Source organism: Haloarchaeobius litoreus (assembly GCF_024495425.1).
In the GTDB taxonomy this organism is placed as follows: domain Archaea; phylum Halobacteriota; class Halobacteria; order Halobacteriales; family Natrialbaceae; genus Haloarchaeobius; species Haloarchaeobius litoreus.
The window spans coordinates 328436-384585 of record NZ_JANHJR010000002.1; the positions used below are offsets into that span (position 1 = coordinate 328436).

55 protein-coding genes and 2 pseudogenes (2 of these 57 running past the window's edge) are annotated in these 56150 nt (G+C 67.2%); 30 read left to right on the plus strand and 27 right to left on the minus strand.

Annotated features, from left to right (window positions below; all coding sequences use genetic code 11):
* A protein-coding gene (locus NOW55_RS08475) for a toxin-antitoxin system TumE family protein (RefSeq protein WP_303648696.1) crosses the window boundary here: on the plus strand, nt 1 shows a 1-nt sliver of it. Its footprint begins 440 nt before the window's first position; just 1 of its 441 coding nucleotides falls inside the window; its start codon lies off the left edge, out of view; its stop codon straddles the left edge of the window (only 1 of its three bases is visible, at nt 1).
* A 75-nt stretch (nt 2-76) separates the two neighbouring features.
* Here the strand turns inward: NOW55_RS08475 and NOW55_RS08480 are convergent, their stop codons facing one another.
* Complete coding sequence (locus tag NOW55_RS08480) at nt 77-226, minus strand: hypothetical protein (RefSeq protein ID WP_256399665.1); 150 nt, start codon at nt 224-226, stop codon at nt 77-79.
* A 188-nt stretch (nt 227-414) separates the two neighbouring features.
* Between NOW55_RS08480 and NOW55_RS08485 the strand changes: the two genes are divergently transcribed.
* From NOW55_RS08485 to NOW55_RS08520, 8 genes are all read left to right on the plus strand, one after another.
* Nucleotides 415-1173 (plus strand): GIDE domain-containing protein, encoded by a 759-nt coding sequence (locus NOW55_RS08485; protein WP_256399666.1) that lies wholly within the window; start codon nt 415-417, stop codon nt 1171-1173.
* Nucleotides 1174-1333: 160 nt separating this feature from the next.
* Nucleotides 1334-3556, plus strand: a complete 2223-nt coding sequence (locus tag NOW55_RS08490) for a type II/IV secretion system ATPase subunit (RefSeq protein ID WP_256399667.1) — start codon at nt 1334-1336, stop codon at nt 3554-3556.
* A complete protein-coding gene (locus NOW55_RS08495; RefSeq protein ID WP_256399668.1) occupies nt 3553-5457 on the plus strand; it encodes a type II secretion system F family protein in 1905 nt (634 codons plus the stop codon). Before NOW55_RS08490 ends, NOW55_RS08495 begins: the two co-directional genes overlap by 4 nt.
* Nucleotides 5454-6197 (plus strand): DUF7289 family protein, encoded by a 744-nt coding sequence (locus tag NOW55_RS08500; RefSeq protein WP_256399669.1) that lies wholly within the window; start codon nt 5454-5456, stop codon nt 6195-6197. Before NOW55_RS08495 ends, NOW55_RS08500 begins: the two co-directional genes overlap by 4 nt.
* Nucleotides 6190-6672: a DUF7266 family protein gene (locus tag NOW55_RS08505; RefSeq protein WP_256399670.1), complete on the plus strand. Its 483-nt coding sequence runs from the start codon at nt 6190-6192 to the stop codon at nt 6670-6672. The genes NOW55_RS08500 and NOW55_RS08505 overlap by 8 nt, the downstream gene beginning before the upstream one ends.
* A complete protein-coding gene (locus NOW55_RS08510) occupies nt 6669-7376 on the plus strand; it encodes a DUF7263 family protein (RefSeq protein ID WP_256399671.1) in 708 nt (235 codons plus the stop codon). The genes NOW55_RS08505 and NOW55_RS08510 overlap by 4 nt, the downstream gene beginning before the upstream one ends.
* Complete coding sequence (locus tag NOW55_RS08515) at nt 7369-7776, plus strand: DUF7262 family protein (RefSeq protein WP_256399672.1); 408 nt, start codon at nt 7369-7371, stop codon at nt 7774-7776. The genes NOW55_RS08510 and NOW55_RS08515 overlap by 8 nt, the downstream gene beginning before the upstream one ends.
* Nucleotides 7773-8297: a DUF7261 family protein gene (locus tag NOW55_RS08520; protein ID WP_256399673.1), complete on the plus strand. Its 525-nt coding sequence runs from the start codon at nt 7773-7775 to the stop codon at nt 8295-8297. The genes NOW55_RS08515 and NOW55_RS08520 overlap by 4 nt, the downstream gene beginning before the upstream one ends.
* An 8-nt stretch (nt 8298-8305) precedes the next feature.
* Here the strand turns inward: NOW55_RS08520 and NOW55_RS08525 are convergent, their stop codons facing one another.
* Both NOW55_RS08525 and NOW55_RS08530 read right to left on the minus strand, forming a co-directional pair.
* Nucleotides 8306-11695: a hypothetical protein gene (locus tag NOW55_RS08525; RefSeq protein ID WP_256399674.1), complete on the minus strand. Its 3390-nt coding sequence runs from the start codon at nt 11693-11695 to the stop codon at nt 8306-8308.
* Nucleotides 11696-11838: 143 nt separating this feature from the next.
* Nucleotides 11839-12390, minus strand: coding sequence for a helix-turn-helix transcriptional regulator (locus NOW55_RS08530; protein ID WP_256399675.1), 552 nt, complete (start codon nt 12388-12390; stop codon nt 11839-11841).
* Nucleotides 12391-12454: 64 nt separating this feature from the next.
* On the opposite strand from NOW55_RS08530, the gene NOW55_RS08535 reads away from it, so the two are divergent.
* Nucleotides 12455-12640, plus strand: coding sequence for a hypothetical protein (locus NOW55_RS08535; RefSeq protein WP_256399676.1), 186 nt, complete (start codon nt 12455-12457; stop codon nt 12638-12640).
* Nucleotides 12641-12709: 69 nt separating this feature from the next.
* Complete coding sequence (locus tag NOW55_RS08540; protein WP_256399677.1) at nt 12710-13006, plus strand: HalOD1 output domain-containing protein; 297 nt, start codon at nt 12710-12712, stop codon at nt 13004-13006.
* A gap of 29 nt (nt 13007-13035) precedes the next feature.
* On the opposite strand, the gene NOW55_RS08545 is transcribed toward NOW55_RS08540, so the two are convergent.
* Together NOW55_RS08545 and NOW55_RS08550 are read right to left on the minus strand one after the other, a co-directional pair.
* Nucleotides 13036-13509, minus strand: coding sequence for a redoxin domain-containing protein (locus NOW55_RS08545; RefSeq protein WP_256400399.1), 474 nt, complete (start codon nt 13507-13509; stop codon nt 13036-13038).
* A 487-nt stretch (nt 13510-13996) separates the two neighbouring features.
* The gene (locus NOW55_RS08550) at nt 13997-15172 is read right to left on the minus strand and encodes a hypothetical protein (RefSeq protein ID WP_256399678.1); all 1176 of its coding nucleotides are present in this window, start codon (nt 15170-15172) and stop codon (nt 13997-13999) included.
* A gap of 129 nt (nt 15173-15301) precedes the next feature.
* On the opposite strand from NOW55_RS08550, the gene NOW55_RS08555 reads away from it, so the two are divergent.
* From NOW55_RS08555 to NOW55_RS08580, 6 genes are all read left to right on the plus strand, one after another.
* The gene (locus tag NOW55_RS08555; RefSeq protein ID WP_256399679.1) at nt 15302-16504 is read left to right on the plus strand and encodes an ABC transporter substrate-binding protein; all 1203 of its coding nucleotides are present in this window, start codon (nt 15302-15304) and stop codon (nt 16502-16504) included.
* A 2-nt stretch (nt 16505-16506) separates the two neighbouring features.
* Nucleotides 16507-17040, plus strand: coding sequence for a DUF7552 domain-containing protein (locus tag NOW55_RS08560; protein ID WP_256399680.1), 534 nt, complete (start codon nt 16507-16509; stop codon nt 17038-17040).
* Complete coding sequence (locus NOW55_RS08565) at nt 17037-17990, plus strand: FAD-dependent monooxygenase (protein ID WP_256399681.1); 954 nt, start codon at nt 17037-17039, stop codon at nt 17988-17990. Before NOW55_RS08560 ends, NOW55_RS08565 begins: the two co-directional genes overlap by 4 nt.
* Entirely contained in the window at nt 17980-19113 is a 1134-nt protein-coding gene (locus NOW55_RS08570; protein ID WP_256399682.1) for a FecCD family ABC transporter permease, read from the plus strand. Before NOW55_RS08565 ends, NOW55_RS08570 begins: the two co-directional genes overlap by 11 nt.
* Nucleotides 19110-20021: an ABC transporter ATP-binding protein gene (locus NOW55_RS08575; protein ID WP_256399683.1), complete on the plus strand. Its 912-nt coding sequence runs from the start codon at nt 19110-19112 to the stop codon at nt 20019-20021. Before NOW55_RS08570 ends, NOW55_RS08575 begins: the two co-directional genes overlap by 4 nt.
* Before the next feature lie 369 nt (nt 20022-20390).
* Nucleotides 20391-21665, plus strand: coding sequence for an RNA-guided endonuclease InsQ/TnpB family protein (locus NOW55_RS08580; RefSeq protein ID WP_256399684.1), 1275 nt, complete (start codon nt 20391-20393; stop codon nt 21663-21665).
* A gap of 89 nt (nt 21666-21754) precedes the next feature.
* Here NOW55_RS08580 and NOW55_RS08585 read toward each other — a convergent pair whose 3' ends face one another.
* The 3 genes from NOW55_RS08585 to NOW55_RS08595 all read right to left on the minus strand — a co-directional run bounded on the left by NOW55_RS08585 (nt 21755) and on the right by NOW55_RS08595 (nt 26407).
* Complete coding sequence (locus NOW55_RS08585) at nt 21755-23785, minus strand: hypothetical protein (RefSeq protein WP_256399685.1); 2031 nt, start codon at nt 23783-23785, stop codon at nt 21755-21757.
* Between the two features lie 240 nt (nt 23786-24025).
* Nucleotides 24026-25165, minus strand: coding sequence for a methyltransferase (locus NOW55_RS08590; protein ID WP_256399686.1), 1140 nt, complete (start codon nt 25163-25165; stop codon nt 24026-24028).
* Between the two features lie 396 nt (nt 25166-25561).
* The gene (locus NOW55_RS08595) at nt 25562-26407 is read right to left on the minus strand and encodes a hypothetical protein (RefSeq protein WP_256399687.1); all 846 of its coding nucleotides are present in this window, start codon (nt 26405-26407) and stop codon (nt 25562-25564) included.
* A 149-nt stretch (nt 26408-26556) separates the two neighbouring features.
* Here NOW55_RS08595 and NOW55_RS08600 point away from each other — a divergent pair, with 149 nt between their 5' ends.
* From NOW55_RS08600 to NOW55_RS08615, 4 genes are all read left to right on the plus strand, one after another.
* A complete protein-coding gene (locus tag NOW55_RS08600) occupies nt 26557-29556 on the plus strand; it encodes an alpha/beta hydrolase family protein (protein WP_256399688.1) in 3000 nt (999 codons plus the stop codon).
* Nucleotides 29557-29841: 285 nt separating this feature from the next.
* Complete coding sequence (locus tag NOW55_RS08605; RefSeq protein WP_256399689.1) at nt 29842-30954, plus strand: metal ABC transporter substrate-binding protein; 1113 nt, start codon at nt 29842-29844, stop codon at nt 30952-30954.
* Nucleotides 30954-31694 (plus strand): metal ABC transporter ATP-binding protein, encoded by a 741-nt coding sequence (locus NOW55_RS08610; RefSeq protein ID WP_256399690.1) that lies wholly within the window; start codon nt 30954-30956, stop codon nt 31692-31694. Before NOW55_RS08605 ends, NOW55_RS08610 begins: the two co-directional genes overlap by 1 nt.
* Nucleotides 31691-32704 carry a metal ABC transporter permease gene (locus tag NOW55_RS08615; RefSeq protein ID WP_256399691.1) on the plus strand — a complete coding sequence of 338 codons (1014 nt, stop codon included), beginning with the start codon at nt 31691-31693 and terminating at the stop codon, nt 32702-32704. The genes NOW55_RS08610 and NOW55_RS08615 overlap by 4 nt, the downstream gene beginning before the upstream one ends.
* A gap of 49 nt (nt 32705-32753) precedes the next feature.
* Here NOW55_RS08615 and NOW55_RS08620 read toward each other — a convergent pair whose 3' ends face one another.
* Both NOW55_RS08620 and NOW55_RS08625 read right to left on the minus strand, forming a co-directional pair.
* Entirely contained in the window at nt 32754-33416 is a 663-nt protein-coding gene (locus NOW55_RS08620) for an AIM24 family protein (protein WP_256399692.1), read from the minus strand.
* 177 nt (nt 33417-33593) lie between these two features.
* Nucleotides 33594-33944, minus strand: coding sequence for a DUF7979 domain-containing protein (locus NOW55_RS08625; protein WP_256399693.1), 351 nt, complete (start codon nt 33942-33944; stop codon nt 33594-33596).
* Nucleotides 33945-34048: 104 nt separating this feature from the next.
* Here NOW55_RS08625 and NOW55_RS08630 point away from each other — a divergent pair, with 104 nt between their 5' ends.
* Complete coding sequence (locus NOW55_RS08630; RefSeq protein ID WP_256298216.1) at nt 34049-34252, plus strand: hypothetical protein; 204 nt, start codon at nt 34049-34051, stop codon at nt 34250-34252.
* Between the two features lie 31 nt (nt 34253-34283).
* On the opposite strand, the gene NOW55_RS08635 is transcribed toward NOW55_RS08630, so the two are convergent.
* From NOW55_RS08635 to NOW55_RS08645, 3 genes are all read right to left on the minus strand, one after another.
* On the minus strand, nt 34284-34634 hold the full coding sequence (locus NOW55_RS08635) for a DUF7979 domain-containing protein (protein ID WP_256399694.1): 351 nt from the start codon (nt 34632-34634) through the stop codon (nt 34284-34286).
* On the minus strand, nt 34624-36060 hold the full coding sequence (locus tag NOW55_RS08640) for a zinc metalloprotease (protein ID WP_256399695.1): 1437 nt from the start codon (nt 36058-36060) through the stop codon (nt 34624-34626). The genes NOW55_RS08635 and NOW55_RS08640 overlap by 11 nt, the downstream gene beginning before the upstream one ends.
* A gap of 149 nt (nt 36061-36209) precedes the next feature.
* Nucleotides 36210-37067 carry an SDR family oxidoreductase gene (locus NOW55_RS08645; RefSeq protein ID WP_256399696.1) on the minus strand — a complete coding sequence of 286 codons (858 nt, stop codon included), beginning with the start codon at nt 37065-37067 and terminating at the stop codon, nt 36210-36212.
* A gap of 139 nt (nt 37068-37206) precedes the next feature.
* Between NOW55_RS08645 and NOW55_RS08650 the strand changes: the two genes are divergently transcribed.
* Nucleotides 37207-39336 (plus strand): histidine kinase N-terminal 7TM domain-containing protein, encoded by a 2130-nt coding sequence (locus tag NOW55_RS08650; RefSeq protein WP_256399697.1) that lies wholly within the window; start codon nt 37207-37209, stop codon nt 39334-39336.
* A 1-nt stretch (nt 39337) separates the two neighbouring features.
* On the opposite strand, the gene NOW55_RS08655 is transcribed toward NOW55_RS08650, so the two are convergent.
* From NOW55_RS08655 to NOW55_RS20755, 5 genes and pseudogenes are all read right to left on the minus strand, one after another.
* On the minus strand, nt 39338-39511 hold the full coding sequence (locus tag NOW55_RS08655) for a hypothetical protein (protein ID WP_256399698.1): 174 nt from the start codon (nt 39509-39511) through the stop codon (nt 39338-39340).
* Nucleotides 39508-40305 (minus strand): hypothetical protein, encoded by a 798-nt coding sequence (locus NOW55_RS08660; RefSeq protein ID WP_256399699.1) that lies wholly within the window; start codon nt 40303-40305, stop codon nt 39508-39510. The genes NOW55_RS08655 and NOW55_RS08660 overlap by 4 nt, the downstream gene beginning before the upstream one ends.
* The gene (locus NOW55_RS08665; RefSeq protein WP_256399700.1) at nt 40306-41445 is read right to left on the minus strand and encodes a signal peptidase I; all 1140 of its coding nucleotides are present in this window, start codon (nt 41443-41445) and stop codon (nt 40306-40308) included.
* Nucleotides 41445-42416, minus strand: coding sequence for a hypothetical protein (locus NOW55_RS08670; RefSeq protein ID WP_256399701.1), 972 nt, complete (start codon nt 42414-42416; stop codon nt 41445-41447). The genes NOW55_RS08665 and NOW55_RS08670 overlap by 1 nt, the downstream gene beginning before the upstream one ends.
* A 60-nt stretch (nt 42417-42476) precedes the next feature.
* Nucleotides 42477-42614 (minus strand): annotated as a pseudogene (locus NOW55_RS20755) (SipW-dependent-type signal peptide-containing protein); the annotation flags it as partial.
* A 486-nt stretch (nt 42615-43100) separates the two neighbouring features.
* Between NOW55_RS20755 and NOW55_RS08675 the strand changes: the two are divergent.
* The gene (locus tag NOW55_RS08675; RefSeq protein ID WP_256399702.1) at nt 43101-43715 is read left to right on the plus strand and encodes a hypothetical protein; all 615 of its coding nucleotides are present in this window, start codon (nt 43101-43103) and stop codon (nt 43713-43715) included.
* A 71-nt stretch (nt 43716-43786) separates the two neighbouring features.
* Here the strand turns inward: NOW55_RS08675 and NOW55_RS08680 are convergent, their stop codons facing one another.
* The 4 genes from NOW55_RS08680 to NOW55_RS08695 all read right to left on the minus strand — a co-directional run bounded on the left by NOW55_RS08680 (nt 43787) and on the right by NOW55_RS08695 (nt 49255).
* Nucleotides 43787-44527: a hypothetical protein gene (locus NOW55_RS08680; RefSeq protein WP_256399703.1), complete on the minus strand. Its 741-nt coding sequence runs from the start codon at nt 44525-44527 to the stop codon at nt 43787-43789.
* 107 nt (nt 44528-44634) lie between these two features.
* On the minus strand, nt 44635-46542 hold the full coding sequence (locus tag NOW55_RS08685) for a VWA domain-containing protein (RefSeq protein WP_256399704.1): 1908 nt from the start codon (nt 46540-46542) through the stop codon (nt 44635-44637).
* Between the two features lie 99 nt (nt 46543-46641).
* Entirely contained in the window at nt 46642-48153 is a 1512-nt protein-coding gene (locus NOW55_RS08690; protein ID WP_256399705.1) for a vWA domain-containing protein, read from the minus strand.
* Nucleotides 48154-48277: 124 nt separating this feature from the next.
* Nucleotides 48278-49255: a SipW-dependent-type signal peptide-containing protein gene (locus NOW55_RS08695; protein WP_256399706.1), complete on the minus strand. Its 978-nt coding sequence runs from the start codon at nt 49253-49255 to the stop codon at nt 48278-48280.
* A 412-nt stretch (nt 49256-49667) separates the two neighbouring features.
* Between NOW55_RS08695 and NOW55_RS08700 the strand changes: the two genes are divergently transcribed.
* Both NOW55_RS08700 and NOW55_RS08705 read left to right on the plus strand, forming a co-directional pair.
* Complete coding sequence (locus NOW55_RS08700) at nt 49668-50198, plus strand: DUF7344 domain-containing protein (protein ID WP_256399707.1); 531 nt, start codon at nt 49668-49670, stop codon at nt 50196-50198.
* A 327-nt stretch (nt 50199-50525) separates the two neighbouring features.
* Complete coding sequence (locus tag NOW55_RS08705) at nt 50526-51095, plus strand: DUF7344 domain-containing protein (RefSeq protein ID WP_256399708.1); 570 nt, start codon at nt 50526-50528, stop codon at nt 51093-51095.
* 18 nt (nt 51096-51113) lie between these two features.
* Here NOW55_RS08705 and NOW55_RS08710 read toward each other — a convergent pair whose 3' ends face one another.
* The 3 genes and pseudogenes from NOW55_RS08710 to NOW55_RS20760 all read right to left on the minus strand — a co-directional run.
* Complete coding sequence (locus NOW55_RS08710) at nt 51114-51668, minus strand: DUF8054 family protein (RefSeq protein WP_256399709.1); 555 nt, start codon at nt 51666-51668, stop codon at nt 51114-51116.
* Nucleotides 51665-52438 carry a nucleotide-binding protein gene (locus NOW55_RS08715; protein WP_256399710.1) on the minus strand — a complete coding sequence of 258 codons (774 nt, stop codon included), beginning with the start codon at nt 52436-52438 and terminating at the stop codon, nt 51665-51667. The genes NOW55_RS08710 and NOW55_RS08715 overlap by 4 nt, the downstream gene beginning before the upstream one ends.
* A gap of 222 nt (nt 52439-52660) precedes the next feature.
* Nucleotides 52661-52765 (minus strand): annotated as a pseudogene (locus tag NOW55_RS20760) (nucleotide-binding protein); the annotation flags it as partial.
* A 113-nt stretch (nt 52766-52878) separates the two neighbouring features.
* Between NOW55_RS20760 and NOW55_RS08725 the strand changes: the two are divergent.
* Entirely contained in the window at nt 52879-53376 is a 498-nt protein-coding gene (locus tag NOW55_RS08725) for a LabA-like NYN domain-containing protein (protein ID WP_256399711.1), read from the plus strand.
* A 28-nt stretch (nt 53377-53404) separates the two neighbouring features.
* Here the strand turns inward: NOW55_RS08725 and NOW55_RS08730 are convergent, their stop codons facing one another.
* A complete protein-coding gene (locus tag NOW55_RS08730; protein WP_256399712.1) occupies nt 53405-53581 on the minus strand; it encodes a hypothetical protein in 177 nt (58 codons plus the stop codon).
* Nucleotides 53582-53756: 175 nt separating this feature from the next.
* Between NOW55_RS08730 and NOW55_RS08735 the strand changes: the two genes are divergently transcribed.
* From NOW55_RS08735 to NOW55_RS08745, 3 genes are all read left to right on the plus strand, one after another.
* On the plus strand, nt 53757-54230 hold the full coding sequence (locus NOW55_RS08735; protein WP_256399713.1) for a PUA domain-containing protein: 474 nt from the start codon (nt 53757-53759) through the stop codon (nt 54228-54230).
* Nucleotides 54231-54356: 126 nt separating this feature from the next.
* Entirely contained in the window at nt 54357-54749 is a 393-nt protein-coding gene (locus tag NOW55_RS08740) for a nascent polypeptide-associated complex protein (RefSeq protein WP_256399714.1), read from the plus strand.
* Nucleotides 54746-55468, plus strand: a complete 723-nt coding sequence (locus NOW55_RS08745; protein WP_256399715.1) for a methyltransferase domain-containing protein — start codon at nt 54746-54748, stop codon at nt 55466-55468. The genes NOW55_RS08740 and NOW55_RS08745 overlap by 4 nt, the downstream gene beginning before the upstream one ends.
* Before the next feature lie 446 nt (nt 55469-55914).
* On the opposite strand, the gene NOW55_RS08750 is transcribed toward NOW55_RS08745, so the two are convergent.
* Nucleotides 55915-56150, minus strand: the 3' end of a protein-coding gene (locus NOW55_RS08750; RefSeq protein ID WP_256399716.1) for a M48 family metallopeptidase. The gene runs 595 nt beyond the window's last position; 236 of the gene's 831 nt are visible here — the last part of the coding sequence; its start codon lies beyond the right edge, outside the window; it ends in the stop codon at nt 55915-55917.

Sequence of the window (56150 nt, forward strand, 5' to 3'; positions counted from 1 at the left end):
GGCTGACGTTCTACCGGTACGTCGCCGGCTTCCACTGGGCGTACCGCGAGTTGGACGCCTGCGCGTCGGGCAGGCGTCACTCGGGAACGAAGTACGGCTCGTGCTGGAGCGCGCCCGTGAGCTCCTCGAACCGGCCGGCATCGCACTTGCTGCACGCCGTCGGCTCGGCGGCCCCGGCGAATACGGTCTCGCACGCCGTACAGACGAAGAATCGAAGTCCGAGCACGAACGTCTCTCGGGGCGGCGCGCACATATCGTGATCGCCCGAACTGGCTGCTGATTCCCGTGGCCGCCGGAGCTACCGACTTCGACCCGGGAGTCCTGGGCCGTGCACCGCGGGGCTGCCGGGGCGTGGTCGACAGCCGCTCACCGAGCGGCCCGAGTGCTTAACGTTCGCGACGTGGTTCCAGTCGCATGGCTTCGATCACCACGGGGCTGGTCTTCCTCGTCGTCGCACTGATCCCGACCTACCTGTTCGTCCAGGCGAGAGGGGCCACACAGGCAGTCGGGTCGACCGAGCGGGTCTCGACGGCGACAGTGACCGACGGCACTGTCGCGGTGTCCGGAACGGTCGAGGCAGGGCCCGCCGGTGTGCTCACCCACCCGGTTACCGGTGCAGACGCGCTCGCGGTCCGGTGGGACGTCGACGAACGCGACGTCGACGAGGACGCGGTCGCCGAGGTGGACGACAGCGGCCGCCAGACCGTCCCCTTCCGACTCGTCGACGACGACGGCGCGGTCGACGTCGACCCCACGGGAGCCGACCTCCACCTCTCGACGACCCACGGCGAGACGTTCGTCGACCAGATGCGAACCCCCGGCGAACAGGCCACGACGTTCATCGACTGCGTGCAGGAGAACGAACGCCGGAGCCACGACGCCGGCACCACACAGGTCCACAACACCCCCATCAACGAGGCCCGAGTCCACGGCGTCGACGACCTCCACTACCAGAGCCGAGCACTCCAGCCCGGCGACACCGGCTACGTCCTCGGGTACGCCCAACAGAACGACGACGGCACCGACACCATCGGCGACGGCGGCGGGGAGTTCATCGTCTCCGACATGACCCGGGACGAACTCACCGCGGACCTCGGAACCAACCAGTGGCTCCTCGTCGGCGTCGCCCTGCTGTTCTACGCGATCGCGGTGTACGTGGGCTTCCTCGCCTGAGGTCCCGTTCTTCCTCGGTGGCGACTCTGTCGAGACGTGTTCCCCGACAGGGAGCGGTGCCGACGGGGGCTGGAGCGCCCGGACACCGACTTGCCGCCCCGACGAGTTCCCGCCACACCAATCCTTAGAATTTAAATACAGACATGATGCAATTTAATCTATGACCGACGACCCGACGCTCGAACACCCCGGCCACGAGGGTCGAGCGTCGACCGACGACGACGGGCGCGTCCCGCCGCCAATCCCGCCGGGCGACCCCGACGCCTGGTACGCACCCGACGTGCGGGACCACTACACCGTCCGCGGGGACGTGGTTGCGACCGTCGCCGAGACCGAGGCGGGCTTCACGTACGAGGTGCGGGAGCCCTCGCTCACCGCCGACGAAGAGGCGACGCTGGCGGAGATCCGCGAGCACTTCGCGGGTGCGAACCTGCGCCGGCCACGCACCCGCGAGGGGACGGTCTCGCGGATGGAGACCGGGCTACGGCCGAAGTACCGCGCCGCGCTGGAACAGCTCCTCGCGGGAAGTCCCGAGTCGCGCCGGCGACTCCGGTACTACGCGCTCCGTGACGTGGGCTGTCTCGGCGCGGTGACGCCGCTCGCACTCGACGAGCATGTCGAGGTGGCCGACCCCGGCGAGGACCGGCTGTCGGTCCACACGACGAACTTCGCACCGGCCGAGACCGAGTTCCCGGCCGACGTGCGCTTCCTCGACCGCGTCGCGAGCGAGCGGCTGACGACGTACCGGGTGCCGTTCCGGGGCTTCTCGATCCCGGTCGTGCTCTACAGGGAGCGGCTGCTCGGCCACGACGCCTTCGCGACGAAGTACGCCGTCCGCGAGCCGGGGCTCCTGCCGGGCGACGAGGCGCTGCTGGCCGAGGCGAAGAAGCGAATCTGGGAGACGAACGTCGAGCACGTCGTCGAGGACAGCACCGAGTTCGTCCGCGAGCGGGCCGAACAGCTGCTCGCCCGGCGGCTGACTGCCCGGAACGCGAGCGCCTGGTTCGACGCGACCCGCCACCGGGTTCGGAGCGTGCTCGCCGACACTGGGCTCGGGGTGCCGCCGGTCGACGGCCGCTACGAGGACGGCCGACTGGCGGACCTCGTCTACTACGTCCTCCGGGACTACGTCGGCGAGGGCCAGCTCACCGTCCCCATCCGCGACCCGAATCTGGAGGACATCGAGGCGAACCGGGTCGGCGAGCGCGTGAAGGTCGTGCCGCGAACGGACGTTGGCCACGACGGTCGCATCCCGACGAACCTCACGTTCGAACAGGAGTCGGCGTTCGTCAACGTCGTCACACAGCTCGCGGCGGCCGACGGCGCGGAGCTCAACGCCTCGAACCCCTCCGCGAAGGTGAACCTCAGTCCGGGCGAGGTCGACGACGGCGTGACCATCCGCTGTGCGGTCGCGCTGCCGGTCATCTCCGAGGACGGCCCACACATCTCCATCCGGAAGCAGGCACCCGACGCGCTGACGCCGGTCGACCTCGTGGAGGGCGGGAGCCTCACCGCCGACCTCGTCACCAGCCTCTGGCTGTTGTACGAGCACCACGGCGTCGTCCTCTTCTCGGGGCCGACTGGTGTCGGGAAGACGACGCTGATGAACGCCCACATGCCTTTCGTCCCCTTCGACGACCGTCCCATCTCCATCGACGAGGGAAGTCGGGAGGTCAGACTCCCCCACGAGACGGGTATCTCGCTGACGACCCGGGACCACGAGGACGAGTTCAAGGCGGTGACGATGGCCGACCTGATGACCGAGGCGAACTACCTCAACCCGGACGTGGAGGTCATCGCGGAGATCAACACGCCCGCGTCGTTCTCTACGTTTGCCGAAAGTCTCAACACTGGCCATGGGTTGCTGGGTACAACCCACGCCGAGAACGTCGAGAAGCTCGTCAACCGGGTCGTCGAGCAGGGACTCCCGCCGTACCTGCTCCGCGAAATCGACCTCGTCGTCTTCCCGAAGCGGGTCGACGGAGAGCGCTACGTCGGGAGCGCCGTCGAGTTCGTCGACGAGGAGCGCTACCGGAGCTGTAGCGGGCGATGTGGCGTCGTCGAGAAGCACGGCACCACCGTCTACTGGAACGCCATCTTCGAGCGGACCGTCGAGGGCGAGTTCAAATTCGACTACGCGCATCCGGCGGTCCACGACGTGGAGAACCGCCGCTGTGGTGTCGACCTGTTCGAGCGACTCGCCGACCGCACGGACCGCCCCACCGAGGACGTCGAGCGGGAGTTCCACCGCAAGCATCGCTACGTGGAGTACCTGGTCCGTGAGGGCGTCGACGACTTCGACGAACTGTTCTCGTTCCTCTCGGACCTCCGCACTGACGAGGCCGCGACCGTCGAGCGCATCGGCGCGGGGAGGGGAGCGTGAGCCTCTCCGACGACGACCGCCCCACGCTCGGCGCGAACAGGGATGCCCTGCTCGACCGGGTCTGCTACGCGCTGTTCTCGCGCCACGCCGACCGCACGCGCCACGACGGCGACCGGGACCGCTACCGGGGGACGGACCTGCACGTCCCGTTCGATTTGTACCTCTCGCGGCTCTACGCGCTGTCGTGGCTCGGGGCGGCGCTCGGCTTCCTCGTCGGGACTGCCCTCACCCTCGCGCTGACGGCGGCGACGCTCCGGGGGGTCGCCGACTTCGTCCAGACCGGGCTGCCCTTGCTCTCGCCAGGGACCGTTCCGATGGTTCCGCGAACGGCAGTCGCGGTCGGTGTCGGCCTGCTCGTCGCGACCGCGACGAAACTCGGCACCCGACTGCTCGGCGGGCGGTACCTCCGGTGGCTCGCGTCGGCCCGCAGCTCCGCCATCGAGGCGACGCTTCCCGGCGCAGTCCGGTACCTGCGGGCGCTCTCGACGGGCAGCGACGACCAGCGCGAGATGCTCCGGAAGGTCGCGGCCAACCGGGAGGCCTACGGCGAGACGGCCGTCGCCTGCCGGACGGTGCTGAACAAGGCCGAACTGACGGGCAGTCTCGACGACGGCCTGCGCATCGTCGCCCGTGATACGCCGTCTCGTAACGCCCTCGCGCCGTTTTTGTTGAAGTTCCGCGAGCACGCCGACCAGGGCTCGGCCGAACTGACGAGCTACCTCCGCATGGAGGCGCGGATGCTCGGCCACCGGCAGTCCCGCGACCGGAACCGCGCCGAGGGTTTCCTCGAACTGCTCGCCGAACTGTTCATCGTCCTGCTGGTGCTCCCGGCGCTGCTGGTCATCGTCCTCACGGTGATGAGCGTCCTGACGCCGGGGCTGAACCAGCCGGTCGGCACGCCGGTCGGAGCCGTCACGCCGCGTGCCCTGCTCGTCTACGGCTCGGGGTTCTTCGTGCTGGCCGTCGGGGCCTGTGCGGCCGCGCTCGTCGCGAGCCTGCGCCCGCCGACGGGTCGCCCGACGTACCGGCGGCCCGAGGGCGTCCTCGACCTGTTCGCCACCGCCACGACGAACCCGTCGAGCGCGGCGGTGGTCTGGGTGCTGCCGGGGGTGCTGTTCGCCATCGTCGTCTTCACCGCGGGCGAGCGCGTCGTCGCCGCGCTCCTGCTCGGCTACGTCGCCTACGCCGTCCCGGTCGGGCTGGTCGCCACCCGCCGCGCCCGCATCGACGACGCGAAGGACCGCGAGATCAAGGACTTCGTCCACGCCGTCTCGGGCCACGTTGCGCTCGGCCGGCCGTTCGCGGAGGCCGTCCATCTGGTCGCCCGCGACGTGGACCTCGGCCCGCTCGACGAGGACGTCGCCGACCTCGCGTTCAACGCGACGCTGACGACCCGGGAGGGCGACCTCCGGGCGGCCGCGCTGGAGCGGTTCGTCGACCGCGTGGGCACACCGCTGGCCGAGCAGACGATGGGGCTCGTCACCGGCGCGCTCGACGCCGGCAGCGACGTGGAGACGGTGTTCGACACGCTCCAGACCGAGGTCGGCCGACTCTACCACGAGAAGAAGTCGCTCCGGAACGCGATGCTGGTCTACGTCGCGGTCGGCTGGACCGTCGCGCTGCTCGTCGTCGGTATCATGGTCGCGGTCAACGGTTACGTGCTCGACAGCTTCGCACAGCTCTCGGCCGTCTCGACGCCCGGCACGGGCTTCGTCCTCGACTCGGACGCGGTCGACGTGAGCCGCGAGCACTACCGCTTCTACGTGGTCTCGCAGTGTACGATGCTGGCAAGCGGCTGGTTCGCGGGCGTCGCCAACCGCGACCGGTACGATGCGCTGCTCCAGTCCGGCCTGCTGGTGCTCGTGGCACACGTCGTGTTCAGGGGGGCGGGGATGATATGACGGGCCTGCTGCCACCGCCCGATGGTTCCGACCGGGGGCAGTCGAACGTCGTCGGCGTCGCGCTCCTCCTGGGCATCACGGTCGTCGCACTCGGCGTCCTCACGGCGAGCATCGGCCTCGCGGTCGACGCCGGCACGGGTGCCGCCGACGCCGCCCGTGTCGGCGACGACGTCGACGACGCGCTCCGACCGGTCGAGGTGACCGGCGAGCACGTCGGGAGCGTCCGGGCGACGGACGGCCAGCTCCGGACCGTCGGCCGCGACGTGCGCGTGCTCAACGACTCCGGCACCGTCGCCCTGTTCGAGGCGGACGCCCTCGTCTACGAGACCGACGGCCAGCGCGTGACGTTCCTCGCGGGTGCCGTCGTGCGTGGCGAGGGGCGCGGTGCCAGACTCGTCTCGGACCCACCGGTCGTCGCCAGCCCGGACGGTGACGTGCTCGTCGTCGGCGTCGCGACGCTCGGTGCGGACCGGCGGACCGTCAGCTTCGCCGGCGAACCCGTCCGGCTCCGCACGAACGTCACGCACGACCGTCGGTCGCTCGGGCGGGGAGAGTATCGGCTCGCTATCGAGACGACGACGCCGGCCCCGTGGCGCTCGTACTTCCGCGAGCTCGGCGCGACCGTCACCGACCGCGACCTCGACGGTGATGGCGTCGACAGCGTCGTCGCGACGTTCCCCGACGAGCGCACGGCGTATCTGGTGGTCCACGCGCTCCACCTGGAGGTGGGCGATGCGTAACGTGCGCTCGGACCGGTCGGACGGACTGCGCGGCGTCTCGCCGGTCGTCGGGAAGACGCTCGAAATCGGCGTCGTCGTCCTCTACATCGGACTCCTGTCGACGACGCTGTACGGCGGCGTCGTCCCCGACTTCAGGTCGGCAGCGGGCGACGAGGTGGCGGACCGCACCCTCGCCGGGGCGACACAGGAGGTCGAGGACGCGGTGCCGCCCGGAACGGCGACGGCGGTCGACGTGCACCGGCGGGTCGAACTCCCCCGGACCATCCGCGGCGAGCCGTACCACGTTCGGGTCGTGGGCCGGACGCTCGTGCTCGACCATCCGGACCCGAACATCGGGGTCGAGACGACGCTCGCGTTCCCCACTACAGTCGTCCGTGTTGAGGGGTCGTGGTCGAGCACCGCCGAGGCGTTCGTCGTCGTCGAACGGACGGACGCGGGGCTGGTGGTTCGGCTGGCGCGAGGTGAGGCGTCGTGACCCGTGATGACCGAACGGCCGCGCGGGACGCCACGAACCGCGGGCAGGCCAATCTCGTCGCGCTCGGTGTGGCACTGCTCGCGCTGACAGCGGTCCTCGGCGTGGCGCTCGTCGTCGCCGACGGCGCGTTCGCCGGTGCCGACCGCGACCCCGGCGAGCACCGGCTGGCGAGCTCGCTGTCGGACCGGCTGGTCGCCGGCGACGGTCCGCTGACGACCCGCGCGAACGTGCTGAACGCGACCGCGGTCGCCGGTCTCGACCGCGCCGGCCTCGCCGACTCGTTCCCGGTGGTGGGAGAGCGGGACGTCCGCGTCCGGCTCGACGGCGAGACGGTCGCCCGGACTGGCGACGTGACCGGCGGGACGACCGTCCGCCGAATCGTCCTGGTGGAACGCGAGGAGACGGTTACGACCACGCCGAACCTCGACCGCGATGCGGTGACGCTCCCCCGCCGGACCGACCGCGTCACGCTGAACATCGAGCCACCGACCGGTACGCGACTCAGGACGGTCCGTGCGAACGGTCGCGTCGTCGCCCACGACCCTGCCGGCCTCTCGGGTAACGTTACCGTCGCAGTTTCGCGCTTCGAGACGACGACGCTGGCGTTCGACGCGAACGGGACGCTCCCGACCGGCAGCGTGGATCTGACCTACTACCCGACGCGGACGACGAAGGCCCTGCTCGTGGTGACCGTCGATGACTGAGCGTGCACAGCTGTCGCTGCCAGCCGTCGAGGCAGCCATCGGCGTGCTGCTGGTGCTCGCCGTCGTGGCGACGTTCGCCCTGCCGGTCGCCGACGGTGACACGACGGAGGCGCAGCTCGATACCTACGCCAGCGACGCGGCGACGGTGCTCTCGGGGGAGCCCCCGCGCCACGGTGGGGCGACGCGGCTCTCCGAGGTCGCCCGGTCCGAGGCCTCGTTCGAGCGCGAGCAGCAGGCGCTGGAGCGGCGCGTCGAGCGCATCCTCCCGCACAACCTGCTGTACCGCGTCGAGACCCCGCACGGGTCGGTCGGCTACCGCGTCCCAGCCGGCGTCTCGGTCGGCGTCGCCACGGTGCCGACGGGCCATGGAGAGGTGACGATACGGGTGTGGTACGTATGATTCGGCTGTCACGGCGCGCCCAGCTCGTCCTCGCTGCCGCCGGCGTCCTCGCCGTCGCGCTGCTCCCGCTGACGTTCGCGTACCTCCAGCTGGGCTCCCACCCCGACATCGACGCCAGCGAGGACCCCGCGAGTCCGGTCCGTGACGGTGTCCGCGTGCTCGAACGGGGCGTCCACGAGGCCGGGAGCGACGCGACTGGGCAGTCGTGGAGTCGGCGTGAGGCGGTCGCGGACGACGTTCGGGCGCACCTCGACCCGCGATTCCGGTCGCTCGAATCCTCGCGCGTCGCCGAGGGCGTCGCCTACGAGGTTCGGGTGAACGACTCGGCGGCGAGCGCGTGGGCGGCCGAGCAGTGCCCGTCGGGGCCGGACCGGCAGTTCGGCGAGTGCGAGGCCATCGATGGGGTCGTCGTGCAGGAACGGGCCGGCGAGACGACCGTCCTCGCGGTGGCGGTGGACCTCACCGTGACGACGCAGGATGGCGTGTCGGTGGTGACGGTGGTGGTGCCGGTCGTGGGGTGACTACCGCATCACTCGTCTTCAGTCCGGTTCCAGAGCCAGCCGGTGAGGAGGGCGGCGGTTCCCGCGAGCGCACCGGTCGTCAGCGAGAACCCAGGACTCCCACCGTCCGACCCGGTACTGGTCGTCAACGACGGAGCGGACGTCTCCGGTACAGTCGACGTCGAGGGAGGGGCGGTGCTCGCTGTCGGCGTCGGCGACGCCGTTTCGCTCGGGGTCGGCGTGGTGGTCGGATCCGTCGATTCCTGTGATGCACGCGCGGCCTCGCGTCCGAGGACCGCGAGCTGGGTGCCGACGACCTGTTCGACGTTGGCGAACCTGTCCGACATGAGATGGTAGCGGTGCATGCCGAAGAGCGTGACGCGACCGTCGCCGTGGCTCGCCGTGGCGTACATCTCCGAGCCGGCGGCGGACTCCTCGTCGCTGCTCCGTTCCCTGAGGGGTTGCTCTGTGTGGAGCCACGCCTCGCTGTCCTCGGGCAGGCTGGCGAGGGCCGTCGATTCGGACGGACGCTCCGCGATCGGTGTCCCGAGCCTGAACGTGATCTCGGGGACGCCCCTCGTGAGGAGGTGGTCGGGATACGTGGGTTCGACGCGTGGGTCTTCGCCGTCGGGGAAGACGACGGGCCGCCCCTGGAACCGGAAGCCGAACGGCTCGGTCAGGTCGTCGACGCCGTCGTCGACGCCGCCACGGGCGAGGACGACCAGACTCCCGCCCCGGTCGACGAACGATTCGACCGCCGCGATTTCGTCGGGGGCGAACCCGTACGCTGCCCCCCGGTAGGCGAGGGCAGGCGGAACGACGAGGACGTCGAGTTCGGCGAGTGCGGTCTCGTCCCAGCCGTCCACCATCCGGTAGTCGTAGCGGGGGAACGTCTCGCGGAGCGGCGCGAACGGGTCGTCGGCGTCGACGGACTGCGGCTGGCCGTGTCCGATGTCGATGCCGATGACGGGCCGGGGGTGCGCGTCGGCCAGTTTCTCTTCCGCGGTCCGGGCTGCGTCGAGTGCCTGCCCGTACGCGTTCGCTTCGAGGGCGGTTTCGGCGGCGTCCTGGTACACCTCGGCGCTCACGAACGAATCCGCCCAGTCGCGACCGTCCTCGCTGGCGGCGGTCAGCTCGGTCTCGACTGCCTCGGTCCGGGCGCGGGCGTCCACCTCGGCGGCACCGTCGACGAGCGCGTCGGCCGACGGGGCGAGGACGACGAACCCCCACTCGTCGAGTTCCGGCAGTGTGACCGAGAGCGTCTCCCCGTCCTCGGTCACCGAGAGGTCGGTGCGCTCCTCGGGGGTGTAGTACCGGGCGGCCCCCACCGCGAAGTCGGGTGTTGGAATCGAGAGCTCGACGTCGGTCTTCGACTCGAACGTGTCCGTCTCGACCGTGTAATCGTAGTTGAGCGCGTGGACGACGACCCGTTCGGGCGCCGACTGGACGTGTCGGCTCACGGAGAGCGTCGGGTCGTCGCGGGCGGTTGCCGACCGGACACCTGCGGATTCGAGTGCGGCACGCAGCTCGCCGGTGGTCTCCCCACGCTGGTTCTTCGTGCGGCCCGGGTCGTCCGCGAGGACGGTCGTCCCGTCGTGTTCGAAGACGGCTGCGGTGTCGTCTCTGGGTTCGTACATCCCGTCACGCGAGGGTGCGGACCCGCTGGTGACGATGTGGCCCCCGTCCCCGAGGTACGTTTCGAGTACCGTCAGCTGGGCGTCGGTGACGCTCTCGACGCCCGGCAGCACGACCGCGTCGTAGTCGGCCAGGCGGTCGAGCTGGTCGCCGTCGTCCCAGAGACTCGGGTGGCCGAAGACGAGCACGTCGTAGGATATCTGTGCTTCGCGGAGGAGCGTCGTCGTCCCGACGAACGACGAGATCCGCGGGCTGTCGCCGGCCACTCCGACGTTCCACTGCCGCTCGTTGTTCCAGAGGAGCGTCGGGAGCGACCACACCACGGCGACCCTGGCGTCGGGGTCGACGTCGTCGAGGAAGCGTTCGTGCGTCCAGAGGAAGTCGACGAACGACTGCAGGCGCTCCGGGACTGTCCCGTCCGCCTGGATCCAGTTGACGACCACCTGGTCGGTCGAGTATGCGGCGCCGCCCGTGAGCGGTATCTTCAGCTGTGCGCCCATCGCGTAGGACTCGGCGACCTGGAACCGCTTGAGGTTCGGGTACTGGTTCTCGGGGTCGAAGCCGCCGGGGTTCGATTCGCCCAGCTCGGTAAGCGTGCCCTTGGCGGTGGCGGGCTTCGAGAACCGGCCGATGGCTCGCTCGAGTTTGTAGTGGTAGTCGACGGCCGGGTCGACCCGGGGGAAGTGCTCGACGTGGATGATGTCGAGGTGGTCGCTGACGTAGATGTTCGCGGCCTGTGGATGGCCGAAGCCCCCCATGAAGTGGTTCCCGTAGAGCTGGATGTCACCCGCGTCCATCCGCTCCGGGAACAGCTCCTGGAGGCGCTGCCGACAGGCAGCGAAGAAGTCCTTGATTCCTCGATGGTGGTGGAGGAGGTACTCGCGGAACACCGGGTCCTCGAACGGGTCGCCGCCGTCGTCCGGCGCGAGCCCCTCGTCGCGGAGATACTCACGGATGTCGAACGACGCGGGGTCGTCGATACCGAGTTCCCGTCGGCGGTCCGCCGCGAGCGATTCGAGGTGCGTCCTGAACGCGTCCTGCGCCCAGACCGAGAAGTCGAGGCCCTGGAACCGGAAGACGCCGATCCCGTCGATCCAGAACGTGGAGTAGCCCGCCGCCAGCCGCTTCCGTGCGACGTACATCAGGACGTCGACGGCACCCGGAGCGAAAACGGATGGAATACCGTTCGTCTCGAAGGCGTACTCGATATCGTGTGGCGTTCCGTCGAACTGCTCCGCGAGCAGGTCGTTCGGATGCTCGACGGGGGAGCCGTCCGGGAATCGCCAGTCGTGGGCGTCGAAGACGGCCTGGTACTTTTCGACCGCGTCGTCGTCCGGGATGTTGATGGTGACGTTGCGGCCGACCGTTCCGGGGAGCCCCGTCTCCAGTGAGTACGCCAACTGTGCGTTCTGGCTCTCGTACGTCCGGATGTCGCCCTCGTCGAACGCCATCAGCGAGTCCCAGTCGAGTGCATCTGGATGGAAACCCTGGATGGTCCGCAACTGTTCACGGTGGGAGACCGGGTCCCAGCCGTTGACCGGTGGCTCCGTGAAGTACTGGTCGCCGAACTGCGTGATGAGGAACGGGTCGTCGGGATACGACGGAGTGGGGACAATCATCTCCTCGTCCGGGGCGGTGTCGGTCCGTACACCGGCCGTGTCGAGGGACTCCCGCTCGAATTCGAGCCAGAGCGGGAGCCCCGCCGTGCCGACGACGCCTCCGAGCATCGTCCGTCGAGAGAGAGTTGGACTACGGTCATCTACGCCGTCGTCGTCGTCGGTCATCGTAGAACGACCAGAGATGTATTATCGGTGTGATTAAAATTTCTGGCCTCGAACAGTGTGCCCGCGTCCTCCCGGTCGGGTCGACGAACTCCGGAACACCCGACGATGGCGACGCAGGAGGTGGTCGTGACGTGGCCTGCTCGTCACTCTGACTCGACGGCGTCGAGCAGCGCCTCCGCCTCCCGCACCTTCCGGTCGATGCGGTAGCAGTGGGTCTTGACGGTGCCGAGGTCGAGGCCGAGTTCGGTCGCGATGGCCTGCTGGGTGTTCCCGCCGTCGCGGAGCGCCTGCACCTGTGCCTGCCGGGGTGAGAGGCCGGCGTTGACGAGCGTCGCGACCGTGGGACTCGGCACGACGACGGCGTCGCTCCCCGGAACGGACTCGTCCATCACGGCCTGTGCGAACGCGGCGTGCACTGCCATTGCGGCGTCGCGGTCCCGGGCGGGCAGGTCGAGCCGGTCGGTCAGCTGGCTCCAGACGCCGGTGCCGACGAACAGCACCGTGGCGAGCCCGTCGTCGGTGGTGTGCCAGGGCTGGTCGTACTCGTCGTCGTAGTGCTTCTGGATGGCGTCGCCGCTGTCGGCGAGGTCGTCGTGGATGGTCGCGAGCACGTCGGCGAGGTGGCCGGGGTCGACGCCGTGGTCGCGTGCAGTGTCGCTGACGAGCGACGACGAGAAGGGGGTGGTCGACGGCATGGGAGGGGCTACGGCCTCGTCGGCCTTCAGGTTTACGTATATTGTAAACTCCCCGCCGTTCGCGGTGGGTCGCGACCGCTGGCCGGCGGGTCGCTCGCCGGTCCCGGCCGCCGACTGTCGCTGGGCGAGGGAGACGGCGGACGCGGCACCGACGAACACCGTGGCTCGTGCTGCCGCCGGCGTCGTCGTCCACGGACGCTACCCCGGCAATCTGCTCGCGGATTCGAACGACGTGTCGTCGCGTGAATAAGACCCCTGACAGATACCACCCGGTATTCATAAACCTGACCTATAAATATAATGCTGCATTATAAACTCCATGGCTGCAAGTGACGACGGCATTCCTCCAGAGCCAGTGGCGAGAGGAGCACACGACTTCGCAATCGGAGAATCGATCAGCACGACCGTCGCGACAGTACTCGGTCGGGCGGCAGGGATGGACCCGACCAGCATCCGGCCGCTGTACGAGCACATCGACACGGATGCCCTCGACGCACTCGTGGCCCACGGCATCGAGACCGGCCGTGGGGCCGCCGTCAGCATCGACTTCTCCGTCGACGACTTCGACGTCTGCGTGCGGGGTGACGGCGAGGTCTCGGTGTACGAGACGTTCTGACCCGTCTCAACTCCCCTCAGATGCTGGACTCAGTTCGCCCCGACTGCGTCGAGTAGCGCGTCGTAGTCGGGTTCGTTCGTCGGGTCCTCTGCGATCCAGGCGTCTCGCACGGTCCCCCCGTCGTCGACCACGAACACCGCCCGGTTCGCGATGTCGTACAGCCCCAGGTCGGGGATGTCCATCTCCAGCCCGTACGCCCTGATGCCATCGCCGGCCGTGTCGCTCACGAGCTCGAACTCGATGTCGTGCTCCTCGCGGAACGCGCCGAGCGAGAACGGCGAGTCCGCGCTCACCCCGAGTATCGTCGCGCCGGCCGCGGCGAACTCGTCGTGGCGCTCCTGCAGCGCGACCATCTCGTTCGTACACGGTGGCGTGAACGCCCCGGGGAAGAACGCGAGGACGACCGGCCCGTCACCGAGGTGGTCGGCGAGGTCGAACGGTTCGTGGTCGCTCGTTCCGTACGTCGCGGTGAACGTCGGTGCGGTGTCGCCTGTCGAGACCATGGCTGGGGCTACGGTCGTCCCGGACAAGGTTCGCCGGCCGCACACGTTCGGGCCGTGCTCCGACCGAACGGTTTTCAGCGTCGTCGCGGTACCGTCGGGCGGATGTCCTCCCTCGTCGATTCGGTGTCGTACCCGCAGGTGGCGCTGGGTGCCGCCGTGGGCCTCCTGGCGCTCGCGCTCGTCGCACTCGACGTCTACTCCCCACCGCTCCCGGTCGCCCTCGCCATCACCGTCCTCGCGCTCGTGCTCGCTGCCCGCGGGCTTCGACCGTTCGGCGGGACGGTGGGCTACCACGTCCTCCAGGCCGCGGCGTTCGGCTGCTGGGGTGCGGCGGTGCTCCTGACGGACTTCGTGGGTTGCGGGCCGTCCCGGCCGTGTTCGTCGTCGCCGGCAGCATCGGTGTGCTGTACTACGGGCGCCTCGCCGTGCAGCGTGGCCCCTGGTCGCCCATCGACGGCTGAGGGCCGCAGGCCCGTCGGCCGACAGCTCACCGTGTCGCGAACGCGCCCGCGAGCAGGTACGCGTAACCGAGGGCACCGGCGAGTGCGAGCACGACACCGGCGGTCGCCACCGTCTCGGCGAGGAGCACGGCACCGGCCGTCTGCACGGCGACGCCGGCCGCGAGCAGCGCCATCGCCGCGAGCGCGGTCCGGTCGTCACAGCCCGGCCAGCGGCCGACGTTCGGCGGGTAGAACTGGAGCGAGACGCCGACGACGGTCAGTCCCAGGAAGCCGAGCAGGGTGAGCCGGCGGTGGGCCGGAATCAACGCGCCGTCGAGGCCGACGAACGCGAACCACAGGCCGAGCGCGACCGCGGCGACCCCACCGATGGCCCCGAGGAGCACGCCGTAGAGCGCCGTCCGCCGACGGTCCGAGCGGACGAACAGGGTGGCGACGATGGCTGCGTAGCCGACGACGGCGACGGTCTCGACGGCGGCGGCGAGGTGGAACCAGCGCCCAGCGGGGAGGGTCGCCGCGAGCAGGACCGGACCGACCGCGCCAGTGGGGAGGACGACCCAGACCAGGGGCTTCGGCGGTTCGGCGACGAGGAACCGTGGCAGGAGTCGCACACCGAGGCCGAAGACGAGCAGCGTCGCCGTTCCGGTCCCGAGCAGGTGGGTGACCCGGGCCGGGTAGCCGTCGAAGACCGGCTGCACGACCCCGGCCAGGCCGAGCGTTGCGTAGCTCCCGACGAGCAGGTACGCGAGTGCGACTGGGACGACGGCGTTGGCGGCGCGGTCGACGCGCTCGCGGTGGGCGTTCGGGCCGCCGGTCCCGGTCTCGGCACCCGCGAGGTTGTCCCGCACCGTCCACGCGAGCGTCCCGACGAAGACGACGACGCCGGCGGTCCACAGCACCGCGCCGGCAGGTTCGAGCGCGTCGGGCGTGCCCTGGAACGGTGCGAGCGCGAGGCAGGCCACCCCGACGGCGGTGAGCGGCAGCTGGACGATCGCCGCCCGGGGTTCGGCGAGCTCGCGGTCGAAGTACGACGGCACCAGCGAGTACGCCTTCCCGAAGACGACGTGGAGGACGAAGCCGTACAGGCCCAGCGCCACCTCGGTCCCGCGTGGGACGCCGACGAGCAGGCCGACCTGCCACGCGAGCAGGGAGGCGACGGCGATGCCGACGTAGCGACGCGCCCAGCGGGAGACGGTTGCGGCCATGGGCGGGGGGTTCGACTGCCGCCGGGAAAGTCGTGGTGCCGGAGCGGTTCGCCGGCGGCCCGTGCAACAGTGGATTAGGTCCGCCTAAAATTCGAAAGTGATTTAAATTGTTAGGCTAGCCTAAAACTCATGACCCCCGACTCGTACGACGATTCGACACGCCGACGCTTCCTGCAGACCGGTGCTGGACTCGCGACGGCGGCTGCGCTGGCCGGCTGTCTCGCAGAATCCGGAACCGGCGACGGGACACCGACACGGGAGCCGACGTCGACCACGCCCCCCGAGACGACGGACGACTCGACGACGGCATCCACGTCCGAGGAGTCCTCCGAGACGACCGGCCCCTACAGCGTCACCATGGAGCCTGTCGGACCCGTCGAGTTCGACAGCGTCCCCGAGACGTGGGTCGCCAACAACGGGAGCTGGGCCGACATGGGCGTCGCGCTCGGCCTCGAGCCCCCGAAGGCGGTCTGGTTGACGGGACGTTACCACACCCGGTACTACGACAGCATCGACGGCGTCTCCGTCGACAAGAGCGACATGGTGTCGCTCTACCAGAGCGGCGTCAGCAAGGAGCTGTTCTACAGCGTCGACGCCGACGTGCACGTGATGGACCCCAACTTCCTGATGAACCGCTTCGACGGCTGGGACGAAGGCGACGTGGCGGAGGTCGAGGAGAACGTCGCACCCCTGTTCGGCAACTGCATCTACGCCCAGCACTACCCCTGGCACTCGGACTACCGGTACTACAGCCTGTACGAGGCGTTCGAGAAGCTCGCGCAGGTGTTCCAGCGGGTCGACCGCTACGAGGCCTTCACCGAGGTCCACGACGAGTTCCAGTCGAACCTCGCGCCCCACGTCCCGACGCAGGGCGAGCGCCCCGAGGTCGCCGTGCTCTGGGGCGTCGGCGAGGAACCGGAGCAGTTCTACCCGTACATCATCGGCGCGGGGACCGGCTTCAAGCACCTCCGCGACCTGCGGGTCCGCGACGCGCTCGCGAGCACCGACATCCAGGACTTCCACGGGAGCCGTGCGGCCATCGACATCGAGACGCTGTTCCAGGTCGACCCAGAGGTGCTCATGCTGCGTGGCTACGAGGCCACGACCGAGAGCGAGTTCCAGAGCACGGTCGTCGCCAGCCTCGAGGACCACCCGACGGCGCGCGAGCTCACGGCCGTCCAGAACGGTGACGTCTACCGCGCCGGCGGGCTCTACCAAGGCCCCATCACGAACATGGTGCTGACCGAGCGGACTGCCGGCCAGCTCTACGGCGTCGACGAGCAGCTGTTCGACCGCGGACGGGTCGCCGACATCGTCGCGGGGGAGATCTGAGCATGACCGGGCAGGCGGACGCGGACGACACGGCGAGCGACCACGCCGGGACGGGCGACGGGGCCGCGTGCGATGTGGGCCTCGTCGAGACGCTCCGACACGAGCGGGAGAACGTCGCACGGCTCACCGCCGAGGACGGCGCGTTCGCGGTCGCCTGCCGGGAGACGGGCACGAGCCCCGAACCCATCGACGGCGCGACGTTCGGGACGTTCGAGCACGCCGAGCGAGCCCGCGATGCCGCCCGTCGCTACCGGGCGGTGCTCCGATCGCTGGACCCCGGCCTCGAACGCTACGAGCTCGCGGTCTGCACCGCCGACGCGACCGACGGCACGCTCACCCAGGTGCGCCAGCGCACCGACCGGCGGCGTGCGAACGGCGTGCCGGAGTCCCGCCAGACCGTGACGCTCACCGGCGAGGGCGGCGACGAGTGGCTCCGCGTCGAGAACGGCCCGGTCGTCCACCTCGCCGGACCGGACGCCCTGCTCGACGACGAACTGGTGACCCGACAGCTCGAATCGGGGCTGGGGACGCGATGACGGGCGACAGTGCGGACCCCGTCGAACACGACGTGGTGGTCGTCGGTGGCGGCCCCGCCGGCTCGTCGGCCGCCGTCTTCACCGCCCGGTACGGCCTCGACACGGTCGTCTTCGACCGCGGCGCGGCGGCGCTGCCGCGCTGTGCGTTCCTCTCGAACTACCCGGGGTTCCCGGCCGGCATCGACGTCGGGACGTTCCAGGCGATGCTCGCCGACCACGTCGAGTCCGCGGGTGCGGAGCTGAGAGAGGCCTCCGTCGTTGCCGTCGAGCGTGCAGGGGAGCCAGACGCGGCGGCGGGTGACGACACCCCCGACGCCGCCCGTTTCGTCGTCGAGACCGCCGACGACCGACGGGTCCGGGCCGACCACGTCGTCGCCGCGGCATGGTACGACGGCTCGTACCTCGAACCGCTGGACGACGACGACGCGATGTTCGAGCTGCACGAGCACCACGGCGAGGAGCACGAGCGCTTCGACCCCGACTACCCCGACCACGACGGCCGGACGCCGGTCGACGGGCTGTACGTCGCCTCGCCCGCCGACCAGCGGAGCGCGCAGGCCGTCATCGCCGCGGGCAACGGTGCCCACGTCGCCCGGTCGCTGCTCGAAGACCGGCGCATCGCCGAGGGGTACCCAGAAGGCATCGCGGCGCACTACGACTGGCTCCGCCAGGAGAGCGAGTTCACGGGCGAGTGGGGCGACCGCGACCGCTGGCGCGAGTACTTCGAGACCGAGGCCGGCGAGCACGACCTGAGCGGCGAGCGGTTCGCCGAACTCCGCGAGTCGTACGTCGACCGCGCCTTCGAGACGAAGACGGGCGAGGACGAGGTCGAACGCCGGACCGAGACCGCCCACCACCGGATTCTGGAGCATCTCGACGACGAGCACATCCGGTCGTATCTCGACCGCCAGACCGCCGCCGTGACTGGGGAGGGACACGATGCACGGTGAGCGCGTCGGAACCGGGGCGAGCCCTGCTGTCGCCGACTCCCGACTCGGCTGGCTGTTCGACCCGAAGCTCGTCGGTCTCGCGGTCGTTTGCGTCGTCGTCGTCGTCCTCGGTGGCATCGTACAGGTGAGCCACGGCCCGTTCCGGATGAGCTACGGGGAGGTCTGGCGCGCGCTGACCGACGGGCGCGTCCTCTTCGACGTCGAGGTGTGGCAGGCGTTCCTGCTCGGCCACGAGGTGCCCGAGATGAGCCGGCAGAACCTCGTGGTCTGGTACATGCGCCTGCCCCGCGTGCTCGTCGGCATCGTCGTCGGCGCGAACCTCGCCATCTCCGGGGCCATCTTCCAGGCCGTGACGCGCAACGAACTCGCCAGCCCGTTCATCCTCGGGGTCTCCTCCGGGGCCGGCGCGGCCATCCTGCTGACGCTCGTCTTCCTCGGCGGACTGGCGATGTACCTCCCGCTCATCGCCGCGGCAGGTGGTGCCGGCGCGTTCCTCCTCGTCTACCTCATCGCGTGGAAGAACGGTACGTCGCCAGTGCGCCTCGTCCTCGCCGGCGTCATCGTCGGCACGGTGTTCCTCTCGCTCCAGCAAGCGATGTTCTTCTTCACGCAGGACATCGCCGTCGCGAAGTCCGCCCGCGCCTGGACCGTCGGCTCGCTCATCAGCACCGACTGGGAGCAGGTCCGGATGGTGCTCCCGTGGTCGGTGCTGGCCGTCGCGCTCGCGCTGGCCGGCTCGCGCCAGCTGAACGTCCTCCTGCTGGGCGAGCGCACCGCGAAGTCGCTCGGCATGAACGTCGAGCGCGTCCGCTTCGGGCTCTCCGGCGTCGCCGTCCTCGCGGCCGCAGCGAGCATCGCCGTCGCGGGCGTCGTCAGCTTCGTCGGCCTCATCGTCCCGCACATGGTCCGGAACATCGTCGGCAGCGACTACAAGAAGCTCGTCGTCGGCTGCCTCTTCGCCGGACCCGCGCTGGTCGTCGCGGCCGACGTGGGCGCTCGGCTGTTCGTCCCGGTGGTCGCCGGCGACACCGCACAGCTCCCGGTCGGCATCGTCACCGGCCTGCTCGGCGGCCCGTACTTCCTCTACCTGATGCGCAAGCAGGAGGCGATGGGGCAGATATGACGGCCGACGAGCCGGAGGCGAACGAGTACCCGCGTCCCGACGGCGGTCCCGCCGTGCAGTGGGCGGACGAGGAATCGGCGGCGGAGCCGGATGCCCCGACGACCAGCACCACCACGGATGCCGCGACGTTCGTCGGCGAGGACCTCAGAATCGGCTACTCGGGGACCGACGAGCCGGTCCTCGACGACGAGTCCATCCGCGTGCCGCCCGGCCGGGTGACCGCGCTCGTCGGGCCGAACGGCTCCGGCAAGAGCACGCTCCTGAAGGGGCTCGCCACGCAGCTCCCGCTCGACACCGGACGCGTGCTCGTCGACGGCGAGGACGCCCACACCCTGGATTCGAAGGCGCTCGCCCGCCGCCTCGGCCTGCTCTCTCAGGAGAACATCTCGCCGGACAGCACCAGCGTCGAGCAGCTGGTGGCCCACGGGCGCTACCCGCACCGCGGCTTCTTCGAGCGAACGAGCGAGGCCGACCGTGCGGCCATCGACCGGGCGATCGAGCTCGCCGGCGTCGACCACCTGCGCGGGCGTGCCGTCGGCAGTCTCAGCGGCGGCCAGCGGCAGCTCGTCTGGATCGCGATGGTGCTCGCCCAGGAGACCGACGTGCTCCTGCTCGACGAGCCGACGACGTTCCTGGACCTCCACCACCAGCTGGAGGTGATGGAGATCGTCGAGACGCTCCGCGACGAGAGCGAGACGACCGTCGTGCTCGTCCTCCACGACATCGAGCAGGCCGCCCGCCACGCCGACCACCTCGTCGCGCTGCGCGACGGCTCGGTGTACGCCCGTGGGCCACCCGCGGACGTGCTCACCGAGGACCTGCTCGCCGACGTGTTTCGGGTCGAGACGACCGTGACGGAGACGCCGGAGGGGCCGTCGGTGACGCCGCTCTCGCCGTTGCACGAGTAGCGGGCCGTCGGGGCGACGAACCGATTTCCGCTTCCCCGGGTTCTTTCGGTCGGCCGTACCGCCATCGTAATTTGTCAACGGACAATGCGAGCGACGCGCTCGTACGCTACCCGATTCAAAGCGACAGTCTCACCCTTCAGCGTGGGCCTGAATCCCACGAGTGAGCCACGACCATTATTCATGGGTCCTCCGGAGCATCCTCCCTGAATTTCTATCTCCTTTGGAGCAACCCTTCCCATATCATCCCCGGTTGATATTCAATTCTTTCAACCGCTTGGACCATCCCTAGTCGTCGAACTTGGTTTTATTTGAGCCGTAATTCGATACACAAATTCAAATTTATATGCAATCGAAAATAATAGATGGTCGATGAAGCGAGCCAATACGTTCGAGGTGATTCCACAGTCCGGGCAGGACGAGGAGTTGCTTCGACGCCTGTTGGACGCTTCTGCCGCTCTCTGGAACGAAATCACCTACGAGCGTCGCGAACACTACGCCGACCCGGACGAAGACGTATGGGACATCAGCGAGTATCGCGGGCGCTACGGCGGTGTTCTCGGTGCTTCCACCGTTCAGCAAATCGAACGGAAGAACCGCGAAGCATGGAAGTCCTTCTTCAGCCTCAAGAAGAAAGGTGAAGCCAATGGCAAACCCGGCTTCTGGGGTAACTCGGAAGATGGACGAGAACTCCGCACGTACATCCGCAACACGTCGTACTCCGTCGAGTGGGACGAGTACTCCCGACTCGAAATCCTCGTCGGCCAAGATCTGAAAGACGAGTATGGGCTTGGACATCGCGAACGCCTCCGACTCGAAGTTCGTGGCGATCCCAACTGGAAAGAATACGACAAGCAGGGCCGGTTAGAGTTGTTCTGGGACGAGAACGCACGCACATTCAGAGCCTTTCAGCCAGTCACAATCGACAATTCTCGACTGGCACACCCATTGGCGGACGAAACCGCCGCGCTGGACATCGGTGCGAACAATCTCGTCGCTTGTACGACCACGACCGGAACGCAACTGCTGTACGAAGGGCGCGACCTGTTCGAGCGGTTCCGCGAGACAACGCGGGAAATCGCTCGGCTTCAATCACTCTTGGATAACAGCCGGTACAGCAGTCACCGGATACGCTCGCTGTACCGACGCCGGACGCGCCGACGCGACCACGCTCAGGACGCGCTCGCCCGCGACCTCATCGAACGGTTGCACGGCGATGGCGTTGCCACGGTGTTCGTTGGGGCGTTGACGGACGTGCTCGATACACACTGGTCGGTGGAAGCGAACGCCAAGACACACAACTTCTGGGCGTTCCGCGCGTTCATCTCGCGGCTAGCGTGTACCGCCGAGGAGTACGGTCTCTCGGTGGAGGTGCGCTCGGAAGCGTGGACTTCTCAAGAATGTCCAAACTGTGGTTCGACCGACCGGACGACGCGCCACCGCGACACGCTCACGTGTCCGTGCGGATTCGGCGGTCATGCAGACCTCACCGCTTCGGAGACGTTCCTGAGACGGCAGACGGATGTAGTACGGCCGATGGCACGGCCTGTGCGCCTCAAGTGGGACGACCACGAGTGGTCAGAGTCACCACGCTCAGTTCCCAACGGGGAGCGCACGAACCCGCAAGTTGCCTCCGTGGGTCGGTAAGCGATACCCCCAGCGCGAGGAAACCCCGGCGTTCACGCCGGGGAGGATGTCATGCCCGCGAGAAGTTCGGCGAGCTGTACGGGCTGTAGTCAGTCGTTCCGGGTGTCGAACGCAGAGCGCATCCGCTCGCGCCACTCGGTGTTGTCCGAGACGGCGGATTCGAGCTGGTCGAGCCGCTCGACGATGGCCGCACACTCCTCCTCGCGGAGTTCGACGACGGCGGCCTCCGTCTCCGCGATGGCGTCGGCGTTCTCCTCGACGCCAGCGGCGTTCTGTCGGATGTCTCGCGCGTTCAGCGCGATGTTTCGCTCGCCCTCGGCGATGGCCTCGGCGTTCTCGTCGATGCTCGCCGCGTTCGACTCGACCTTCTGTCCCTGTGCGTCGATGGCGTCCCGGGTCTCCTCGAGGCGCCCGTGCTGGTCCGCCAGCGAGTCCTCCAGCTCCGTGACAGCGTCCTCGACGCTCTCGAGCGAGTCGCCGAGGTCCTCCACGGTCGCCTCGGTGTCCCCGAGGTCACCCTCGACGCGGTCGAGCTGGTCGGTCAGCTCCGCGTGTTCGGCCTCGAGCGAGTCGAGGCGGTCGTCGAGGTCGTCGAGCACCTGCTGGGCGGTGCCCTCCTCGTCGATGAACTCCTCGATGGCGTCCGCGTACGCCGCCAGGTCTGACACCCGGCCGCTCAGATAGCGCAACCGAACGGCGACGCTCGGCTTCGGCCCGACCCCGAGCGCGCGTCGGAGGGTGGTGCGCTGACGCTCGGAGACGCCCGTCTGGAGCTCCGCGACGAGCTCGTCGAGCAGTCGCCCGTCGTCCGGGCCGGACCGGACCGCACCCGCCCGTCTGGAGCTGGACTCCGCCCGGGCGTCGTCGGCGCCGGGCTCGATGGAGAACTCGTCCCACGTCATGTCGAGTCTGGTCGTGTCCGAGACCGCCTCGGGTGTCGTGGACTCGAACTCGCCGCTGAACCCGGTGTCGAGCTCGCTCGCCAGCGACGCGAACCGTTCGCCGGCGTCGTCCGAGCCACAGCCGGCGTCGCCGGCGGCCATCACGAGCGCGGCGGGGTCGAGCTCCTCGACGACGGTCTCGTCGACCGCCGTCAGTTCGACGGCCGACACCGGGTCGAGCGTTGCCACCGCACGGCGGACCGTGTCGCTGGCGAGTCGCGCCCCGACGACGAGGTCGAGGGTCCGGTCGAACGAGCCGTTCCGGAGGGCCGTAGGTGTCGGGTCGCTCCCGAGCAGGTAGAACGCGTTCTCCAGCGACCGGAGCACCCGCTCGACGTCCGTGGCGGTCGCCCCCGACACGGTCTCCACGTGGAGGTGGTAGAGCGACGGCGTGTCGGAGTCGTCCAGTCCGCCGGTGAGCGCCCGCCGGATCGCCTGCTCGTCTATGGTGTCGTCCTCGGCTTCGTCGTCGCCGTCGAGGTCGTCGTCTGTTTCGGCGACGCTGTCGTCGGTCTCGTCGTCGCCGTCGGGTTCGTCGCCCGTCTCCTCGTCGTGCTCGGCGGCTCCGTCGCCCTCGCCGTCGGGTTCGCCGCCCGGGTCGACGAGGCCGTCCCTGCCACTGGCGGTTCCGTCCTCGCATTCACGGGCCGCCGCGGCCACCGCGTGGTCGGCACCGGCTTCCACACTGTCGCTATCCCGTTCCCCGCCGTCGTCGTCCCCGGGTGGTACATCGTCCGTCGCCGTGTCGGCTCCGGCTGCTGTGTCGTCTCCGGTTTCGTCGGGACCGGCGGCCGGGTCCGCGTCGGGCGCCGATACACCCTCGCCGACCTCTTCCCCACCGCCGGCGCGGAGCACCGGGTGGGCGGTATCGACCGAGGCGAGCGCCGGTGCTGCTTCCAGATCGACGCCCGAGAGCGCGTCCGGGTGGACATCGTACCCCGTGAGCAGCTGGCTGTCGCCGTTCACGCGGCGGGTCCAGACCAGTCGGCCGTTCTCGACCGACCAGTTCTCCGGGTCGTGCTCCTCGCGGAAGGTGATCCCCCGGGCCATCGCCTCGTTCTCGAGGCAGTCGTGGACGAGCCGGACCCTTGCGTCGTCTGACCGTTCCGACTCGATGCGGAACGTGACGACGATGTCGTCGCGAGAGTTGTCTTCAGCGCTGTTCACGAACTTCGTCACTGTGATTCCCCCATTGCGTACATCCATCGTGCCCACCCCCATGGGCGAGAACACGTTGGGCATCCAATTATTTTAGTGTGCTGGCAATGAACCGTTCAATCGGTGGTAGGGGGCCCCTGTAAACTGAATTCGGCATGGGGTGCCATGTCGTGTCGCGGGGACTGGTCACGCTGACGACCGCGTCTCGGTCGCGCGCACAGGAACCACCCACGGGTCGCGAACCGCCACATTTCGGGCCGACTACGACCGCGTACCCGATAGCCGAACGACGACGTGCTCCTCGCCGGTCGCCACCGTCTCGACCGACCGGAACCCCCCGAAGTGCCGGGAGAGGTCCAGGCTGCGGTGGTGGACGACGGTCGCACGGCCGTCCGACGCCAGCACGCGCTCCATGCCCGAGAACAGGTCCGCGAGCACGCCGTCGCCGGCGTGAGTCGGCGGGTTCGACAGGATTCGGTCGAACCGTCGGTCCGCGACACCCGAGACCGCGTCGGCGGTGACGACGGTCCCGTCGACGCCGTTCTCGGCCAGCGTCCGCTCGGCACAGGCAGCCGAAACCGCGTCGTCGTCGGTCAGCCACAGCTCGGGGTCGGCGACGGAGCCGGCGTACGAACCGACCGGGCCGTACCCACAACAGAGGTCGAGGACGCGCTCGCCGTCTGCGACGGTGGCGGTCTCCAGCAGCAACCGGGTGCCGTGGTCGAGGTGCCCGGCGGAGAACGTGCCGGGGGCGGAGACGAGCGAGAGGTCGACGCCGTCGACCGTCGCGGTGAACTCGCGCGGCTCGACGAACGCGGGCGGGTCGACCGTCCCGGGTCGCGTCGCCGCGACGACGCGAGCGTCACCGTCGTGGACTGTCTCGACGTCGCCGGCGAGGTCGGCGAGGCAGTCCTCGTAGCGACCGAGACCGGTGCTCGTGCTGCCGGCGACGTAGAGGGTGCCGCCCGGGGCCAGCGTCGCGAGCGCGTTCGCTACTCGCTGCTTGCCGACCGCGACTGGCGTGTACGGTTTCGGGGCGTACGCGACGGTCTCGAACGTCCGGCCCGGGTCGGCTGGACGTGCGGTGGTCGACACCGTCGCCTCGACGCCGTTGTGGGCGACGTTGCGCTCGCAGCAGGCGGCGGCGCGGGCACTCGTCTCGGTCATCGTGACCGCGTCGGCGACACCGACGAGGACGCAGCCGACGACGCCGTAGTTCGCCTCGGGGACGAGCAGGGCACCCAGGTCCGCACCCCAGAGTGCCTCCAGCAGGGCGAGGGCTGTCGGTCGGAACGCGTCGGGAGCGCAGCACCCGTCGGCGGTGTGGAACTCGTAGCGCGTCGGACCGTCCTCGACACGGGAGCCGAGGGCGAGGTCAGGCTCGTGCCGGCTCACCGGCATCGAGTACCTCCCATCTCCGGTCCGGAGACGACGGTGACGGTGGTGGTGCGCGTGAGAAGCGGGCGGCGGTGCGACTGGCGGAACTGCGAACGGAACGTGTGTGTCTCGTGCATCGACGTGGGTCGTGACTCGGCTGCAATCGGCGGGCGGAACGTCCCACGCGCTCCGCTGGCGAGTTCGAGAACCGGAGAACGGTCCACGCTACGCTGAGCGGGGCGCGCGAACCGGGGTGCCGATCAGCGTGACGCCGCGCCGGGTGCCGACCCCTCCGGTCGGTCCGTCGCGGTGCCCACAGCCGGCGAGCCGGCCGACCCTCGCGTTACGCGACGCGAGTCCGAGTCGACCGCGAGCACGTGTTCAATGCATCCAGCAGTCGGACCGCCGACAGGAAAAGCGTTACTCCCGACGTGCGACCAGATACGACTCCACACGGTCGGCCATCGCGCTCCGGACCGTGGCCTCGTCGGTGTCGACGGAGCCGTCGCGGAACGCCCGGACCTGCTCGCGGGCCAGCGCCTCGACGGCCCGCTCGAACAGCAGATCGAAGCCGAGTTCGTCCTCTGACACGCCGAGGCGGGCGACCACACTGTCGAGCCAGCGGTCCGTCGCGTGGCGTTCGACCAGCTCGTCCGGGGTCGTGACCGTGGTATCGGGTGCGCCGTCCCCACCCGTGACCGCGGGGTTCCGGAGCACGGCACGGTGCCCGGTCTTGTCCGCGAGCAACACACCGGCGACGGGGCCGTCCCGCCAGTTCGAGTCGGGGAACGCGTAGCCCTCCGGGTCGAAGTCGACCGCCCGCACCTCCTTCGCGAGTGCGTTCACCGGTGCCAGTCCGAGCCCCTCGTAGATGCTCGCGACGGAGTCCGGTGGCAGGACGGAACCGTGGTCGGCGTCGTACACCTCGGTGCCGAGGAACGACGGCGTCCGGACCCAGTCGTAGGCGACCCCGCTGCCGTCGACCGCGACGCCGACGAAGGTCACCGACGCCACGTCGTCGACCGAGGCGCGGAACGCCTCGCGGTCGAAGCGCTCGCGGACGTGCCGGACCGCGTGGGCGTACGGCAACGGCACGTCATCGGAGGCGAACTCGCTGTCGTCGTCGCCGAAGGCGAGCACGCCCGACGGCTGGAGCTGGAACCGGAGCGGGCTCCCGGTGACGTGCTCGCGGAGCCAGAGGTGGCCGCCGTCGAGGAGGGCGGCCGGGGCGTCGGCCAGTGGGGGTGTCGTCGGTGGCTCGTCCATCGGTTCTATAGTCGAATGGCCACGTGATAAGCGATGCTCCCGTGCATGATAGTTCGACGGCTGACCGGTGAGTGGCCCGTCCTTCACCACTGTCTGTCGGGCCGATACCCACCACTCTTATGAAGGGGTCGTGTCAATCAAAGAACGTAATGGGATACGATAGACGCAGCTTCCTGTCTGCGGTGGGGGCCGCACCGGTGTTCCTCTCGGTGGAGAACGTCCGAGGGACGCCCCGGGACCTGCGGTCGATATCGTACGGACAGACACGGACGGGAGAGATCGACGCGAGCGACCCCTCCGGCTACCGGGGGAACTACGAGCCGGTCACGTTCGAGGGCGAAGCCGGCGACGAGGTCACCATCACGATGACCAGCGACGACGACCCGTACCTCGTCCTGCTCGACCCCAACGGGGACCAGGTCGCGCGCAACGACGACGACTGGGACCTCGGAGACTTCGACTCGCGCATCGAGGAACACGAACTCGGGATGTCGGGCGAGTACACCATCGTGGCCACCAGCTTCGACTACGACGCGCGGTTTAGCTACGAACTGACGCTGGAGCGGGTCGGGCAGGGTGGCGGTGGCGGGAGCGACCTGCGGTCGATCTCGTACGGACAGACCCTGTCCGGGGAGATCGACGAAAGCGACCCCGACGGCTACCGAGGGCACTACGAGCCGGTGACGTTCGAGGGCGACGCCGGTGACGTCGTGACCATCACGATGACCAGCGGGGACGACCCGTACCTGCAACTGCTGGACCCGAACGGAACCCGGGTCGCACACAACGACGACCACCGCGACCTCGATGACTGGAACGCCCGCATCGAGCGGTACGAGCTCCGCGAGAGCGGCGAGTACACCATCGTCGCGACGAGCTTCAGCTCGTACGACACGTTCCCGTACGAGCTGTCGCTGGAGCGCGTCGAGACCGGTGGTGGCGGCGGTTCCGGGACCGACCTCCGTTCCATCGCATACGGACAGACCCGGAGCGGCGAGATCGACTGGGACGACCCGACGGGCTACCGGGGGAACTACGAGCCGGTCACGTTCGAGGGCGAGGCCGGCGACGAGGTCACCATCACGATGACCTCCGACGGCGACCCGTACCTGCAGCTGCTGGACCCAAGCGGCGACCTGGTCGCGGAGAACGACGACGACTGGGACCTCGGTGACTACGACTCGCGCATCGAGGGCCACGAGCTCGCGGCGTCTGGCGAGTACACCATCGTCGCCACCAGCTTCGACTCGGATGCATCGTTGACCTACGAGCTGTCGCTGGAGCGCGTCGAGACCGGTGGTGGCGGCGGTGGCGGCGGTGGGAGCGACCTGCGGTCGATCTCGTACGGACAGACCCTGTCCGGGGAGATCGACGACGGCGACCCGACGGGCTACCGGGGCGACTACGAGCCGGTCACGTTCGAGGGTGACGCTGGCGACGTCGTGACCATCACGATGACCAGCGACGACGACCCGTACCTGCAGCTGCTGGACCCAAGCGGCGACCTGGTCGCGGAGAACGACGACGACTGGGACCTCGGAGACTTCGACTCGCGCATCGAGGACCAAGAGCTCGCGGAGTCTGGCGAGTACACCATCGTCGCGACGAGCTACTCCGACGACGCCACGTTCGAGTACGAGTTGACGCTGGAGCGTGTCGAACGGGGCGGCAGTGGCGGTGGCGGCGGTGGGAGCGGCCTCCGGTCCATCGCCTACGGCCAGACCCGAACGGGCCGGATCGACGACGGCGACCCGACGGGCTACCGGGGACACTACGAGCCGGTGACGTTCGAGGGGTCGGCGGGCGACGTCGTGACCATCACGATGACCAGCGACGACGACCCCTACCTCATCCTCGTGGACCCCAACGGGGAGCAGGTCGCCTACAACGACGACGACTGGGACCTCGGTGACTACGACTCGCGCATCGAGCGATACGAGCTCGAGACGTCGGGCGAGTACACCATCGTCGCCACCAGCTTCTCCGACCGGGACACGTTCGAGTACGAGCTGTCGCTGGAACGGATAGCGGTGGGTGATGGCGGGGGCGACACCGGTGGAACGACCGGCGAAACCCACCAGCTCGACATTCGGCACCCGGTCGCCGACCGTGGGGTCAGTATGGTCGACGTCCGTGTCTACCACGTCTCCGCCGACCCGGGATACAGCGGTTCTGACTCTGTCTCCGCCTCGAACGTCGAACTGATCACCCGGACCACGACGGACGATTCCGGGGCGGCCGAGTTCGACGGAGACGCTGGCGGCGAATCGATCGCCCGTGACGAACTCGACGAGTACCGTTCGGCGTACGACGGTGCGATTCTGGTGACCGCAGTCGCGGACGATACGGGGTTCCTCACGCCCGGGACCTGGTTCACGTCCTTCCTGATGGAGCCAGCGACGTTCTTCTCGCAGGAGACCGTGGGACGTGCCTACCGTCTCTCCGACGAGATGCTGTTACCGGCCCGGACGACGGCTGACATGCAGGGCGCGGTGAGCATCTGGCGGACGGTCACTGCGGACGGTTCCTCCCGCCTTCGAACCGAAATCGCACGGTCTGACGAACCCCAGTTCGGTGCTGGGGCGGCGACCGTCGGTGCCGGGACGATGTCGATCGAGGTCCCGGAGTCGGTCTACGTCGACTACGACGACAGGCGGACGCTGACACCGACCGGCGACGATGTTCGGTACGACATCGCATCGTTCGCGGCTGCGGGGACACCCGACATCCCGATGTTCGCAGGATTCGGGGTGGACGAGTACGATGCGGTCACCAACGCTCAGGTCGAGGCCAACCGTGAGAACTCCGAGACGCTCGAGATGATATTCGGCAACATCCCGGTCACTGGCTTCTTCGTCAGTGCCTACGGTATCGCCGACTTCCTGTCGGGCGAGGAAGAGATCGTCGCGTCCCTGGGAGATGCTGACGACCTCGGGCAGAACTCACACGATACCGTGACGAGTGTGACGTGGAACACGCTTCCGTTCACGGTCGCGTTCGACGTACCCGTCGAGTTCGAGAGTGAGGATACTACCCCCCAGGAGTTCGGGTTCCATGGGCTCTGGAACCGTGGCCCGATGACGGGTGGAAAGAACAGCTTCGACTTCAGATTCGGCCTCGGTCCGGTGACCGAAGACCGGGACATCTGAGCCGTCGCGGGACCGTTCGAACACCATCCTCGGGCTACTGCTGCGTGCCTACTTCTTCGGAGGGTTGGATGAGGACTCAGCAGCCGTCGGAGCGAGGTCGAGCAGAGCGGGTTGTGCCTCTGATAGTGACGGTGTTGGATGCAGCGGTTCCTGATTGACGGCCCGTAGGTGTGCGGGCGAGGCAGGCCCTGGTTGCTACGTCCGAGAGCGTCGCACACCGAGATATTAACAAAGATGGAACATTAGAACACAATTCTTATTAACTCTAGTTCTAATCTTAGCAATATGCGAGAACTCACTCGACGGCGAGTGCTGGCGGCAGGAACCGGTCTGGCGGGGCTCAGCGCCGTCGCTGGCTGTCTCGGCGGTCTGAACACGGGCGACGAGACGGAGACGAGTGGCGTGCAGTCCTCGTTCTTCGTCTTCGGCGCGGTCGCGGCCGCGGTCGCCGGCGACGCCACGGACGCCTCCGTCCTCGTCCCGGTCGGCCAGCACGGTCACGGCTGGGAGCCCGGCCCCCGCGTCCGGGAGTCCATCCGCGACGCGTCGCTGCTGGTCCACGGAATGTCGGGGTTCCAGCCCTGGGTCGACGACATCACGACCGACCTGGCGGCCGACGACGCCGCGGTCGAGACGGTCGACGCGAGCGCGGACGTCGACCTGCTGCCGCTCGGCGGGGACCACGACGATGGCGACCACGAGACGGAGCACGGGAGCGAACACCACGACGAGCACACCGCCACCGACCACCACGAGGGGGACCACAGCACCGAGCATACCGGAACCGAACACCACCATGAGGAAGACGACGCCACCGAACATCACGACGACGAAGGGCACCACGACGGCCACGACCACGGCGGCGAGTCCGACCCGCACTTCTGGCTCGACCCGCTCCGGGTCCGGACGGCCGTCGAGACGGTCCGCGAGCGGCTCGTCGCGACCGACCCGGCGAACGCCGACGTCTACGACGCGAACGCGACGGCGTACCGGGAGCGGCTCGACTCGCTCCACGCGGACCTCGAATCCACCGTCGCCGACGCGTCGAAGGGGACGCTCCTCGTCGCCGGCCACGACGCGTTCCAGTACCTCGGCGACAGGTACGGCGTCGAGGTCGAGGCGCTCACCGGGATGTCGCCCGACTCCCAGCCGACGGCCCGGGACATCGAGCGGGCACAGGAGGTCATCGAACACCACGACCTGCAGTACATCTGTGCGGACCCGCTGGAGTCCCAGCGCGCCGCCGAGCAGCTCGTCGCGGAGACGGACGCGACCGAGGTCCTGCCGCTGACCGCGCTCCCCGGCCTGCACGACGACTGGGCCGACCGGGACTGGGGCTACGTCGACGTCGTCGAGAACGTGAACCGCCCGACGCTCGAACGGGCGCTGGAGGCCTGATGGCGGTCGTCGAGGCCCGCGACGTCACGTTCGGCTACGGCGACACGCCCGTCGTCGAGGACGTCTCGCTCACCGTCGAGTCGGGGGCCTTCCTCGGACTGGTCGGCCCGAACGGCTCCGGGAAGACGACGCTGCTCGAACTGCTCGTCGGGCTGCGCCGACCCGACTCGGGCAGCGTCTCGCTGTTCGGCGAGCCGGCTCACTCGTTCGCCGACGGCGAGCGCGTCGGCTACGTCGCACAGGACGCGACCCACGCGGGCGGCCGGATGCCGGTGACGGTGCGAGAAGCGGTCCGGATGGGCCGGTACCCACACCGTCCGTTCGGCCGGTTCTCGGACGACGACAGGCGGGCCATCGAGTCAGCGCTCGACCGTGTCGGGATCCGCGACCTCGTCGGCCGTCGTGTCGACCGGCTCTCTGGCGGGCAGCGCCAGCGCGTCGCCATCGCACGCACCCTCGCGAGCGAGGCGGACCTGCTCGCGCTCGACGAGCCGACGGTCGGCGTCGACGCCGAGTCGCGCGAGGCGTTCTACGACCTGCTGGCCGAGCTGAACGCGTTCGGGCTGACGGTCGTCCTCGTCGAGCACGACATCGGCGTCGTGACGACCCACGCGAGCGAGATTGCCTGTCTCAACCGCGAGCTGTTCTTCCACGGCGACCCGGACACGTTCGTCGAGACGGACGCACTCGCGGACGCCTACGGCGGCGACCAGCACGTGCTCGCGCACGACCACTCATGACCGGAGCATCGATGCCCGTTGCCGGGCCGCCGCTCCTGCTGGGCGGGCTGCTCGACTGGTTCCTCGACGATGTCTGGGGACCCGTCCTCGACGCGGTCGCTGGACTCACCGGCGTCGAGATGCTCGGCTACCCGTTCATGCAGCGGGCGTACCTCGCGGCGGTCTGCATCGCCGTCATCGGCCCCCTCGTCGGGAGCTTCCTGGTCCACCGGGAAATGGCGATGATCGGCGACACGCTCGCACACTCGGCGTTCGCGGGCGTCGCCGTCGGCCTGTTCGTGAACGCGACGTTCGCCCTGTCGGTGCCGCCGCTGCTGACCGCGCTGGTGGTCGCCGTCGTCGCGGCGGTGGTCGTCCAGCTGCTCGTCGACCGCGTCGGCACCTACACCGACACCTCGATGGCGGTCGTGCTGACCGGTGCGTTCGCACTCGGCAGCGTGCTGGTGACGGCGACGGACGGCGGCATCGCCGTCGGCATCAACGCCTACCTGTTCGGCTCGCTGGCGACGGTGACGCGCGACAGCGTCGGTATCCTGCTCGCGATGACGCTGCTGGTGAGCGCGATCGTCGCCGTCGCCTACCGGCCGCTGCTCTACGCCACCTTCGACGAGGTCGGGGCCCGTGCGGCGGGCCTCCACGTCGGTCGGTACAACCTCCTGCTCGTCGTCCTGACGGCGGTCGTCGTCGTCGCCGCGATGCAGATCATGGGCGTGATACTGGTCGCCGCGATGCTCGTGATTCCGGTCGCGACCGCGGGTTCGATGCGCGGGTTCCGGCGGAGCGTCGGCGCAGCCATCCTCGTCGGACTGGTCGCCACCGTCACCGGCGCGACGCTCTCGTACGTCTACGACGTGGCGGCCGGGGGCTCCATCGTGCTCGTCGCCATCGCCGTCTACGCGGCGGTCGGTGCTGGCCGGGCGCTCCGGTCGGCGGTCGTCGTTCCCTCGCTGTCGGCGGGAGCAGGCGACGGCGGAGCGGTCGAGGCCGACGGTGGCGACGAGCGGGACTGAGCGCGGGCTCACCACGCGGTCGTTCGAAAAGCGAAGCGACGACTGTGAACTACTGTTCCGGCCCGACTTCCTCGTAGGGCTGGACGATGACCCAGCCGCCGGGCTGGCCGAAGTCGAGCTGGAACGTCTCGCCGGAGGTCTTCCCAATGAACGACTTGAGGTTCATGTCACGGTGCGAGCCGGGCGAGACGTTCCCGCTCCAGGCGACGGTCGCCTGCGGGTCCGTCCGCACCGGCGTCTCCAGCACGAGCGGGTCGCCGTGGGTGGTGATGGCGACGAAGCCGGGGCCCTTGAGGAAGACGTTGAACATCCCGCCGGCGCTCGCGCCGCTGATGCTGCTGATGGTCTTGATGTCCCATTCGACGCGGTCCTCGAACGCGAGCACGTCGTTGCCGTTGACGCTGATCTCCTCGCCGGGGTCGAGTTCGATGACCTGGACGTTCTTGCCCTCGTCGGCGAGGAAGAGCTGGCCGTTCCCGCTGGCTTTCATCATCGTCGAGCCCTCGCCCGTCGCCTTCTTCTTGAGCATGCCCGTCAGGCCACCGCTCGATTTCTGTTCGAACGAGATGTCGCCCTCGTAGGCGATCATCGAGCCCGCCTTCGCCATGACCGAGCCGTTCACGTTCACGTCGAGCAGCTTCGAGTTCTCCAGCTGGAAGACGTCTCCCCCTTCCTTCGGTGCGTTCCGTGTCTTGAATTCGTCGAGGTCCATTGAGAGTCACCGAGACGCGTGTGGACGCATCTCCCCAGTATATACATAGTTCATGTTATATGAACCTCTTGTTTGTGCCGTGGGGGCCAGATGAAGCGACGAGAGAACCACTGAGGCGGCCTCTGTGTGGACGGAAGTGCTGAACAGCGATATGAAGGTGAGACGGATATTCGTCGGTCACGGCGTCGGGAACGCGACGCTGTACAGCCGGCCCCGGTACTCGATGTAGGTCCGGTAGCCGTCTGCGGACTCCAGCTCGACCGGTCTCGGCAGGGTCGTGCTCCGGTCGGACGCGTTCAGGACGCGCCGGAACTCGCGCTGTTGCTCCGCGGAGAGGTTCTCGAAGTGGACGACGGTGTCGTTCTCGGGCTCCTCGACCGCCTCGATGGTGACGGACTGCCCGTCCGGGTCGTGACCCGCGGGCTGTCGCATCTCGGTGACGGCGAAGAAGAACCCGACGCCCACGAGGATGAGCACCCAGAGCACGAGGACGGCGACCGCGGTCAGGACGGCGTCGGTGTCGACCATCGTGAACGTGTGTCTGAAATCTGATACAGTCGTGAGGTAAGTACTTTCCCGTCGACTATCGACGATGGTGGCGATTTATACGAATCAGCGACGATTCACGAGGTATGACGAGTTCCGATACGGGAACGAGTGGAGGACGCCGCCAGCGGGTCCGGGTCGCACTCCAGCTCGGGCTGGCTGTCGGGCTGCTCGTTCTGGGGGTCGGCAACCTGACCGACACCATCACGTGGACGCTCCCGCCCGTCGTCTACCTGCTGGCGGGCGTCGCGCTGTTCGCGTACGGAACCGTCATGTTTCGCTCACGGTGAATTCAAACGATACTAGATATGGAACCTGGGATCACCCAACCGGGAAGCTGAATCGATACAGAGTACCTTCGTACTCGATATAGAAGCGATCGTTTTCGATAGATTCCAGTTCAACCGGGTCTGGAAGTTCGGCAGTTTGGTCGGAGGCGTTCAGTGCTTTCTGAAATTCCTGTTGTTGTTCGTCGGTCAAGTTTTCGAATGAAAGGACACTACGATTATCTGGGGACTCCACTTGTTCAACGCTGAGGAGCGAGGTATCAGGATTTTCTCCTGTCGGTTGCTGCATCACGTTGGTGGCATACATGTAACTAAGGCCCAGTATCGAGGCGATTAACAGCAGCATCACTCCCAGGTACTTGAATTTGTTTTCTTTATAGTTCATTTTCTACATAATACCGGACTCGTGAAGCTGTGCAGCCACTAAAGTGACCTTCTCTCCACAGGTTTTCATCGTTCCCATGACATGACTTTGTCCCCGGGTCTCCCATTATACTGTAATCGTAGATGTAGTTTTTAAACGAACTGCCGTCAGGACCATTGAAATCATGAGCGCCATTATATAAATGACCGATTTCGTGAGCGGTTAGAAGTCCATTGTCCCTGTTTGGGCCGACCAGACAAACTGCCGGTTCCCCAGCGTCTCCAGCACAGCCCGTGTCGTTCGCCATCCCGTTATAACTATCACCAGTATAGGGTCGGTCATCTATAATGCAGGTCGCATCTGCTACAGAGAGAGCTTCCTGAACGGAGTCTTCTGTTGCTAGGTGATCTACTGCTGGACTCATCCGGTTTATTTCATCCGGGACGTGAGGAAGATCGACCCAATCTAGACCAGTTGGATATGTAATGTTAAGTCCATGTTCAGGGTCTTGTTTTATTTCACTATTCCATATACTCTCTGCGGTACCGGTTAGCGATTGAACTGTTCCCCAACCTTCCCCAGATGGGAATTCACGAGTTTTGAATGCTACCACAGTCGTTCCATTTGATGCAACTTCACTGACGTCGCTTAGAGAATCGACTTCATGAATATTTACACTATCAGTATGGTTAGTTCCCTCTATCTTTTCAATCGTGAATCCGTTTATGCCCTCGACAGAATCTGCGACGGCTTCCGAACCGCTAGATAATGTTACCGAGGATTGTCTGGCGGCACGCTGTGCCAAGCGACCTTGATGTGACGCTGCAGGAATTAGTTCCTTCCTCCGATGACCAACAAGCGTTCTCTCATCGTGGAAACTCACTGAAAGGCGAGCGTTGAATTGCTGTGGATCATCCACTGTGGCGGTACCGTTAGGAAGAGCGTCAATACGTCCAATTGTCGACCTCTGCTCGCCTGCTTCGACATCAACCCTTAGCCCCCCTGTCCAAACAATTGCCCGGTCACCTCTGATTTCATATTCTATCGGTGACGTAGAGGACCATCGAGACAAATATCGTTGTCTACCCGAGGCAGAGGAGTAGAGTGGAACATGATCCAACTCGATCGACTGTTGGTTATCATATGTGATTCCCATCGGTGAAGAGACGACTACTTCGGAGGTGGCTAACTCTTCACTTGATTGGTGGTGAAGTGGTAGATAGATTCCATCGTCCCCCTCGATATGGGGGATATTAGATCTAGTACCAATCATCGTAGGCTCACCCTCGGGCTTTTCGTCTATACCGAATCTAACCGATAGAAAATCTGCATTAACTTGCTCAACGTCTGCGTTCGGAAGGCTCTCGTTTGCTGAACTCGTGAACGGTACAATCGAAGTGAAGGCGGTAGCACCTGATGCCTTGAGCACATCTCTTCTGTCTGGCATGCGACTCGACTGAGAAAGAGCAGATATAAAAAAGTCTTGACAATATTTTACTTAATTTATTTTTATTTCTTATAGATATATTTTGGAGGAGGTAGGGGCATAGGCCCATACAACGCCATTAGCGGAAATTAGTTCTGGAAATATTTTAATTACTCGTACGTCAGCGTCATCCCGCCGTCGAACAGCAGGTCGCCGCCGTTGAGGTGCTGGGCGTGCTTCGAGAAGCCGAACGCGAACAGGTTGCCGACGTCGACGGGCTCCATCATCTCCTTCGTCCTCGCCTGCCCGAGCATCACGTCCTCGACGACCTCCTGCACGGAGATGCCGCGCTGCTCGGCGGTATCGGGTATCTGGTCGGTGACGAGCGGCGTCTTCACGTAGCCGGTGCTGACCGAGAACGACCGGGCGGTTCCGGCTCCTTCGGCGGCAATCGACTGCGTGAGCCCCCGGAGCCCGAACTTGGCGACGTTGTACGCCACCTTGTCGGCGGTGACGTAGTGACCGTGGACAGAGGCCATGTTGCCGACGCAGCCGCCGCCGCTCTCCCGGAGATGGGGGAGGACGAGCTTCGAGAGATAGACCGGGGCCCGGAGCATCACGTCCTGCATCCGGTCGTACACCTCCATCGGGAACTCCTCCAGCGGGGAGATGTGCTGCATGCCGGCGATGTTGGCGAGATACGCGAGGTCGCCGTAGCCGGCGGCGGCCTCGACGACCGATTCGAGGTGCTCGTCGTCGGTGAGGTCGGCGGGCTCGGGGTGGATCTCGCCCGGGAAGTCCAGTTCCGCGCCGCGCTCGCGGGTGTCCGCGAGGCCGTCCTCGTCGACGTCCGTCGCGACGACGGTCAGTCCGTTCGCCGCCAGCACCAGCGACGTGGCACGGCCGATGCCCGAGGCCGCACCCGTCACGAGCGCGACGCGGTCGGCGTCGAAGTCGGCGTCGTCGATTCGCAGGACGTCGTCGCCGGTCAGCTCAGGCGGCTCGACGCTGTCGTCGGTCCCTGTCATGGGTGATACTGCAAGAGGGAGCGTGGTATAGGCGGCGGTTGATATGTTAACGTGAATCTCGCCGCAGTCGGCGTTATTTTCGGACCCGTACGTATCACAAACGCTATCACTCGGCGGTCGTATACGATTCAGACGACAGATGGTCGGGTTGGCTGCGGCGTTCCACGTCTCGTTGCTCGGACTCTCCGCGCTGCTGACGACGTGGCTCGCGGTCGTGGGCTGGCGGAACCGTGGCCGTCCCGGTGCGACGCCGTTCACCGGGATGATGGTGGTCGCGAGCGTCTGGAGCGCCGGCTACGCCGCCGGCCTGCTCACGCCCGCCGACCAGTACGGAGTCCGACTGTTCTTCGAGCAGCTCCAGTGGTTCGGTATCGTCCTCGCACCCGTCTTCGTCCTGCTGTTCTTCGCCGAGTACACCGGCTTCGAGGAGCTCCAGCGCCCGGCCGTCGTCGCGGGCCTGTGCATCGTCCCGGCGGTGACGCTGGTGCTCGTCTGGACGAGCCAGTACCACCCGCTCGTCTGGAGGGACTGGACGTTCCGCGCCGTCGACGGCGTGACCGTCGCCACCCAGCAACAGGGCCCCTGGTACCGCATCAACCTGCTCTACACCTACCTGCTGCTCGGCGGCGGTGTCGCGCTGCTCCTGTACACCGTCCGGCGCTCCGAGCAGTCGTTCTCCGCGGCGAGCGCCGCCCTCATCGTCGGCATCGGAACGCCGACCGTCGCGAACCTGCTCTCGGTGCTCGGCTACGCCATCTACGAGGGCCACGACATGACCCCGTACGCGTTCAGCATCACCGGCCTCGCGTTCGCCGTCGCCGTCTTCGAGCACGACCTGTTCGAACGCCCACCCTCCATCCTCCAGCTCGGGCGCACCTCCGCGCTCGGGACGCTCAACGACCCCGTCCTCATCACCGACGGCGAGGGGACCGTCGTCACCGACAACCAGGCAGCCCGCGACGTGCTCTCCGTGCCCTCGACCTGGCCCGACGAGGAACGCAAGAGCGGTCTCATCGGGGTCGCGATCGGTGCACTCCTCCCGGAACGGCCCGCTCCGGGCGACGAACCCGCGCTCATCTCCATCGGCGACCGCCAGCTGGAGGTGTCGGCCTCGCCGGTCGAGGACGGCCGGGGACGGTCGGTCGGCACCGCGTACCTGCTCCACGACGTGACCGAGCGGGAACACCGGCTCGCCGAGCTCGAACGCCGTCAGGACGAGCTCGAGCGCCAGCGCACCGAGCTGAGCGAGCTCGACGCCATCAACCAGTCCATCCGGAGCGTGCTCACGAGCATCGTCCGCGCGCAGTCGCGTCCCGAACTCCTCGACGGGGTCACCAACCGCCTCGCGACCACACCCTGGTACGTCCACCCGACCATCCGTGACGAGACCGCGATGGAGACGAGCGTCGAGGAGACCGACGCCGGTCGGATGCGGGCGCAGGTCCCGATCGCCTTCGCCTCCGTCGGCTACGGCACGCTCACCGTCGAGAGCGAGCGCGAGGGGGTGTTCGACGACCACGAGCTGACCATCCTCGAGGAGCTGTGTGCCAGCGTCGGGATGGCGCTGAACGCCATCGAGACACGCGAGACACTGCTCTCGGACAGCCTCGTCGCGCTCACCTACCAGGTGCCGGCGGCGGCGTCGGTCCTCGCCCGCGCCAGCGCCGCCCACGACTGTACGCTCACCGTCGAGGGGACCGTGCCGGTCGAGGACTCCGGGCTGCTGTGTTACGTCGACGTCGAGGGCTGCGACGACGTCGAGGCGGTCATCGCCACGCTCACCGAGGCCGACGAGGTCGAACGCGCCCGGCAGGTCCCGAACCGCGACACCGTCGAGGTCCGCCTCCGTGGCCCGTCCGCACTCGGTGTCGTGACCGCCCGCGGCGCACGGCTCGGCGAGGCCAGCGCCCGCGACGGTCAGCTGACGTTCGTCGCCGAGACCGCCACCGGGAACGCCGTCCGCGAGCTGACGGAGGCACTCGAAGCGGCTGTCGGGCCGGTGACGCTACGCTCGAAACAGGAGCGCCCACCAGCGGCCGAGGACGAGGTGCGGGCCGCCGCCGTCGAGGGGCTGACCGACCGCCAGCGGGAGGCCGTCGTCGCCGCCCACAACGCCGGCTACTTCGAGTGGCCCCGCGAGAGCACGGCGGAGGAGATTGCAGACGCGATGGACATCGCCTCCTCGACGTTCCACAGCCACCTCCGGAAGTCGCTCTCGAAGGTCGTCGCGGCACACGTGAACCGCAACGGCGACGACCCCGACGGCTGAGTCAGGGGCCGACGACGAGCCCGTACAGCACCGCGAGGATGAGCACGAGCCACAGCACCAGCACCACCGAGCGCTTGTCGACCCTGCGCAACAGCCCGACGGTCAGGATGGTCCGGCCACTCGGGTCGTCTCCATCGTTCGTCGGAGAGCCTGAGGGTCGGGAGGGAGCGTTCATCGACGCCCTCCTATCAGCAGAAACCGTTCGGCACCGGGGGAGGCAGTCATCGCGGGAACCGCAGCGGGGCCATCAGAGCGTTCGACCGTTCGCCAGCGACTGATCGACTCGTTTCCGTCCGTCGATTCGTTGTCGGTGTTGTTGAGGGTGGTGTCGGTTTCGTTGTCGGTGTCGTTGTCGGTGTTGTTGAGGGTGGTGTCGGTGTCGTTGTCGGTGTCGTTGTCGGTGTTGTTGAGGGTGGTGTCGGTTTCGTTGTCGGTGTCGTTGTCGGTGTTGTTGAGGGTGGTGTCGGTTTCGTTGTCGGTGTCGTTGTCGGTGTTGTTGAGGGTGGTGTCGGTGTCGTTGTCGGTGTCGTTGTCGGTGTTGTTGAGGGTGGTGTCGGTGTCGTTGTCGGTGTTGTTGCTCGCGGTGCCGTCGTCGGTCTGAATTCCGATGGACTCGGTTTCAGAGGTCCCCGTCTCGGTCGTGTTGTCGCCACAGTCGCTCGCGAGCGACTCCTTGCTCGCGTTCTCGGTTGTGTTCTGAGACACCGACCCGTCACCGCTCGACCCGTTACCGTCGTCCGGTTGAGGGGCGTCACAGCTCGCCGTCGCGGCGGTCCGTTCCGCCGCCGTCTCCTCGTCGGGCTCGGCGGTGACGACGGTCACGGAGTCGTCGAAGTCACCTGCGGTCGAGACGTTCCCGCTGGCGTTGGCGCTGTCGGTGAGCGTGGCGACGGTCCCGAAGCCGGCCAGGTACGCGGCCGAGACGAGGAGTACGCTACAGACGACCGCGAAGAGGACGTTCCGGTTCATTCAGTCCACCTCCTCCGAGCCGGCAGCGGCGTCGTCGAACACGCCGGTGTCCGTCGGCTCGGTCTCGGGTGTCGGATCGTCGAAGAACTCCTCGTCGGCCGACGTGCCGTCGCCCGACGTGTCGTCGTGTTCGCTGGTCTCCGGTGCGGGGTCGCTCGCCGCTGCTGCACCGTCACCGGCCGTCGTGGCGTCGTTGGGGAACGCGGCCTTGCCCTCGTCAGCGAAACCGTCGTCGCCCTCGTCGAACGCGTCGTCGGCCTCCGCGAGTGCCCAGTCGGTGTCGTCGCCGAACCCGAACGCGTCGTCGTCCCAGCCGCCGTCGTCTCCGTCGTCGTCCGACGAGTCGGGCGGTGCAGCCGGCTGCCCCGTGTCGCCGCGGCGGGCCGTGAGCCAGAGTCCGGCCACGCCGACGAACGAGAACCCGGCGGCGAACGCGGCCGTGAAGGTCACCGGGTTCCGGAGCTGGAGGGCGACGTACACCGTGTACGGCGCCACCAGGAGGAGGATGCCGGTCGCGAGCGTGAGGTCGGTCGCCGTCAGCGTCACCTCGGCCTCGTCGTCGGGTTCGGCGGCGGTCGCGCCGGAAGTGGTGGCGACTGTTGCGACGGTCTCGTCGCCCGTGTCGTCACCTGCACCGTCGTCGCGCTGGTTGCGGACGACGGTCCAGATCTCGGAGAGCCCGAGGAGCCCGAGCGGCAGGAGCACGAGCACGACGAAGCCGACCGGTCGCTGGGCGAACTGGATGACGTGGCCGATGTACGGGATGGTGACCGTCACCTCGCCGATGACGTTCCCCGCCGGTATCGGCTGGGCGTCGACGTCCTCGTTCGCGTCCCCTTTCGTCGTGAACACGGTGGTGTCGCCGCGCTCCTCGACGCCGACGACCCGATGGGTCACCGGCTTGTCGCCCTCACCCCTGACGAAGGTGATGACGTCGCCCTCCTCGATGGACTCGGTCGAGCGTTCGTCCACGATGACCACGTCGCCGGGAGCGATTTCGGGCTCCATGCTGCCCGAGAGCACGACGAAGCTGTGGTCCGCACCGGCCGCCGTCGGGAAGGCGTAGACGACGAACGGCACGACGACCATGAGGAGCGCGAGCAGGCCGACGACGTGCAGGACGCGTCGCTTGTCCACCATCAGTCGCTCACCTCGAAGCGTTGGTCACTGGTATCGGCCTGGCTAGGTGGTCCGCCAGGACCGTCAGTTGGGCCGAAACAGTCTCCGGTGTCGCTCTCAGAACAAACTGAGACGACGATGTTGCTGATTGCTGGAAGCGCGCCGGTTGCGGTATCCCCGTCCTGTGTCACCGTGCAGACCTCCCCTCGGGTGCGGGTCGACGGCGGGTCGACCTCGTAGGATTCTGTGAGCCGGCCACCTTTGACCGCGACCGAACAGATAGCGGGTGCGTTCGCTTCGTCGAGAGCGTCCCAGCTCTCCCCAGCGAGCAGCCGGAAGCTGACACAGACAGTCTCCTGGGTCTCGTCGTCCTCTTCCTTGTTCGTTGCTTCGAGCACTTCCAGCGCATACGTGTTCCCGTCGTCGATAAACTGTGAACAGAGCTCGGTGAATTCGTAGACTCTCGGGTAGAGCCGGCCGTCGTCGTCCTCGTCAACATCCAATTTGCCGAACTCTACGCAGTATTGACAATCAAGTTCCGGGCAGTCAGCGGGCGGGAACGGAGACGTGGCGCTGCCCTCGTCGACATGGCGACACTGCTCCGCGGCGACCTCGAACGTCAGCTCGGTCGAGAGGTCCTCCGCCCAGTCGCCTCGCAGGCGGTAGTCCAGGTCGAGACAGAGTGTACCGTCGAAACACGGTTGGTCGTCGAGATCGTCGAGCCGGAGTCCGCCTCGGAGCCACCGCCGAAACTCGTTCAGGGTGGACCAGGAGTCGTTGCTATCGGGGTCGGGATATATTTTGGTCCGCCCGTTCTCTCCGCAGTCGCCGTCGTAGAATAGTTGGACCTCGACGGCGTCACCGAGCGGATCGACGGGCTCGGGACAGTTCGTCCGCAACCAGGCTCGAACCGGGTTCGCGTCGGCGGTGATGTGGAACCGCTCGGTACGAGTCTCGGTGCTGGGCCTGAGTCCCGAGAGGTCGAACGACACCGTCCCGTCACCCGTCGTCTGACAGCTGTCACAGTCGATGCTCACTCCGACCTCGCCGGCGCTCATCGAGGCGGCGAACGTCTCGCTGTCCTCGAAGAGGGCCCACGTCCCGGTGCCGGCTACACCGCTCAGTGCGCCGACCGCCCCGACGCTCCCGAGGAGCTGCCGCCGGCTCAGCGAGGCGCGCTCGCGGCTCACGTCCTCTCACCTCCCGCGAGGTGTCCTGTCCCGCCCGTTCGACTGTGGTCGTCGGATATGCCTGGATTCACAGGTCTCCCCCCTCGACCGTCCGGCCCCCACCGGACGACCGTCTTCGTGGCTCAACGTAGCCGAAGCAGGGGGATATGAATGAGCGTCGTACCGGGGAGCAACGAGCGAATACTGTCCCGGTATATGGTTCCTGTAATCCGGTAATCGGTCGTTTACCCCGGGTGGGGCCCTATCGACCGTCTCCCGATGGTGGGTCTGGCGCTCGAAACCGCACTCCTCGACGGCCTTCCGTCCGGCAGCACTGTGGGACCCGACTGAACGGTGGCCAGAAAACGCCCGAACCAGTAGTGATACGGTCTGAAACGTGATTATATTGGTGGTAACCGATTGGCAATCTAAAATTAAGTATTTGAATCACACGGCCAAACGACGGTCGACGGAATGGCGACCCCCCACGAACGAACTGAAAATGGTGTGGAACCGAACGACCTCCGGACGAACGCACGACGCCTGGCGAGACAGCTCTGTCTCGGCTTCAAGCATCACGACCAGCGCGAGCGCGAGCTCGCCGTCGATGCCTTCGCGGCCGTCGACACTGCGCAGTTCCAGCACGTCTCGGAACGGACCGCCAGACGGGCGGCCGTCGCGTACGTCGATGCACTCTGGGCCAAGGACGAGGTCGAACGTTCGTGTACGGTCGGTGGCGAGATAGACCGTGTAGCGCTCGACGATGCCGACTGGAGCGACGTCCGATCGGCGTTCGCACGGCGAGCCAACCTCGTCGACATCGACCCACGGTACGCCGAGCAGAGCACCCTCGCGTGGCGGCGACACAAGGTGGGCGGCGACTACTGGACGCCGATGAAGCGCGCACAGCTACACGAGTACCGTGCCGCGCTGCAGTCTCCGGAGTACCCCGACAAACCCCGGTATGGACAGTCGGGATACGGTCCGGAGCCAGCACGCTATCTACTCGGCGTCGAACTGCACGACACACGGGAGTGGGAGCAGGCACAGGTCGTGATGACGCCGTACTTCGAGCGAATCCTGCGGGAACATCGGGGCACGACGGCCGCCACATCGGACTGAACGACCGTTGGGGGGGGAGTAGCCGACCATCGAGCGGCGGCGCTGTCGTCGGTCGTCGCAGACTGTCGCGCTCAGTCGCAGTCCTCGATGGTGAGTCCGAGATCGAACGCGACACCGTCGGACTGTGTCACGTTCACGTCGTTGGGACCAGCGTCCGCATCGAACTTCCAGCCGAGGACGAACCCGAGGCTGTCGTCCCCGGAGAGACACGAGTCTCCCCCCGGATCTGCCTCGCCGGGGTCGAGCAGTGTCGGTGTCGAGAGGACCGCAGCCACCGATGGGAGCGTCCCGCTCGCGTCGGGGTGGACCAGGCGCTCCCCCACGTCCTTGATACCGTTCTCAGCGCCGAAAGCGTCGATACCCATGGTTCCGGTGTCGTACCACAGCGAGACGGTCAGGAACTCCTGCAGTTCACCCTGGTTCGGGCTGTCGTCGAGGTGGGACTCGGCGTCGTTGATACCGTTCTCCGGCGTCGCAGTCAGGTCGAGTGTAACGAAGGGCCGGACCCCGTCGCCCGAGGGGGCGTCGTCCGCGAGCTGCAGTCTGATGCTCAGCGTCCCCCAGTCACCGGGGACCGTGTCTGTAATCGCGATCCGTGGACCTGCGTCCGTCCCCGTCACTGTCGTTCCGCCGTCGACGACTGTCCCGTTGTACGTCTCCCGCCAGTCGTACCGGAGCGGTGTCGACGCGAGCGAGTCCGAGTTCGGGTACGCCTTCGCCGCCTCGGTTGAGAGCGCGAGCCCGCCGACGGATGCGATACCACCGGCTCCCAGCCCAGCGAGCAGCCGCCTGCGACTGAATAGTTTTGACATACGTGTTCGAGTGATGTTCGAAGCCCACCGGCAGAGTTGAACTGCCGGGTCGAGTCCTCACGGAGGACCGACCGACCCTTCGTGGGTTGGAAACCGGGAGTACTCGATCAGACGGCCTCCTGTTCGCCGTCGTTGTGGCGGCACTGCTCGGTGTAGAAGCCGATGTCGAAGCCGGCCTCGTCGGACTGGACGTGGTTACCCACGTCGTACGGCAGGCACCACGAGAAGCCGAAGCAGTGGGTCTGCCAGGGCTGGAAGCACTGGCGGCCCTCCGTGTCGCGGTCGGCATCGAGGGGGTACCCGTTCCCGTCAGTGAGCAGGGTCTCCGCCTCCCGGAGCGTTCCCCGGAAAATTATCTGTTCTCCCGTCGCATCGCCGCCGACGAGCTGCATCCCGATGTCCTCCGCGACGTCCTCCAGATCGGCGTAGTCGTCGACATCGAAGAACTGGTTCGGCTCGCAGGTGTCGGGACTGGGTGCGAGTCCAGTCACCCGACACTGGAGGAACGTGTCGCCAGCAATGGTCACGAGGTTGCCATCGTCATCCTCCTCCTGACAGCTAGTGTCGCCGATGTCGATACCGACGCCGAGGATGTCGATGCCTTCGCCCTTGATGTCGTCGGCGACGTCACCAGTCTCGTCGAGCTCGGTACAGCTACTTGCACCGTCCGAGTTCCCGTCGTAATTCTCGGACGTGTACGTATCGCCGGTGTCTGGATCTTCGACGGTGTAAGGAACGGTCGGTCCCGAACTGACGTAGTCGGGCAGGCCGTCGGTCACCAGCAAGATGACCTGCCTGGCGTCTCCCCGACCCTGATCCTGGAGGACCTTCCGTGCGAGGTCGAGCGCGTGGGGCATCGGGGTGTTGCCGTTGCCCTGCTCGGGGAGTGACTCGCCGACATCGGCGTCTCCATCATTGTCCTCGTCGAACTGCGAAAGCGGGCCCATTCCCTTCTGGAGTACCGGCTGGTCTGGGAGATCCTCTCCCGAGTCTCCCGGCCCGTTCATCGTCAACAGGCCGGCCCTGACCCGGTCTTCACCGTCTATCTGGTCCTCCGGCAGGAAGTCGACGAACGTATTCGCGGCACTTTCGATGATGTCCATCTGGCTCCCGTTGATACTCCCCGACGTGTCCGCGATGGCCATGATGTCGAGCTTCTCCTCGCGGTCGACGAGATTGTCGCAGTCGTTGTCGTACCAGATGGCGGTCTGTATCTCGTCGGCCAGCTCGACGACGTCCTCCTCCTCGCCCTCGCTCTCCGCTTCGGGCTCGGTGAGGCCGTTCTCGTCGAGGTCGAGGCCGCCGGGCATCGCCATCCAGAGGTAGCCCGGGTTGTCACAGAGGTGCGTGCTGAACGTGACCTCGCCGAAGTCGCCGGGCTTGACGTCGGTGAGGTTTATCATCGGTGCCGCGCTCCCGTCGTCGAACCGCGTGTCGGCGTTGTCGGTTCGGCCGAGCGTCTCGGGGTCCGCTGTGGTGTACGACGACAGATCGCTGGTCTCGGGGTCACCCACGTCGGCCAGCACGTCGCACGCATCGAGGTTCGGGTACATCGCCTCGAGTGGGAACTCGGCGCTCCCGTCGTTCTCCGCGTCGGGGAACGACTCGATGGCCGTGTCCATCATGTACTGGTCCACGTCGGTGGTCTCCGACTCGTTGCCGTCGTAGACGTACAGCATCGGGTCCGGGGTATCGTCGCCGTCGTCGGTCCCCGGCGGGAACGGCATCCATCCGTCCGGGTCCGTCTCCGACGGGATGGCCTCGAGGTCCCGCACCGGTGCGTACTCCAGGTTGGCCGTCGGGTCGTCGAACCCGAGCAGCTGCGGGTAGTTGTAGTGCTCTTCCCAGTCCACCTTCAGGTCCAGCTCACCGGCCGCGATGGTGTTGCCGTCGAACGACTCGACGTCGCTGAAGTAGGCACTGGTCCCCAGACCCGCGCCGACGCTGGCGACGCCCGCCGCGCCGATGCCGGCCAGTATCTTCCGCCGTGAAAGTCCGATGTTCTCGTTGCTCATTGTACCCCCCCTCCGGGGAGGACCCACCGACGGAGTCGAACCGTCGTCGCGCGGGTGTAATCCCGAGCGTTCACCGGTGTGGGTCGTTATTCATTGACGTTACTCCGGAACCGATTCCGGTCCACTGCCGTCGTTGTGGCGGCACTGCTCGGCGTAGAAGCCAAGGTCGAACTCGACACTGTCTCCCTGGATCTCGTTGCCGACATCCGTCGGGACCCACCAGTGAGCACCGATACAGTAGCTCTGTCCCGCCTCGAAACAGTCACGAGCTTCAGACGTTGGTCCATCACCGTACTCCATATCACCGGTTCCGTCGAGGGGAACCATGCCACCGTTCGATTCCATGATTTCCATCGCTTCGGCGAGCGTCACGTGGTCGTCGTGGACGCCGTCCCCCTTCCCAAGGATGAGGGTCTCGCCAGCGATGTCTTCAGCGATGTCCTCGAACGTTTGCTCGATGTCATCGACGTCGGACGAGTCGTAGAAGTCGCCTGAGGAGGCTACATTCTGGAGCAGGGTAGTGTTGGCTCCGCTCCCGTACGCGATGGAGAACACCCGAATCCCATTGTCCTTCGCGGTCTGAGCAGCTGCATCGGCATCTCCAATGGTCTCTCCACCGTTGCTGAGAACGACCATGATCTTCGTGTGGTCCGATTCGGCGTTACCACTGGGACTCGTCGAAGTACCGTACAGCGACTCGTCGTCGAGAAGTTCCTCGGCGGCGTACTCAATACCCTGGGCAATGTTCGTCGAACCACCAGATGAAAGCCCCTGAATGGTGCCATTCACAGCGATCTTTCCACTAGCGTCGGTATCCGTGAGATCCTGATCTCGACTTGCGGACCCGGCGAACGAAGCAAGACCAGCTTGGTCGTCAGCCGTGAGCGTATTGACGAGGGTCTCTGCCCCATCCTTCATGTCCTGGAACTTGTCTGGTTGGTTGGTCATCGACCCGGAACGGTCGAGAACCAACATCACGTCGAGGTCCGCACCGGATTCACCGCCGTCGAGTGAGTTGTTACAGTTGTCGTCGTACCAGAACTCGACGTTCATGTTCTCGGCGAGTTCACCATCGTCGGACTCGCCCTCACCCAACTCTTCTTCCTCGGGGTCAGGGGTCGCCCCACCAGACTCGCTGAAGTCGTCGGCAGTGAGCCAGATGTATCCGGGATTGTCACAGAGGTGGAGACTGAACGTGATCTCACCCTCGTCGCCGGGCTTGACGTCGCCCAGCGAAACCAGGCTGTCCTGGTCCCCGAAGTTGGACTCGTAGTCCTGTCCGAGGGTGTCACAGTCGAGCACGTCGACGATATTCTGCCCCTCGTCGCTGTATCGGTAGGTCTCGCCGTCGAGTTCGATTGATTGTTCGCCGTCGCCGATGTCGTCGGGGTGTGCGTTGACGAACTCCCAGGACTCCGTCGGGCCGTAGTACAACTGTTGCCAGTCGACCCGCAGGTCGAGCTCACCCGCCGTGAGCGAGTTGTTCTCGAACGACTCGACGTCGTTGAAGTACGCGCTGGTCCCCAGCCCTGCGCCGACGCTGGCGACGCCCGCCGCGCCGATGCCGGCCAGTATCTTCCGCCGTGAGAGTGCGAGTGGTTTCTCTGACATTGTATCTCCCCCCATACGGGGAAGACCCACCGGCGGAGTCGAACCGCCGTCCATGGAGCCTCGGAGACACCGAGGATATGGGAGTTCCAACGTGGGTCGAGTTCTGCAGTGGATTACCCAGCTGTCACACGGGGATGTCGGTCCAGTCGGTCGGATCGTCCGTTCTCGGCCGGGTGGCGAGGTCGGAGAACGGGTGGTCGTTGTGCCGGGCCTGTTCGCCACGGAACTGGAGGTCGAACGAAGCCGACGCTCCCTGGAGTTCGTTCCCGGCGTCCTCGGAGACCTCGATAGTCATGCAGTACGCGACTGCACCCCAGTGGGACCCTTCGTCCGAACCGATCAGGATGTAGTCGGACTCACCTTCGGAGAGAGGATCCTCGTCATCCTCCGGGTTCTTGGTGCCCACCCCGTTGTGAGACCCGATTGGAACGCCGTCCTGACTAGTGAAATCGTTGTCAGAGAGGCTCGTCACCCAGTTCCCCAAGCCACCATCGTGTGCGTACGTATCCGAGTCGTCCGGATCGTACGTGATGTCGTTCTCGAGGATCTGCTCGCCCTTGACGTGATCCCCATCCTCGTTCTCCTCGCAGACGTAGAGGTTCTTGGAGACCGTGATGTCCTCGGACCCGAGGAGGGTCTCGAAGTCGTCGTCGGTCTCGACGCCCGGAAGGTCGTCCGATGCTCCATCGTCGAGCGTTCCGTTCTCGATACCGGTCGCATGTTCGACGGAGTCCCACGGGATGTACGCGCGGACGACACCCGGATTGCCGTCCACGTCGATACACCAGCAGAAGTTGTACGTGTCGCCGGGCTTGAGGTCGCTGATGTCGATACTCGCACCGACCATCCCTTCACCGTCCCCGGACTCCGAGTACCAGTCATCCTCGTCGGGGCCGATTCCGTCCTGGTCGACGGCATTCTCGAGATCGAGCAGCTCAACCTCCATCGAGAACGTCCCCGCCTGGAAGGAGTTTTCTTCGAATGTCTCAACGTCGTTGAAGTACGCGCTTGTTCCCAGTCCTGCGCCTGCGGACGCGACGCCGATGGCTCCGAGGCCACCGAGCACGCGCCGGCGCGACAGTCCGAGTTTCTTGTCTGACATAGTGGATTCCCCCCGAACTCCCCACAGCTGGCGGAGTTCGGTTGTCGAGTACATCCAGAGATACCCCCGTAGTTATCCGTCACCACGTCACCGTTCAATCCCGGAATTGAGGGTCGAACGCGGCCTCGAACGACCCGATACAGGCCGGAAGACGACTGTGTCCCCACTCGGGGGCGGTCACGACCCACGACGGCCGGTGGTCACCAGGGGATTACTGGACTCCTAAACACCCGATATCGAAGGAAGGCGTTGGGTCGAACCGGCGTATCAGCGCGCCGATAACGGGTCACAAGTGGACACGTCGAATCACCCCCCGATGTACAATGCTCGCATACCGAACCCGTATGCTCCTCATGGTGACGGTGCTTCCACCCGTCGGTGCAAACAGCAGACCCTGGGGAGGGGGAGAGAGATGTTCAGGACTGACACACTACCGGAGGGGACGATATTCGAGATACTGGCGAACAACCGTCGACGGCAGACCATCAGACACCTCACCGTCGAATCGTCGGGCGAGCCGACGACGCTGCACGAGCTGTCGCTGGAGATCGCGGCCCGCGAGACGGGCGAGTCGCCGCCGCCGCGGGCGGCCCGCGAGAGCGTCTACAACTCGCTGCACCAGACGCACCTGCCGAAGCTGGAGGAGCTGGGCGTCGTGGACTACGACCGCGACGCCCGCGAGGTCCACCCGAGCGAGCACGCGCGCGACGTGGACCAGTACATGGAGGTCGTCACGAGCCACGGCGTCACCTGGAGCGAGGTGTACCGGAGTCTCGGCGTCGCCTCGCTGACGCTGGTGCTCTGGTCGCTCGTCGGCCTCCCGGTCGTCTCGGCGGTCGACCCGGTGCTGTGGACGAGCGGGTCGCTCGCTTGCTTCGCCCTGCTGGTCACCTATCAGCTCTGGTCGAACCGCTGGTACATCCGGCAGAGCCTGCGGGACTGAGCCGGTGCGACGCGCCCGAGCTTGGCGGAACGGGGTCCGAGCAACCACGATATACCCCCACACGAGACATCTCGGGTCTCGGAACCGACACGACGAATCGGGCACGCGGCCGCCGGTCGACGCTCCCGTCGGTCGTGGCGTGGACCTGCGCTCCGGAGCGCTCGATACCACTCGATAGGTGCCCGCTTGCTGTGGGTTTCTCGCGTCGCAGCGCCAGCTAACGTCGTGTTAGGCCCGACCTGTCGTGGGCGTGAACAGTGGTGCGGAGTGAACAGTTGACCCCCTTTATGGCGTCGTACGTTCCCCAGAATCCTGGGGGGAACTAGTTTGCAACTCGAACAGCCCGAACTATCTACCACAGGCGGAACCGAACCGACGAACCGAGACACGACACTCTCGCAGGACAGCGTCTTCACCGTCCTGTCGAACGCGCGTCGTCGGTTCGCAATCAAGTACCTGAACCAGCACGCGACGGAGGACCGCGTCGAGCTGCGCGACCTCGCCGAGCAGATCGCGGCCTGGGAGAACGACATCCCGGTCGAGGAGGTCACGTACAAGCAGCGCAAGCGGGTGTACACCTCGCTGTACCAGTCGCACCTGCCGAAGCTGCACGAGCTCGACGTGGTCGAGTACGACTGCAACCGCGGCACCATCGAACGGACGGAGACCGTCGACGAACTCGACGTCTACCTGGAGGTGCTCGAGGGGGACGAGATACCCTGGAGCGACTTCGCGGTCGGCGTCGCGGCGGTCAACGCGGCGTTCGTGGTCGCTGCGGCGGCGGGCGTCGTGCCCTTCTTCGCCGGTAGCGGCTTCGCCACGGCGGCGGTCGGTGCCGGGCTCTTCCTCGTCGTCGCGCTCGCACACACCGTGTACACGCGTCGCCGGCGGCTCTGACGACGCCGGCTGTCCGGCTCAGTTTTCGTCGCCGTCGACGAGCGCGTCCGTGAGGTCCCACTCTCGCGCCTTCCGACGGGCCTCCTCGCGTGCCCGGTCGCGGATGGCGTCCAGTCGCTCCTCGTCCGCGAGGAAGGCCTCCACGGGGTCCGCGGGTGTCGCGGCCTCGTCGGTCCACCCGGCCGGAGCGGCCGCGCGGGTCCGTTCCGCGAGTGCCGAATCGCCGGCGAGTCGCTCCGCCGGTGCGTCCGGGGAGACGACCAGCTCGTCTGCGTCTGGGAGGTCCTCGATGGCCGCCCGGTCGACCGCGTAGCAGTCGACGCTGTACGGTCCAGCACCGGCCACGTCGGCGAGCGCGGACGTGCCGCCGCGCTCGGTGCCGGTGTGGTACGCGAGCCGGGGCACGCCGTCGGCGAGGGTGAGGACGCAGGCGTCGTCCTCCCCGCCGAGCAGTGCGTCGGCCGGTTCGAGGACGAGGTAGCCCGTGTGGGTGGCGTCGAGTGCCCACGCGAGCGTGTCGTCGGGGGCGGTCGCGGTGCGCGAGCGCACGAGGTCGCCGCGCGGGAGCCTCATGGCTGCTCGGGGACGACCGCGCTCCGGAAGCGCGCGGCCACGTCGTCGGCGGCCTCGTCGCGAATCTCGATGCCGGCGGCGGCCTCGCGGAACGCCTCGGCGGCGGCCGACTCGGGGGCGTGCGCGAGCAGCGGTTCGCCCGCGTCCCGGGCCTCCCGGGCTGCGTCGGCGTCGGGGACGCTCGCGAGCACCGGCCCGTCGAAGTAGCGTTCGGTCTGCTCGGCGATGCGGTCGACGTTGTCGTCGTCGTGGACCTTGTTGAAGAGGACGCCCGCGCCGTCGGTGCCGTAGGAGCGGGCGTACTCCTGGACCTTCAGGCCGTCCGAGAGCGCGGGCACCGTGGGCTGGAGGACGACGACGACCCGGTCGGCGAGCACGACGGGGAGCACGGCGCTGACGCTGTCGAGTGCGGCCGGCGAGTCGAGCAGGAGGACGTCGGTGTCGCTCGCGAGCTCGGCGACCACGTCGCGCAGGCGGGCCGGGTCGGCCTCGCGGAAGGCGTCGAGGGACGTGCCACACGGCACCACGTCCATCCCGAACCGGCGGTAGACGGCGTCCGCGACCGCCACGTTCGCGTCGCCGAGCAGCAGGTCGTGGAGCGTGACTGGGGCGTCGGCGAGGCCCGTGTGGAACAGCAGGTTCGCCATCCCGGTGTCGGCGTCGACGACGGTCACGTCGTAGCGCTCAGCGAGCGCCATCCCGAGTGCGAGCGTCGCCGTCGTCTTGCCGGTCCCACCCTTCCCGCTGGCCACGGCGACGGCTTCGACCATGCCACGACTGCTGCCCGACCGTACAAAGATGTTACGTGTCGCTGTCCGATGAAAGAAAACCGATTGGGGGAATCGGTGTGGGGGGAGAAACTGCCATCCACGTCGAGCGTGTGAGTGGCCAGGGTGCGGCCCCAACCATCCGTACCGAGACGACCCTCACTAGTAACTGTTGTGGCCAATGTGTCAGTAATTAACACGCAGTCGCGCGGCAGACAAGAGCGCAGCCACGTCGACTCCGCGGTCGGCGAGCAGCCGGCAGCGCCCCGCCGCGACCGTCGACTTGCCGACGTGGCTCGCCGTCCCGGCGACCAGTCTCGTCGAAGTCACGAGTTGGCCGTCGTGGAACGGGCCGGGTGGGTTGCTGGCGACCGGCCTCGTTCCCACGGTGGCTCTGGCGACCGAGGTAAAGGGCTTTCAGGGAGCCCGCACGACACCCAGACATGACCGAGATACACTCCGGGCAGCGCGTCGCCATGCTCGTGGACGCACAGAACCTCTACCACACGGCACAGAGCATCTACACGCGCAACATCGACTACTCCGCCCTGCTGGAGAAGGGGGTGCAGGGCCGCGAGCTCACCCGGGCCATCGCGTACGTCATCCGGGCGGACTCGCCGGAGGAGGAGAGCTTCTTCGAGGCGCTGGAGGACATCGGCTTCGAGCCGAAGATCAAGGACATCAAGACGTTCTCCGACGGCTCGAAGAAGGCCGACTGGGACGTCGGGATGAGCCTCGACGCCGTCACGCTCGCGAAGAAGGTCGACACGATGATCCTCTGCACCGGCGACGGCGACTTCTCGCGGCTCTGCTCGCACCTGCGCCACGAGGGCGTGCGCGTGGAGGTGATGGGCTTCGAGAGCTCGACGGCCGACGAGCTCGTCGAGGCCACCGACCGGTTCATCGACCTCTCCGAACGGCCGGAGACGTTTCTGCTCTGAGGCTGCGGACCGGAGAAGAGTCGCCCGTTCAGACGGGGCGACCGCCCTCGGACGTACCGACGAGCAGCGCGCCGGCCGCCATCGCGAGCGAGGCAGCACCGCCAGCGAGCACCGGGATGGAGCTCCCGGGTGTACCGAGCAGCAGCAGGATGGCCGAGCTCAGGAACAGGAGCACCGCCCCGAGCGCGATCTTGGTCGTGTTCATTTCGTATGAAGTCAAGGAGAGCGCCTGCATATATGTTTCTCTCCATCTCAGCATCGAAGAATGGTACCAGAACCCATGGGTATGGGTGACAAATCTTTCGGGGGTGTGGCAGCCACGCGAGCGGGCCCGCAACGGGTTCGACACGCGTTTATCCGCGGCCGCGCAACGCCGGGGTATGAGCGACGAGGACCACGACGTCCCCGACCTGCGGACGCTCGCCGACTACCAGTTCGGGGCCGGGGCCGGCGCGGCGCTGTTCCCCGCCGCCGACGATCTGGAAGTTCGCCGGACCAGCTCCGGCCGTCCCGAGCAGGTCATCGCCGACGAGGGACGGCTGGTCAGCCACGGCGTCGACGGCCGGTTCACGCTCGGGCTCGCCGGCGGCCACCGGCTGCACGACGCGCTCGACCACCCCACGGCACGGGTCGTCGTCGGCGACGACAGCGAGCCGTTCGTCCGCGAGGGCAAGAACGTGTTCGCGAAGTTCGTCCGCGAGGTCGACCCCGCGGTCCGCCCGGGTGACGAGGTCTGTGTCGTCCACCACGACGGCCAGCTGCTGGCGGTCGGCCGAGCCGAGCTCGACGCCGGCTCGATGCGCGACTTCGAGTCGGGGATGGCCGTCTTCGTCAGGAGCGGCGCGGGCGACTGACCGGCCGTCGGCCACCCGTCGACGACGACGCAACCGCCCGCAACGGTACCCGCCGACGGCACCGGCTCTCCCGGCGCTTCCCGGTAGTTCGTCATGTTTTTGCCGGTACGGGCAGTGGTTCCGGATATGTTCGGAGGAGGCGGCGGGCTCAACCCCCGCAAGATGAAGCAGATGATGAAGCAGATGGGGATCGACGTGACGGAGATCGACGCCGAGGAGGTCATCATCCGCACGGAGGAGCACGACCTCGTCTTCGAGGGCGCCGAGGTCACGAAGATGGACGCTCGCGGGCAGGAGACCTACCAGATCGTCGGGGAGCCCACGGAGCAGGCCCACGGCGAGCTCGAGTCCGGCGATACCAGCGCTGACGCTGGCGATGCCGACGACGCCGACGAGGGCATCCCGCAGGACGACGTCGACCTCGTCGTCGCCCGCACCGGTGCCAGCGAGGACGACGCCCGCGCCGCACTGGCGGCCAACGACGGCGACCTCGCCGCGGCCGTCGACCAGCTAGAGTGAGCGTCGTCCTCGTCCACGACGACCGGGAGTACCTCGTCGCGCCCGGCGACGAACTCCAGACGGACCTCGGCGTGCTGGAGGTACCCGAGGACCCCGAGCCGGGAACGACGCTGGAGACCCATCTCGGCGAGCCGTTCACCGTCCGCGCGCTCCGTGGCCCGGACCTCTTCAGCCACTTCGAGCGCACCGGCGCGCCGATGATGCCCCGCGACATCGGTCTCGTCATGGGCGAGACCGGCGTCGGGGAGGGCGACCGCGTCCTCGACGCCGGCACCGGCACCGGCGTCCTCGCCGCCTACCTCGCCCGCGCCGGCGCGACCGTCACCACGTTCGAGCAGGACCCGGAGTTCGCCGACGTCGCCCGCGAGAACATGCGCCTCGCCGGCGTCGACGACCGCGTCGACGTCCGCAGCGGCGACGTCCGCCCGCACCTCGACGACCTCGGCAACTTCGACGTCATCACGCTCGACACCGGCGACGCCGCCGACGTGGTGGCCCGCGCCCCCGGCCTGCTCGACAGCGGCGGCTTCGTCGCCGTCTACTCCCCGTTCGTCGAGCAGACCAGGGCGGCAGCCGAGGCCGCCCGTGACGCCGGGTTGTCGGGTGTGACCACCTACGAGACCATCCAGCGCGAAATGCAGTTCGACGACCGGGGCTCTCGGCCGTCGACCCGTGGTGTTGGACACACGGGCTACCTGACGTTCGCGCGGTTCGAGTAGCTGTTTTCAGTTCGGAGTTCTCCGGGCGACTGTTCGCCAGAATCCGTGGAACTCACCTGACCGGCGAACAGCCAGAACGCCTCGTCGACCGTGTGAACAGATTCTACCACGAACAGCCAGAAAGCCCCGAGATGCTCGGCTCCCGCGGCTCGCTGCGCTCCTCGTTCCTGCGGTGCTTACTTCGCCGGGGTTCGCCGAGCGTCTCGCCCCTTTCAGTCCCACCCCGCACAGCACCGCGACCGCACCTCACGCCTCCCCAGCCTCCTGCGGTGCTCGTTCCTGCGCTCCTCGTCCCTCGCACGAGTGCGGCTCACGGCCTCGCTGCGCTCGGCACGCTCGCCAGCCGCGCGCCGGCGGTGGGACGTGCACCAGTTCTGTAAACTCTACCCGGGTCGAGCGCGCTGCCACCGGCTGTTCGAACAGCGAAAACAACTGAAAATCCGCGCTCAGGACTGCAGCCGTTCGATGCGCTTCTCGACCGGCGGATGGGTCGAGAGGATTCGCCGGAGCAGGCCCTTGTCGCTGCCGAAGATGCAGAGTGCGGCGGTGCTGTCGTCGATGCGCGTCTCGCCGGCGTTCTCGCTGCTCACCTGTATCTTCTGGAGCGCCCGGGCGAGGGGGTCGCCGCTGCCGACGTACTGGCGCGCGTCGGCGTCGGCGACGTACTCGCGGTAGCGCGAGA

Coding starts and splice junctions, on each gene's coding strand:
- NOW55_RS08485 (WP_256399666.1), top strand. CDS start 415: ATGGCTTCGATCACCACGGGGCTGGTCTTCCTCGTCGTCGCACTGATC.
- NOW55_RS08490 (WP_256399667.1), top strand. CDS start 1,334: ATGACCGACGACCCGACGCTCGAACACCCCGGCCACGAGGGTCGAGCG.
- NOW55_RS08500 (WP_256399669.1), top strand. CDS start 5,454: ATGACGGGCCTGCTGCCACCGCCCGATGGTTCCGACCGGGGGCAGTCG.
- NOW55_RS08505 (WP_256399670.1), top strand. CDS start 6,190: ATGCGTAACGTGCGCTCGGACCGGTCGGACGGACTGCGCGGCGTCTCG.
- NOW55_RS08515 (WP_256399672.1), top strand. CDS start 7,369: ATGACTGAGCGTGCACAGCTGTCGCTGCCAGCCGTCGAGGCAGCCATC.
- NOW55_RS08520 (WP_256399673.1), top strand. CDS start 7,773: ATGATTCGGCTGTCACGGCGCGCCCAGCTCGTCCTCGCTGCCGCCGGC.
- NOW55_RS08525 (WP_256399674.1), bottom strand. CDS start 11,695: ATGACCGACGACGACGACGGCGTAGATGACCGTAGTCCAACTCTCTCT.
- NOW55_RS08530 (WP_256399675.1), bottom strand. CDS start 12,390: ATGCCGTCGACCACCCCCTTCTCGTCGTCGCTCGTCAGCGACACTGCA.
- NOW55_RS08540 (WP_256399677.1), top strand. CDS start 12,710: ATGGCTGCAAGTGACGACGGCATTCCTCCAGAGCCAGTGGCGAGAGGA.
- NOW55_RS08545 (WP_256400399.1), bottom strand. CDS start 13,509: ATGGTCTCGACAGGCGACACCGCACCGACGTTCACCGCGACGTACGGA.
- NOW55_RS08550 (WP_256399678.1), bottom strand. CDS start 15,172: ATGGCCGCAACCGTCTCCCGCTGGGCGCGTCGCTACGTCGGCATCGCC.
- NOW55_RS08555 (WP_256399679.1), top strand. CDS start 15,302: ATGACCCCCGACTCGTACGACGATTCGACACGCCGACGCTTCCTGCAG.
- NOW55_RS08560 (WP_256399680.1), top strand. CDS start 16,507: ATGACCGGGCAGGCGGACGCGGACGACACGGCGAGCGACCACGCCGGG.
- NOW55_RS08565 (WP_256399681.1), top strand. CDS start 17,037: ATGACGGGCGACAGTGCGGACCCCGTCGAACACGACGTGGTGGTCGTC.
- NOW55_RS08570 (WP_256399682.1), top strand. CDS start 17,980: ATGCACGGTGAGCGCGTCGGAACCGGGGCGAGCCCTGCTGTCGCCGAC.
- NOW55_RS08575 (WP_256399683.1), top strand. CDS start 19,110: ATGACGGCCGACGAGCCGGAGGCGAACGAGTACCCGCGTCCCGACGGC.
- NOW55_RS08580 (WP_256399684.1), top strand. CDS start 20,391: ATGAAGCGAGCCAATACGTTCGAGGTGATTCCACAGTCCGGGCAGGAC.
- NOW55_RS08590 (WP_256399686.1), bottom strand. CDS start 25,165: ATGCCGGTGAGCCGGCACGAGCCTGACCTCGCCCTCGGCTCCCGTGTC.
- NOW55_RS08595 (WP_256399687.1), bottom strand. CDS start 26,407: ATGGACGAGCCACCGACGACACCCCCACTGGCCGACGCCCCGGCCGCC.
- NOW55_RS08600 (WP_256399688.1), top strand. CDS start 26,557: ATGGGATACGATAGACGCAGCTTCCTGTCTGCGGTGGGGGCCGCACCG.
- NOW55_RS08605 (WP_256399689.1), top strand. CDS start 29,842: ATGCGAGAACTCACTCGACGGCGAGTGCTGGCGGCAGGAACCGGTCTG.
- NOW55_RS08610 (WP_256399690.1), top strand. CDS start 30,954: ATGGCGGTCGTCGAGGCCCGCGACGTCACGTTCGGCTACGGCGACACG.
- NOW55_RS08615 (WP_256399691.1), top strand. CDS start 31,691: ATGACCGGAGCATCGATGCCCGTTGCCGGGCCGCCGCTCCTGCTGGGC.
- NOW55_RS08620 (WP_256399692.1), bottom strand. CDS start 33,416: ATGGACCTCGACGAATTCAAGACACGGAACGCACCGAAGGAAGGGGGA.
- NOW55_RS08625 (WP_256399693.1), bottom strand. CDS start 33,944: ATGGTCGACACCGACGCCGTCCTGACCGCGGTCGCCGTCCTCGTGCTC.
- NOW55_RS08630 (WP_256298216.1), top strand. CDS start 34,049: ATGACGAGTTCCGATACGGGAACGAGTGGAGGACGCCGCCAGCGGGTC.
- NOW55_RS08635 (WP_256399694.1), bottom strand. CDS start 34,634: ATGAACTATAAAGAAAACAAATTCAAGTACCTGGGAGTGATGCTGCTG.
- NOW55_RS08640 (WP_256399695.1), bottom strand. CDS start 36,060: ATGCCAGACAGAAGAGATGTGCTCAAGGCATCAGGTGCTACCGCCTTC.
- NOW55_RS08645 (WP_256399696.1), bottom strand. CDS start 37,067: ATGACAGGGACCGACGACAGCGTCGAGCCGCCTGAGCTGACCGGCGAC.
- NOW55_RS08650 (WP_256399697.1), top strand. CDS start 37,207: ATGGTCGGGTTGGCTGCGGCGTTCCACGTCTCGTTGCTCGGACTCTCC.
- NOW55_RS08655 (WP_256399698.1), bottom strand. CDS start 39,511: ATGAACGCTCCCTCCCGACCCTCAGGCTCTCCGACGAACGATGGAGAC.
- NOW55_RS08660 (WP_256399699.1), bottom strand. CDS start 40,305: ATGAACCGGAACGTCCTCTTCGCGGTCGTCTGTAGCGTACTCCTCGTC.
- NOW55_RS08665 (WP_256399700.1), bottom strand. CDS start 41,445: ATGGTGGACAAGCGACGCGTCCTGCACGTCGTCGGCCTGCTCGCGCTC.
- NOW55_RS08680 (WP_256399703.1), bottom strand. CDS start 44,527: ATGTCAAAACTATTCAGTCGCAGGCGGCTGCTCGCTGGGCTGGGAGCC.
- NOW55_RS08685 (WP_256399704.1), bottom strand. CDS start 46,542: ATGAGCAACGAGAACATCGGACTTTCACGGCGGAAGATACTGGCCGGC.
- NOW55_RS08690 (WP_256399705.1), bottom strand. CDS start 48,153: ATGTCAGAGAAACCACTCGCACTCTCACGGCGGAAGATACTGGCCGGC.
- NOW55_RS08695 (WP_256399706.1), bottom strand. CDS start 49,255: ATGTCAGACAAGAAACTCGGACTGTCGCGCCGGCGCGTGCTCGGTGGC.
- NOW55_RS08700 (WP_256399707.1), top strand. CDS start 49,668: ATGTTCAGGACTGACACACTACCGGAGGGGACGATATTCGAGATACTG.
- NOW55_RS08710 (WP_256399709.1), bottom strand. CDS start 51,668: ATGAGGCTCCCGCGCGGCGACCTCGTGCGCTCGCGCACCGCGACCGCC.
- NOW55_RS08715 (WP_256399710.1), bottom strand. CDS start 52,438: ATGGTCGAAGCCGTCGCCGTGGCCAGCGGGAAGGGTGGGACCGGCAAG.
- NOW55_RS08725 (WP_256399711.1), top strand. CDS start 52,879: ATGACCGAGATACACTCCGGGCAGCGCGTCGCCATGCTCGTGGACGCA.
- NOW55_RS08730 (WP_256399712.1), bottom strand. CDS start 53,581: ATGAACACGACCAAGATCGCGCTCGGGGCGGTGCTCCTGTTCCTGAGC.
- NOW55_RS08735 (WP_256399713.1), top strand. CDS start 53,757: ATGAGCGACGAGGACCACGACGTCCCCGACCTGCGGACGCTCGCCGAC.
- NOW55_RS08740 (WP_256399714.1), top strand. CDS start 54,357: ATGTTCGGAGGAGGCGGCGGGCTCAACCCCCGCAAGATGAAGCAGATG.